This window comes from uncultured Acidovorax sp. (genome assembly GCF_964021665.1).
Taxonomy (GTDB): Bacteria; Pseudomonadota; Gammaproteobacteria; order Burkholderiales; family Burkholderiaceae_C; genus Acidovorax; species Acidovorax temperans.
The window spans coordinates 1-48,720 of sequence record NZ_CAXIAK010000021.1; the positions used below are offsets into that span (position 1 = coordinate 1).

A 48,720-nucleotide genomic window follows, 5' to 3' on the forward strand; every position below is an offset into this window, starting at 1 on the left:
CCTTTCTGGCACCGATCCAAGGTGTCGCCCACTGCTGGCAATGCGCCGGCGCATTTTTGGGAGATGGTCATGTTGCACTACGCAGTCGTTTTTCTGGTGATCGCTCTGGTCGCCGCAGTCTTCGGCTTTGGTGGCATTGCTGCCGGTGCCGTCGGCATCGCCAAGATCTTGTTCTTCGTCTTTGTGGTCATGGCCGTCGTCACCTTCGTGGTCGGCCTGCTCAAAAGGGGTTGACGCCTTAGCCACCCGAGTGGTCTGAGCCTCTCGCCCTTGGTACCCATCTCAATACAGGAGTGACCCATGAGTAAAGAAAACATCAAAGACATCGCCCCCACAAAGCTTCGCAACCTGTCTGATGACGTGCTGCAAAGTGCGGAAGAGGCTGTGAAAGCAACGCACGACAAGGCCGACCAATTGTTTGATGCCGCCGAAGGTGGCGTGCGCCAGCTGCGTGCAGAGGCCAGCCCCGTCATTCAAGACCTGGCCGCACGGGCCCAGGACATCGCCACGCGCAGCATTGACTGCTGCGCCCAGGCCAGCGACCGCGCACGCCGCCAGTTGCACGAGGTGTCTGAAGCCACTACTCGCTACGTGGCCCAGCAGCCTGCCAAGTCGATGGCCATTGCGGTGGCCTCGGGCGCAGCCATCGGTGCCCTGGCACTGTGGCTCTCGCGCCGCCCGTCAGCTCGCTGACACAGGTTTCCCCAGGATTCGGCGGTTTAGCGATCGTTCGGATTCGCCTCAGTCCCGTGGTTGCGGAGGGTGCCATGGAGCCCGGGATTGATTTTTTTGCCAGCACCCGCGTTCGACTCACTTTAAAGAAGGAAATACCATGAAATACGCACGTGCTCTTGCTTTTGCCGCGATGGCTGGCGCCACCATCCTGACAGCCACTGGCTGCTCGGTGGCCCGCGAACAGCAAACCGTCGGCGCCTATATGGACGACGCCGGTATCACCACCGCCGTGAAGGCGAAAATGGCTGAAGACAAGACAGTCTCTGCCACCGCCATCAGCGTGGAAACCTTGAACGGCACGGTTCAGTTGTCGGGCTTTGCCAAGTCGCAAGCTGAAAAGAACCAGGCTGAAAACATTGCACGCAACACCAAGCATGTGCGTGAAGTGCGCAACAGCATTGTGGTGCGCCCCTGATGTCTTGACGAGCGGGGTGTGACGGGTGGACAGCCCACCATCACGCCCCAGCTCTCGCAAACCCAAACCTCCGCCTGCCCAGCAGCCGGAGGTTTTGTTTTTGGGGTCCACCCCCGCCTGCGCTCCGCAAGGGGTAAGCTCTGTCTCATGCGCGTCTTCAATTGCGACCACTGCGGTCATCTGGTTTTTTTTGACAGCGTGCAATGCCTGCATTGCGGCAATACGCTGGCTTTTGCGCCTGACCAGCTCACCATGGCCACGCTGGCGCCTGCGCCGCAGGACGGGGCTGGGCTGTGGCGCCGCATGGGCGAGCGGGGTGGCAGTGCTCCCACAGGCAAGCTCTATCGCATGTGCTCCAACCGCGCGGCCTACGGGGCCTGCAACTTTGCAGTGCCTGCGAATGACTATTCGCCGCTGTGCGTGTCCTGCCGCCAGACCAGGGTGTTGCCGGATTTGTCCGAGCCCGCCAACCTGGGGCGCTGGCAACAGGTGGAGTCTGCCAAGCGGCAGTTGTTCTACACCCTGGCCCGGTTGGGGCTGGAGCCCGTGCCGGGCAGGGCCGGCCCGGTGTTTGAGTTCCTTGCTGACTGGCCGGGTGGCCCACAGGTGCTGACGGGCCACCAGGGCGGCACCATCACCCTGAATGTGGCCGAGGCCGACGACGACGAGCGCGCCCGCCGCCGCATCGCGCTGGGCGAGCCCTACCGCACTCTCATCGGCCATCTGCGGCATGAGTCAGGCCATTTCTATTGGGACCAGCTGGTGCAAGGCGGTGCCCGCCTGGAGGAGTTCCGCCGCGTGTTTGGCGACGAGCGCGCTGACTATGCCGCGGCGCTGCAGGCGCATTACGCCAAGGGGGGGGATGTGGGGCCGTGGGCTGAGCGGCATGTCAGCGCCTATGCCTCTGCCCACCCCTGGGAAGACTGGGCCGAGACCTGGGCCCATTACCTGCACATGGTGGATTTGCTGGAGACGGCCGCCAGCTACCAGCTGGGCGTGACGGTGCCCACGCCGCCATCCGGCCCCCAGCCCGCCATGCGCCACACCGTGTCAGACCCCTTTGGCAGCCCCGCCCCCAGTTTTGACGACATGGTGGGGCAGTGGGTGCCAGTCACCTTGCTGCTCAATAGCCTGAACCGCAGCCTGGGCCAGAGCGATGCCTACCCCTTTGCCCTGTCTGCCGGGGCCATGGTCAAACTGCGGTTTGTGCATGACTTGGTGCAAGCGGTGCGGCAGCCGCCTGCACAGGCTGCCTGAAGACTGTTTGCTATTAAAAACATAGCTTCTTGCGCTTTCTGAATAAGCGCTAGAGGCCTTTTTTATTCAAATCCCTGCGCCCACACCCAGTGGTTGTCCACGCGGGCCGCTTGCAGCTTGCCTTCATGCGCTACGCGCAGCGGGGTCGTAGTGGAGGCGTTCACCATCCATGCCCACCAGCCCCCTCAAATCGGTCAGTACTTGGCTGTTGAAAGTGTGATCCGGCTAGCGGTGATCTGCCGCTTGCCAACGCCAGTGTGGTGTGGGCTGGATATCAGTGCACCAACCAATCGCACGGACGAGAGGCTGCGGCCACGGCAGGCCATCGACCCAAGTAGCGCCATGTCCGGCGTGGCTTTGATGAAAGGTTTTGTGCTGATGGGGCTGCCCCAAGTGTGCTCGGGGCGAGGGGTAGCAAGAAGGTACGCGCGGCATACGAGCCAAAGCGGAAGGCGGTGCGGCTGTGGGTGCTGGGTATGGTGATGCCATGTACGCCAGTAAAAAAGCCAGCAGGGCTATGCAGACCGGCTGGCTTTTTGTTGCGCCTTTTGGCGTGCCCCTTGGGTCGGGGCAAGTCCTGAGCTTCAGACCATTTTCATCTGGCTGGGGGTGCCGGTGATGTAGCCTACGGCCGCACCCGACTTGTTCTTGTAGTTGGCGCGGATCATCGGGTCCAGCGTGTCTTTGACGACGTTATGGATGCTGCCCCAGTCACCCGCGTGCTGGAAGTTACTCATGATGTAGGTCCAGCCATTGATTTCGTCCACGGCGTGCAGGCCGGTGGACTCGCTGCCCGAGGGGATCGACATCACGCGCGACAGCTGCTTGGTGTCCACGTTGTAGGCCCACAGGAAGTTGTTGACGTGCTGGCTGCTGTCTTCGCCGATGAACAGGGTGCGCATCTTTTCGGAGAACTTGAGGTTGTCCGGGTTGGCGATGTTGTTGGGGTTGGCGGTGTTGCCCAGGGCGTCGGCGGTGATGTCCTCACCGGCCAGCAGCACCTTGGTGTCCACGGGCATCCATTCGCTGTTGATGGTGCCGCCGGCGGTGTCCTTCTGGCCACCCTTGAGGTTCAGCGCCATCACGGCGCCGGCCACCAGTTGCTTGGGCACCGAGATGCCGTTGCCCGGCACGTTGGCGGCATTGCCTGCCACCATGGACGACTGGACGTTCTGCAGCGCAGAGTAGGCAATCTTGTCCTTGGCGTTGACCGTGGTGCCTTCCATCTTGGTGAAGCCCAGGCTGGCGCCGAGGTAGGCGGCGTAGCGGTGGGTTTCCAGGAAGGCAGCGGCCTTTTCCATGCCAGGGTTCAGCTTGATCCACTCGGTCTTGCCGTTGGCCACGATCTTGGTGTAGCTGGCATCGGCCGGGTCGGTGGTCTTCACGGTCATGATGTCCGTGGGCTTGAGCGTGTTGGCCAGGTTCTCGATCTCGGCGCTGGTGGCCGAGCCCATCTTGATCCAGGTGAGGGGCGCGGCCGTGCCCACCTTGGGGTCGATGGAGAAGCCGCTGCCCACCTTGGCCACGTACAGAGTGCCGGACGACAGGTCTTTTTCCTTGTCGGCCACGAACACGAAGTAGCCGCTGTTGGTGGCGTCGTCGCCCATCAGCGCCGTGCGGTTGTCAGGCATTACCTGCACCAGTTCATGCGAGATGCGGCCCATGCAGAAGTGCTTCTTGATGCTGGCGGTGCCGTCAGGGTTCACCGTCACCTCGGGCATGTGTCCGTAGTGGTAGGGGTTGGCCTTGGTTTCGTCGCCAAGCAGGTTCTTGCTGTAAGCCTTGAACATGGCGTTGCTGGCGATGCTGAACGCATCGGGTTCGTATTCTTCGCTCGACAGGTGGGTGCCCCAGGGCGACAGGCTCGCGCCGCAGGTGATCCACAGGCCGTGCACCTTGGAGGTGTCCACGTTGTGGTACTTCACCAGGCTCAGCTTGCCGGTGGTCTGGTCCTGGTCCAGCGTCAGCACGGCAATGGGCGAGGGCAGCTTGCCGTACATGTCGGTCTTGCCGTCTTGTGCCCAGGTGGTGTATTCAAACTGCACCACGGCAAACACGGCCTTGCCCTTGAGGCCGGTCACGGTGGGGTTGGCCACGGTCAGCAGCGAGGTGCCGTCGGGCGAGTCCGAGAAGTACTGGCGTTCCTTGCCAGCCACCGTGGCGTCGATGATGGGCTTGTTGTTGATGTCGTAGTAGCCACCCGACAGGATGGTGCCGCCCTTGCCGTCGGACACCATGTCGCCCGTCACGAAGAACGGCTGGTAAGCCAGCTGGTACGAGCGTACCGAGTCGTCGCTGAGCTTGATGTTGAGCGTGGAGCCCACGGTGGTGGTGGCCATGGCAGCGGCGTTGGCCAGGGTGGGGGCTGCCATCGAAGTAAAGCTGGCGGAAACGAAGCTGGCAGTGGTGCCGTCGTCACCACCGCCGCAGGCTGTCAAAAAGGAGGTGGCAGCCGTTGCGCCCAGAGGGAGCATGGGAACCCCTGCCAGAAATTGCAGTGCTTTGCGGCGGGTGGTCAGCGAGGATTGGGACATGTCTTGATATTTCCAGTGGGGTATTGCGTTGCTGCAGACCACGCCACATCGGACCCAGTGGGCCAGGCACTGCGGTCGGTGGTCATGATCACCAGCCCGCGATGCTAGAAATTTGTTGTGACAGTTCGTTGATGCTTTTGTGACGTTTGCGTGAAAGGTATGGGCCGTTCATGGCAGCGCGTATGCACACGCGGTACCCTGGCAAGCCGCCTTGAGGGGGATAACAAATTTCGCCTGATACCAAGGTCGGTGCCTTTCGCCCCTCAAACTACCGCAGATGCACTGGCTGCTGGTGCTGGAGTGCTCCGTAAGAACTGTGGGCAACGTGAGCTGGCGAAACGGGGCACGCCGGTGATATTTCTGTGCAGCTAGGCCTGCGCAGCCAGCCTGCCGCCTGCACTTGCCGAAGGCTGCGATGTCGGTGCCAGCGCAGTTCGTTTTCAGTTCAGCCCAGCAGTTGGTGGCGTGGGCGGGGTGGTGTCAGGGTGCAGCAGGCTCTCGGGCGGCTCAAAGCAATCCCGGAAGATGAACACCGCGCAGCTCAGGATCATCGTGGCCATCATCATGGCAGCGCCCATCAGCAGACTGCCCACGCCTTCACCCCCCAGGCCCAGCAGCAGCGAGACGATGCTGATCACCAGCGCGCCCAGCACGCCAATGCCCAGCCAGCTGAACAAGAACACCAGGCACGCCCCCACGTTGCGCACGCAGGCCATCAGGCTGAAGAACAGGGCTTTCACGGGTGGCACACCGTGCCAGTGCACCAGGCCCGGCGCGTGCCAGAACAGCAGGGACAGGGGCAGCGACAGCACGGTGGCCGTCCACATGGCTTTCTGAAAGCTGGGGTCGGACGCCATTTGCGCCGTCACGGGCGTACCGTCCATGTAAACCTGGGCGAAGCGCCCGCCGTCCACCAGGGCCGAGAGTGCCATGATGCCCAGAAAGCCCGCGGCATACAGCGCACCCAGCAGCAACATGTGGCGCAGGTGCTGGCGGCCTTTGCGGAATGTGATCAGCAGCAGGGCCGGGGTGGGTGTGTGACCCTGAATCGACTCCCCCGTGGCCACCATCATCGCCAACGTGACGGAGGGCAGCAGCACCAGCGAGGCGATGTTGCCCAGCACAGGCACGCTGGCCAGCAGCGACATGGCCACAAAAGAGAGGAAGAACAGCGCTGCCAGGGCCAGGGGCTGGCGCCGGAAGGCCTGGATGCCCAGCTTGACCCAGGTGAATCCGGTCTGGGCAGGAACGATGTGGAGTTTCATGGAATGGGTGGTGGTGGGTTCTGGCGGGCCAGGGCGGCTCAGCGCGCGCCAGGGCGTGAATTTACCCCAGGGGCGTGCGCCAGGTCAGGGCGAAGGGCTATGGGCGGTGCGCCACGCACCCACCCCGGGGCAGCCCGGCAAGCTCCGGGCTGGCAAAGTGGCCTGCACCGGCAGGTGCAGCGCCTCAGGCGTGCACGGGGTTGGCAATGCGGCCCTGCAGCACCCGCTCGAAATGCGTGGGGTCGTGCGGCTTGAGCATCGACGCCTCGCGCGGCAGGTAAAAGTCCCACAGGCGCGATACCCACAAGCGCAGGGCGCCCGCGCGCAGCATGGCGGGCAGCAGCTCGCGCTCGGCCGCCGTGAGCGCGCGCACCGACTGGTAGGCCGTGAGCATCGCCGCAGCGCGCTCTGCATGGTGTGCGCCCGTGGGCAGGTCAATGCACCAGTCGTTCAGGCACACGGCCAGGTCGAACAGCCAGGTGTCCACGCCCGCAAAGTAAAAGTCGAAGAAGCCGGTGAGGGTGTCTTTGGCAAACATCACGTTGTCGCGGAACAGGTCCGCGTGCACCGGGCCGCGGGGCAGCGCGGCGTAGCTGGACGAGGCCGCCACATGGTTTTGGTAGGCCAGTTCCGACTGCAGCAGCGCTGCCTGGGCGGCGTCCAGGTGCGGCAGCACCACGGGCACGGTTTCGTTCCACCAGGGCAGACCGCGCAGGTTGGGCTGGTGGCGGTCGTAGTCGCGCCCCACCAGGTGCATGCGCGCCAGCATGGCGCCCACGGCCGCGCAGTGCACGGGCTCGGGGGCCAGCTGGCTCTTGCCGCGCAGCTTGCTCACCACCGCCGCGGGCTTGCCCGCCACGGTGTGCAGGATTTCGCCGTACTTGTCGGCCCGGGGCTCGGGCACGGGGATGCCGCCGTGCGCCAGATGCTTCATCAGGTGCAGGTAAAACGGCAGTTGCTCAGCCGTCAGGCGCTCGAACAGTGTGAGCACGAATTCACCCTGCGTGCTGGTGAGGAAGTAGTTGGTGTTTTCAATCCCGCCCTCAATGCCGCGCAGTTCGACCAGCTCGCCAATTTGCAGGCGGCGCAGCACTTCGCGTGCATCTTTTTTGGAGACTTCGGTAAAAACGGCCATCGTTCAGCTCAGCGGGGGAAAAGCAGGGGCGGGGGAAAAGGGGCAAGCCAAAGCCAGGGAGGTTGGCTCCGGCGCCAGCAATGCAGCACGGGCACAGGCGCCCGCGCGGGTTCAGAACTTCATCACGTTCCAGACGCGGGGCGCGGTGTTGGTTTCAGCACCGCTGTTGCTGCCGCTGCGGCTGCGTGCGCCGTCGGGCGACTTCACTTCGTAGGCGGGCATGTCGCTGCCCTTGGGCTGCACGTTGATGCTTTGCGTTTGGCCGCCCACGCGCAGCTCGTCCACACGGCTGCCGCCGTCTTCCACGCGAATGCGTTCAGCGCGCTGGTTGCCACGGCCGCCAAGTTGCTCTGGATTTGATAGCTGCTCGCGCTTTTCCAGATTGCCCTGGGTGGCATTTTGGTTGATATTTTGGGCCAGCAGGGGGCTGGACGCCAAGCCCAGCAAGAGAAAAAGTTGAAGTGCGCGCATGGCGCCGATTGTAGGCGGGGCAGGCTGCGCGCCTGGGGGCAGCGGGCAGAGCCAGTGTTTGCTTGCCGCTGCTGTGTGGCGCGCTGGGTGTAACCGTCAGGCCATCAGGGGTGCTTGGGGCACACGCCCGCTTCGCACGGCACCGTGCGCTGCGCAATGAAGGCGCCAAACTTCTTGCCCAGCTGCCCCATCTGCACGCACACATCGCCGCGTGCGTCAAAGGCATAGCCCTGCTGGCCCGAGGCGTTGAGCAGCTCCACCTTGGCCAGTGCCAGTTTGGCGAACTGGTCGGGGTGGTGCCACTGCTCGGCGCAAATGTTGTGGAAGACGAAGGTCGAGTACACCAGCTCGCTCACGGCGGGCTTGTCCATCTGCAGCCGCAGCACGCCGTTGTCCAGTTGCGCAGATTTGATTGCGTTGCCGCGCAGCGACTTGTTCAGTGGCGCGGGCAGGTGGTTCAGATCCGTCTCAGCCACCGCCAGGGTGCACGCAGCGCTGAGCAGCAATGCCAGCATTTTTTTCATGGTTGACCTTTGTCCGTTGAACTGCCTCAGCAGCGGGTGGCGAAGTGCCAGCGCCGTGGGGCGCGTTATTTTGCCGGCTTTCGGGCCCCGCGCCGCTGCCAAGCGCCTGCGGTGGCTGGCGGTTCGTGTGCACAATCCGTGCATGACTGACAAAAAGACCCTGGTGCTGGTGGATGGCTCCAGCTACCTCTACCGCGCCTTCCATGCCATGCCCGACCTGCGGGCCGTGCCGGGCGACCCCACAAGCCCAGCCACGGGTGCCATCCGCGGCATGATCAACATGATGCAGGCCCTGCGCAAAGAGGTGGTGGCCGACTACGCTGTGTGCGTGTTCGACGCCAGCGGCCCCACCTTCCGCGACGCGCTGTACACCGAATACAAGGCCACGCGCTCGCCCATGCCCGACGACCTGCGCAGCCAGATCGAGCCCATCCACCAGGTGGTGGACCTGCTGGGCTGGAAGGTGGTGGCCGTGCCCGGCGTGGAGGCCGACGACGTCATCGCCACCCTGGCCCACACGGCCGCCGCGCAGGGCATCGAGGTCATCGTCTCCAGCGGCGACAAAGACTTGAGCCAGCTGGTCAACGAGCACATCACCATCATCGACACCATGAGCGGCAAGCGCCGCGACGTGGCGGGCGTGACGGCCGAGTTTGGCGTGCCCCCCGCGCTGATGGTGGACTACCAGGCCCTGGTGGGCGACACCGTGGACAACGTGCCCGGCGTGACCAAGGTGGGCCCCAAAACCGCCGCCAAGTGGCTGGAAGAATATGGCTCGCTCGACAACCTGATTGCCAACGCCGACGCCATCAAGGGTGTGGCGGGCAACAACCTGCGCGAGGCCATTGCCAGCGGCCAACTGGCCCTGAGCCGCCAGCTGGTCACCATGAAAACCGACTGCGCGCTGGCCGACTACATCCCCGGCCTGCCCGCGTTTGATGACATCACGCTGGATGCGCCTGACAACGAGGGCTTGCTGCCGTTCTACGAAAAATACGGCTTCAAGGGCCTGGCCGCCGCCATCAAAGGTGCATCGGCTCCAGCGGCTACAGCCCCCACCGTCGCCATGCCCGGCCAAAGCGGCGACCTGTTTGCCGACCATTCCGCCAGCACCGTGGCCGAGGAAGCCCAGCATCGCACGGTGGTGTACGACACCATCCTCAACTGGGCGGACTTTGACCAGTGGCTGGAGCGCCTGCACAAAGCCCCGCTCACGGCCATCGACACCGAGACCGATTCGCTGGACGAGATGCGCGCCCAAATCGTCGGCATCAGCTTCAGTGTGCAGCCCGGCGAGGCCGCCTACATCCCCCTGCGCCACGAAGGCCCGGATGCGCCCGCGCAATTGCCGCTAGACGAAGTGCTCGCCCGCCTCAAGCCCTGGCTGGAGAACCCCAAGCACCCCAAGCTGGGCCAGCACATCAAGTACGACCGCCATGTGTTCGCCAATCATGGCATCGAGGTGCAGGGCTACGCGCACGACACCATGCTGCAAAGCTACGTGCTCGAAGTGCACAAGCCCCACAACCTGACCAGCCTGGCCGAGCGCCACACTGGCCGCAAAGGCATCAGCTACGAAGACCTGTGCGGCAAAGGCGCGCACCAGATCCCGTTTGCGCAAGTGCCGGTAGACAAAGCCGCTGCCTACTCGTGCGAAGACTCCGACCAGACCCTGGACGTGCACAACGCTCTGTGGCCACTGCTGCAGGCCGACGACAAACTGCGCTTCATCTACGAACTGGAGATTGCGAGCAGCGAGGCCCTGTACCGCATCGAACGCAACGGCGTGCTGATTGACGCGCCCACGCTGGCCGCGCAAAGCCACGAACTGGGCCAGCGCATCCTGCAGCTCGAAACCGAGGCGTATGAGATTGCCGGCCAGCCCTTCAACCTGAGCAGCCCCAAGCAGCTGGGCGAAATCTTCTTCGACAAGCTGGGCATGCCCGTGATCAAGAAGACCGCCACCGGTGCCCGCAGCACCGACGAAGAAGTGCTGGAAAAGCTGGCCGAGGACTACCCCCTGCCCGCCAAGCTGCTGGAGCACCGCAGCCTGGTCAAGCTCAAAGGCACCTACACCGACAAGCTCGCCCAACTGGCCCTGCCACGCACCGGCCGCGTGCACACGCACTACGCGCAGGCCGTGGCCGTCACAGGCCGCTTGTCCAGCAACGACCCCAACCTGCAGAACATCCCCATCCGCACCCCCGAAGGCCGCCGCGTGCGCGAGGCCTTTGTGGCCCCCGCAGGCCGCGTGATTGCCAGCGCCGACTACTCCCAAATCGAGCTGCGCATCATGGCCCACCTGAGCGGCGACCACTCGCTGCTGCACGCCTTCCACGCCGGGCTGGATGTGCACCGTGCCACCGCCGCCGAAGTGTTTGGGGTGGAGGTCGATCAGGTCACCAGCGAGCAACGCCGCTACGCCAAGGTCATCAACTTTGGCCTCATCTACGGCATGAGCAGCTTTGGCCTGGCCAAGAACCTTGGTATCGAGACCAAGGCCGCAGCCGCCTACATCGACAAATACTTCCAGCGCTACCCCGGCGTAAAGCAGTACATGGACGACACCAAGGCCGCCGCCAAATCCATGGGCTATGTCGAAACCGTGTTTGGCCGCCGCCTGTACCTGCCCGAAATCAACTCCCCCAACGGCCCCCGCCGCGCCGGGGCCGAACGCGCAGCCATCAACGCGCCCATGCAAGGCACGGCGGCCGACCTCATCAAGTTGGCCATGGTGGCCGTGCAAAAGGAGCTGGACGCGCACAAGCCGGACATCCAAATGATCATGCAGGTGCACGACGAACTGGTGTTCGAGCTGCCCGAGAGCGAGGTGGACTGGCTCAAGACCCACATCCCGCGCCTGATGGCGGAAGTGGCGGCGCTGAAGGTGCCGTTATTGGCTGAGGTGGGGGTGGGGGCTAATTGGGATAAGGCGCATTGAGTTGGGGCATATGCAGAAGGCTAAAGATCAATGTTTTTAACCTCCAGCCCCTGCGCGGTAAGCGCTGTTAGCCATCAATCTTGATGCGCTTACTCGCCTCTACTTTCTCACTGTTCTGCAGCATTCGGATTGTTGGCTGATGCGGGCCTTAAGCTCGCTGTTAACTAGGGGTGCGGAGTTGTTCCTCAATCAAATGAACAAGATTAGAGAGTCAGTTTTCGCCCGAATGAATCTAAACACCGGTTCATGAATACTTTGTGCAATAGGAGGACGTAAGCGATGCCAATGGACTACAAGCAGTATCAGGAAGAGGTGACGGCCGATGTTGCGAAGATCATCGCCGATGCTAGTTGCCAACCAATCCTTTTCATCGGTTCTGGTTTCACTAAGCGCTACGCTAAAGGCCCGAATTGGCCGGAACTTCTTGGGATGCTCGCCGAGATGTGTCCTCAGATAGACAAGGATTTTGCGTACTACAAGCAGGCCTACGGCAATGATCTGATGAAGATCGGCTCAGTGTTTTCGCAGCTGTACCACGAGTGGGGATGGAACGCTGGCAAGGAAAATTTTCCGCCCGAGTATTTTGCGGCGAATACTCCAAGCGATATTTTTATCAAACACGCTATTGGGGAAATCCTCACAGGTCTCGGTCCTGACGAAAATGGTTCATATGGTTCCGAGGAGCTTGACGCAGAGATTGCTGCTTTAAAGGCGATCAGCGCTCACGCAATCGTCACTACAAACTACGATGAAGTGATAGAGCCATTGTTTCCGGGCTACGAGCGCGTCATAAGCCAGCAGATTCTTCGTAAGCCATTTCTTGCGATCGGTGAAATTTTCAAAATTCACGGGTGTATTTCATGTCCCGAAAGCATCGTGATCAATGAGGCAGATTACGTGCGTTTTGAGGAGGATCATAAATATCTAAGCGCTAAGCTGCTTACGTATTTTATTGAGCATCCATTGGTTTTTATTGGTTATCGAGCCAATGATCCGAATATTAAGAAAATTCTTTCCGACGTAGACAGAATGGTTAGGGCGCAGGAGTACGAACTGGTTCCTAATATCTACATTCTGGAATGGGACCCAGATCAGAATGAAGCCTCATACCCGCCGCGCGATAAAGTTTTGGCTGTAACTGCTGATCGCAATATCCGAATTAAAAGTATTACTGCGGCTTCGTTTGAGTGGGTATTTAAGGCGTTTGGTCAAGCAGGCAACCTTGCCAAAGTTGATACCAAACTTCTGCGTGCACTGATGGCTCGTGCCGTTGACTTGGTGCGCTCAGATATTCCAAAAAAGCAGGTCGAGATCGACTTCAAGATGCTTGAGCACGCTGTTGAGACGGGTGAAAACTTCGCTAACTTGTTTGGCGTCACATCTATTGGTGATTCATCCAAGATCAACCTAACGCACAGATATGTCATCAGCGAGGTCTACAAAATGCTCAACCTTCCCAGCTGGAAGCGTGTCAACGATTTAATCAAACAGATCGAAGATGAGACAGGCGTGAATATTAAGAGCTATGACAACAAGTATCACGTGAATGTAAGGTTTGGTGTGGCTGAAACCAGTAAGTCTCACAAGTATTCGGACGCGTTCATCGACTTGCTCAAGAAGGTGATCGCTGGTCAGCCTTACAAGGTGGATGCCGACGAAATCATCGTCGCTGGAACCGGAGGGTAGCTCGACCTCACATGCGATGAATTCTTAGTTGGCGTACCTATCGCCCTATTTGATTACCCATGGAGCCCCATGTCTAACAACCCCACTCCCTACACCCCGCCCGCCATCTGGCAATGGAACAAAGAAAACGGCGGCCAGTTCGCCAGCATCAACCGGCCCATTGCCGGGGCTACGCACGACAAAGAGCTGCCCGTGGGCAAGCACCCGCTGCAGCTCTATTCGCTGGGCACGCCCAATGGCGTGAAGGTGACGGTGATGCTGGAAGAGCTGCTGGCGCTGGGCCACAGCGGGGCGGAGTACGACGCGTGGCTGATCCGCATTGGCGATGGCGACCAGTTTGGCAGCGGGTTTGTGGGCATCAACCCCAACTCCAAGATTCCGGCGCTGCAAGACCGCACTGACCCTGCCAACCCCGTGCGGGTGTTTGAGTCCGGGGCCATCCTGATGTACCTGGCCGAGAAGTTTGGTGCCTTTTTGCCCAAGGATGGCGCGGCGCGGTCCGAGTGCCTGTCTTGGCTGTTCTGGCAGATGGGCAGTGCGCCGTTTGTGGGGGGAGGGTTCGGGCATTTTTATGCCTACGCGCCGGTCAAGATCGAGTACGCGATTGACCGCTATGCGATGGAAACCAAGCGCCAGCTGGATGTGCTGAACCAGCGCCTGGCCGTGACGGAATACGTGGCGGGCAACGAGTACACCGTGGCCGACATGGCGATCTGGCCCTGGTATGGGCTGATGGTGAAGGGTGAGGCTTATGACGCGGGGGAGTTTTTGCAGGTACATGAATACCCCCATGTGCTGCGCTGGGCCGAGCAGGTGGGCCAGCGCCGCGCCGTGCAGCGTGGCCGCATGGTGAACCGCGTGCGCGGCGATCTGGCAAGCCAGTTGCATGAGCGGCACGACGCGAGCGACTTTGACACCAAGACGCAGGACAAGCTGACGGCCAAACAGGCGGCCTGAAGCGGGCGGCCCGCCTGGGCTGGGGGGCTGCCGAATTGGCTTTGTGCATGAAAACGGCTGCTGGCGCTTGATAATCAAGCGCCAGCAGCTATCTTTTTTTTTGATAGTGATGGAATGGGTGGCGATGGCACCGCTGCGATGTGTGGTGTGCCGCAACCGCCATCACGCAACTGCCTTGGGCCGCACTGCGCGGGCTTTGACAGGGAAAAGGGAGGCACACTGGCTGCTGAAAAAAAGTGTTGAAAAAGTTCTGCAGGGCCTATTGACACGATTGCTAAGATGAAATAAGCCCTCGCCAGCGGCTTTGCTGCAGCCAAGGTTTTCGAATTTGTGGTGCCCTCAAACGCCGCGCACTTTTCACGCCAACCACCGCTCCTGCCGCTGCAACGGCGCAGCGGAATGCGGCTTGCAGTGCGCGCAGGCCTGGTTCAAAACAGATGACGCAGTTCACGCTTCACCAGTGGTTTGCCAAGGGCTGCCCTGGCGTGGTCAGCGAAGTGGGCTGGGGGTGTGCAGATGTTTAATAAAAAATGCCTCTAGGGCAATACTGATAAGCGCTAATAGCTATGACATTGATGGCAATCTTGATCGCCACGCTGGCTGCGGGCATAGGCAGCGTGTGGGCTGCAGCACTGTTGATGCGTATGGGCCTGGGTGGGCGCCACGATGGCGTGGGCCCGCAGCACCTGCTCAGCCTGGCCGCAGGGGCCTTGCTGGCCACAGCCTTCATGCACTTGCTGCCCGAGGCGTTTGAGAGCCAGGCGGGCGCGCACGACCTGTTCGCCACCTTGCTGGTGGGGGTGGTGTTTTTCTTTCTGCTGGACAAGGCCGAGCTGTGGCACCACGGGCACGAGCACAGCCATGCAGAGCCAGCCGCGCACGACGCCCACCATGACCACCACGGCCATCACCATGGGCATGACCATGGCCACGCACACCACCACGGGCCGCGCGCGGGCGGCTGGGCGCTGCTCACGGGCGACAGCGTGCATTGCTTTGGCGACGGCATTCTGATCGCGTCGGCCTTCATGGCCGACATGCGCCTGGGGGTGATTGCCGCCGTATCGGTGATGGCGCACGAGGTGCCGCACCACATGGGCGACCTGGTGGTGCTGCGCCAGAGCAGCGCCAACCGGCGCATGGCGCTGCTGAAGGTGTCGCTGGCCGGAGCCGTGACCGCGCTGGGCGGGGCGGTGGGCTACTTCCTGGTGGGGCAGTTGCAAGACTTTTTGCCGTACTTCCTGGCAGTGGCGTCCAGCAGCTTTGTGTACGTGGCGCTGGCCGATTTGATTCCCCAGTTGCAAAAGCGGCTCACGGCGCGCGAAACCATCGCGCAGATTGCCTGGCTGATCGCCGGAATGGTCGTGGTCACGATGGTGAGCGGGGTAGCGCACAACCATTGAGCGGCGGCAGGCCCGGGCCGCGCAGCGCCGCGGCTTTGACGCAGGCCAATGTGCATTTGCAGCGCTGGGCCACGGCGGCCTTGGCAGCGCGACAAAGCCACGCTGTTGTGCCATGCTGGCGGCATGAACGCCGCAGCCGCTTCCACTTCTTCCCCTTCCTCACCCGCGCGCCTGGGCTTGCTGGCCCAGCCCACCCGCTTTCTGTTCTTCACCGGCAAGGGTGGTGTGGGTAAAACCTCCTTGTCGACCGCCACCGCCATTGCGTTGGCAGACGCCGGGCGGCGCGTGCTGCTGGTGAGCACTGATGCAGCCTCCAACCTGGATGAAATGCTGGGCGTGCCGCTGTCCAACCAGCCGGTGCCCGTGCCGGGTGTGCCGGGGCTGAGCATGCTCAACATCGACCCCGACAACGCCGCCGAGGCCTACCGCCAGCGCGTGCTGGCGCAACTGGAGGCCACGGCCACCGAAGACGAGCGCGCCACGGTGCGCGAGCAGCTCTCGGGCGCCTGCACCACCGAAATCGCCGCGTTCGATGAATTTGCCGCCCTGCTGGCCAGCGAGGGGGCGGATGCCGACCACACCTTCGACCATGTGGTGTTTGACACCGCGCCCACCGGCCACACGCTGCGCCTGCTGAGCTTGCCCAAGGCCTGGACGGGATTTTTGGCGGGCAACGACCGGGGCGCCTCCTGCCTGGGGCCGCACTCGGGGCTCAAGATGCAGGAGGCCCGCTTCAACGCAGCCCTGGCGGCGTTGAGCAACCCTGCGCTGACCACCGTGGTGCTCGTCACCCGCCCCGATCCCCGCCCCATGCAAGAGGCCGCCCGCACCGCCGTAGAACTGCGTGCCCTGGGGCTTGCCAACCAGCGCCTGGCCATCAACGGCGCGTTTCACGCCAGCCAGCCGGGGCAAGACCCGGTGGCCGACGCCATCGAGCGCCTGGGCCGCGAGGCCATGGGCCAGATGCCTGATGCCCTGGCGCAACTGCCGCGCGACGAAGTGCCCCTGCGTGCCTTCGATACCGTGGGCCTGCCAGCCCTGCGCGCCTTGCTGGGTGGGGATGTCGTACCCCCCGCTACGCCAGCGGCTGCGGCTGGCGCCGCTTTGCAGGCCGAACCGCTGGCCGCCCTGGCCGACGCACTGGCTGCCAAGGGCCACGGGCTCATCATGGTGATGGGCAAGGGCGGTGTGGGCAAAACCACCATTGCCGCTGCCCTGGCCGTGGGCCTGGTTCAGCGGGGCCACAGCGTGCACCTCACCACCACCGACCCGGCAGCCCATGTGCAAAGCCAGCTCGACGGCAGCCTGCCCGGGCTGAAAGTGGGGCGCATCGACCCCCGGGCCGAAACGCAGGCCTACATCGACAAGATCATGGCCACGCGCGGCAAGGCTCTGGATGACGCAGGCCGCGCGCTGCTGCTGGAAGATTTGCAGTCGCCCTGCACCGAAGAGGTGGCCGTGTTCCATGCCTTCAGCCGCGTGGTGAACGAAGCCCGCACGGCCTTTGTGGTGCTGGACACCGCCCCCACCGGCCACAGCCTGCTGCTGATGGACGCCACCGGGGCCTACCACCGGCAGATGACCCAGCAATACCAGGGCAGCGCCGGTGGCGCGATGGCCAAGCACATCATCACCCCGCTGATGCGCCTGCAAGACGCCGACATAACCCATGTGGTCATCGTGACGCTGCCCGAGGTCACGCCCGTCAGCCAGGCCGCAGCGCTGCAGGAAGACCTGCGCCGCGCCCACATCGAGCCTTGGGCATGGGTCATCAACAAAAGCGTGGCCGCCACGGGCACTTCTGATCCGCTGTTGCAAGCCCGCCTGGCGGGTGAGCAAAAGCAGTGCGAGCGCATAGAGCAGGGCCTGGCCCAACGCACCTTCGTACTGCCCTGGCTGACCGAGCCACCCGTGGGGGTGGAAGCTCTGGGTGGGCTGGTCACTGCGGATGGTTTGCTATCTCATTGATAGCTGCTGGCGCTTTCCACGTCTGGCTTGGAGGCCGAAAACGCTTGAAACAGTAGGCAGCCCTCTGAGCCTGCGAAGGGGTTCAGCCGCACATTGCTACGCAGTGCATGCGTCGGGGGCCGCCGCAGCAAAGCGGGCCAGAAACAAAAAACCCTGCGTGGCGTACCATGCAGGGTTTTTGATTTGGTGGTGGTACCGGGACTTGAACCTGGGACATCAGCATTATGAATGCTGCGCTCTAACCAACTGAGCTATACCACCGAAGCCTCAAATTATAGACCAAAAAAATCACTGGTGCACAAAATTGGCTTTGCGTTTGCCCAGGAAGGCGTCCATGCCTTCTTTTTGGTCTTGCGTGGCAAACAGTGCGTGGAACAGGCGGCGCTCAAACATCACGCCATCGGCCAGCGTGCCTTCAAAGGCGCGGTTCACCGATTCCTTGGCGGCCATCACGGCGATCTGCGAGAAGTCCGCAATGATGAGAGCGGCGCCCAGGGCCTCGTCCATCAGCTTGTCGAACGGCACCACGCGGCTCACCAGCCCAGCGCGCTCGGCTTCGGTGGCGTCCATCATGCGGCCCGTCAGGGCCATGTCCATGGCCTTGGACTTGCCCACGGCGCGTGGCAGGCGCTGTGTGCCGCCCGCGCCGGGGATCACGCCCAGCTTGATTTCGGGCTGGCCAAACTTGGCGTTGTCGGCGGCGATGATGAAGTCGCACATCATGGCCAGCTCGCAGCCGCCGCCCAGCGCAAAGCCGCTCACGGCCGCGATCACGGGCTTGCGGATGCTGCGAATGGCTTCCCAGTTGCGGGTGATGTAGTCGCCCTTGTAGGCATCGGCAAAGCTGTACTTGGCCATGGCGCCAATGTCGGCCCCTGCGGCAAAGGCCTTTTCGCTGCCGGTGATGATCATGCAGCCGATCTTTTCGTCGGCATCAAACGCCTTCAGGGCTTCGCCCAGCTCGTTCATGAGCTGGTCGTTCAATGCGTTGAGTTGCTTGGGGCGGTTGAGCGTGATGATGCCAACCTTCTCGCCTTCGGTGCGCACTTCAATGGTTTCGTAGGCCATGTTGTCTCCTGGTTTGGGGTTTTGAAATGGGGGCTGGTTCAGTCCAGCAGGGCAGCCGTTGACTATATCCAAGCAGCTTGCACCTTGCTGTCACGCAGCGCCGGCCAGCCAACGGCTGACGGCGGCAGTGTCTGTGGCGGTCAGGTTCACGGTGTCTGGCGCAGGCTGGCGGCGTGACTTGCCCTGGGCCACGCTACCCGGTGGCACCGCAGCAGGCAGGGTCAGGGGCAGTTCCAGCAAACGGCCGTCGCGCGCCACCACGGCCACCAGTTGGGTTTGGGGACCGGCGTAAAACGCCACATCGTCGAGCTTGTTGATGCGCCAAGCCTGGGTTTTCACCCGCAGGCCAAGCCATTCGTCACCCGCAGCAAAACCAGCCTGTTCGGCCGCGCTGCCGCGCAGCACGGTCTTGATCTGCACACTGTGGTTTTCTGCCACCCGAATGCCCAGGCGCTGCGCAAGCTGGGCAGTGTCGGGCTTGAGGGTCACGCCGTGTGCGGCCAGCAAGGCGGCCAGCGGCAGCTCGTCGGTGCTGTGCACCCACTGCGCAATTTCGGTGGCGTAGCTGCGCCCGGTCAGCTCCTCCAGCACGGTCAGCAAATCTGCTTCGCTCATGGGGCCTGCCTTGCAGCGGCTCCACAGGCCACGCATCACGTCGTCCAGCGTGGCCTTGCCGTGCTGGCGCAGGTGCAGGTCCAGGCACAGCGCCACCAGCGAGCCTTTGGTGTAGTAGCTCACCGTGGCGTTGGGGGTGTTTTCGTCCTGGCGGTAGTACTTCACCCAGGCATCAAAGCTGGCTTGTGCCACCGTTTGCACCTGGCGGCCAGGCGTTTGCAGCACCTGGTTGATAGTCTTGGTGATGAGCTTGAGGTAGGTGGCGTCGTCAATCAGGCCCGCACGGCGCAGCAGCAGGTCGTCGTAATAGCTGGTAAAGCCCTCGAAGAACCACAGCAGCTGCGTGTAGTTTTCCTGGTCGTAGTCGTAGCCGGCAAACTCGGCGGGGCGCAGCCGTTTGACGTTCCAGGTGTGGAAATATTCGTGGCTGATGAGGCCGAGCAGGGTGGTGTAGCCCTCACTCTGGCGTGCCTCGCCCTGGCGGGGAAGGTCGCGGCGCCCGCAGATCAAAGCAGTGGAGTTGCGGTGTTCCAGCCCGCCGTAGCCGTCGTTCACCGCGTTGAGCATGAACAGGTAGCTGGTAAACGGGGCCTTGCCCTGGCCGTGCCAGAAGCGAATGGCGGTTTCGCAAATTTTCTGCGTGTCGGCCAGCAGCCGCTGGCCGTCAAACGATGGCGCGGCCCCGGCCACCACGAAGCGGTGGGGCACACCGCATGCGGTGAACTTGCCCACCCAGAAGTCACCCATTTCCACGGGGCAGTCCACCAGTTCGTCGTAGCGGGCTGCGGCGTACAGGCCAAAGCCTTTTTTATCGACCTTCAGCGCAGCCAGCCCGGTGGCCAGGGACCAGGTGGGCGCTGCCGGGGCAGATACCTCCAGGGTGTGAGGTTGCTGCTCTTGCCCATGCACGCGCAGGCACAGGCTGGTGCCGTTGAAAAAGCCGCGCGATGCATCGAGCCAAGCCGTGCGCACCGAGTTGTCGTAGGCGCACACTTCGTAGGTCAACACCAGGGGCGTCTTGCCGTGGCAATCGGCCACCCAGGTGTGCTTGTCGGTCTGCTGCAGACTGACTTCGCGCTTGCCCTGGCGCGCGCGCAGGTTTTGCAGGTTTTTTGCAAATTCACGCACCAGGTAGCTGCCGGGAATCCACACGGGCAGCGACACCGTTTGCTGTGCCTGGGGCTGGGCAATGGTCAGAGTCACCTGAAACAAATGCGCCTGCAGGTGGGCTGCAACCACCTCGTAGTGGACGCCCGCGCGGGCGGCGGCTGGGGGCTTGGGCATGAAAGCTCCTTGGTCGGGGCAGGGGCTGAAATGGCGTGCTAGCGGCCATGCGCCAGCGCCCAGCCCTCAGGTTCAGTTGGCGCTGGGGGCTTCGCCTGCCACTTCGGCCAGGCGTTTTTCCACTTCTTGGGCGCTGATGGCGCCGGGCACGCGCGAGCCATTGGCAAAAATCAACGTCGGGGTGCCGGTGATCTTGTGCTTGCGGCCAAAGGCCAGGTTGCGCTGGATGGCGGCGGTGTCGCAGCTGGCGGCGGCGGGCACCTTCTCGCGCACCATCATGTCTTGCCAGGCGGCCACGCGGTCTTTGGCGCACCAGACGTTGCGGGACTTTTCGGCCGAGTCGGGGCTCAGGATCGGGTACAGGAACAGGTACACCGTGATGTTGTCCACGTTCTGCAGGTCGCGTTCGAAGCGCTTGCAATAGCCGCAGTTGGGGTCTTCAAACACGGCCACCTTGCGTTTGCCGTCGCCGCGCACGATGGTGAAGGCATCCTTCAGGGGCAGCTCCGAGAAGTCCACGGCCGTGAGCTTGTTGATGCGGTCTTCGGTCAGGTTGCGCCGGGCCTTGGTGTCAAAGAGTTCGCCCTGGATGACGTAGTTGCCCTTGGCGTCGGTGTAGAACACGTCAGTGCCAATGCGCACCTCGTACAGGCCCTGCATGGCGGTGGGCCGCACTTCGTCGATCTTGCCCATTTGCGGGATGCGTTCGGCCAGCGTTTTGCGGATGGTGGATTCTTGCGCCTGGGCCGACAGGCCGAAGGCCAAAGTGGCCGCAGCCAGCAGGGTAGGGATGAGTTTCATAACAGATGGAATCAAAAGTTGGCTGGCTGCCGCTTTGCGCGTTGCGCGCTAGCGCGGCGTCGGTTGCTGTCGGAGTGCGCGGGCGTCAATGGGTTCCCATGGCCTGGCGGACGATCCAGTTTTTGAGAAGGCCGTTGCGTTCAAAGCCGCGCATCCCCCAGTTGCGCAGGGTTTGCAGCGGGTTTTCGGTGCGCGAAAACAGCTGCTGCAGCCCGTCGGTGGCCAGGCTCATGGGCAGCATGGCGGCCTTGCGCTCGCGTTCGTAGCTGCGCAGCAGGCGCATGTCGGCCACGCTGCGCCAGTAGTCGCGGCCATGCAGCACACGGGCCAGGGTCTGGGCATCGGCCAGCCCCAGGTTCAGGCCCTGGCCTGCCAGGGGGTGGATGTTGTGGGCCGCGTCGCCCGCCAGCACCCAGCTGTGCGGGGTTTTGCCAGGGCTGGGCAGCGGGCCGCACCAGCGGGACGCCTGCGCCTGCTGCAGCGGCCACGAAGAGCGGGCGGAGGTGAGTTCGAGCCGCCCCAGTGCGCCCTGGCTGGCGGTTTCGAGCTGCTCGGCAAACGCTTCGGGCTCCAGCGCCAGCAGCGGGGCGACTTGCTCGCGGTCTACCGACCAGACCACGGCCACCGACCGACCCTCTGGGCCATCCAGCGGCAAGAAGGCGAGGATGCCATCGGGCAAAAACCACTGCCGGGCCACCTGGCCGTGCGGGTGTTCACATTCCAGCCGGGTGGCGATGGCGTTCTGTGTGTAGGGGGTGACTTCGAAATCCACGCCGAACTCGGCCCGGGTGCTGCTGGCGCGCCCTTCGCACACCACCGTCAGAGCGGCGTTCACGGGGGCTTGCACCACCTCTACCTGGGGCTGGTAGCGCACGGCTTCGGCCAGACGTTGCTCCAGGGCAGGCACGTCCACAATCCAGGCCAGCGCCTCGGCGCCCTGGGCGGCTGCGTCGAAGTGCACCGCGCCATCCTTGTCGCCAAACACGTCCATGCGGGCTACGGCCGTGGCGTGCTGTGGGTCGGGCCAGCTGCGCAACGATTCAAGCAGGGTGCGGGATGCGGTGTTCAGTGCGTACGCGCGCACATCGGGTGCGGCGGCAGCCTGCGGTGTGGGGTTGGCTACCAGTGCCACACGCAAGCGCTCGCGTGCCAGCAACAGGGCCAGGGTGCGGCCGACGATGCCGGCCCCACGGATACAAATGTCAAAGGTGTGCGCCATGCGGGCATTGTAGGAGCGCACTGACGACCACAGGCGCGGTGCAGAATCTCCGACTTTGCGGTGCGCCGCAGGCAACCAGCCAGACCAGGTGGCACGAACGAATCAATCAAAGGGAGTGTGGGGCCGTGTCTTTAGAAACCGAATTCGATGTGACAGGGATCATTGCGCGGCTGTTTATCTACCCCGTGAAATCGTGCGCCGGTATCGAGGTGCAGGAGGCTGTGCTGACCGAAACAGGCCTCGACCTGGACCGCGCCTGGATGGTGGTGGATGCGCAGGGGCATTTTCTGACCCAGCGCACCTTGCCGCGCATGGCCTTGATCCGCCCGCAACTCAAATCCTCTGAAATGGTGCTGCGGGCACCGGGCATGCTGGCATTGCATGTCGCTCTGGACCTGGTGGAAGGCCCGGCCACGGTCACTGTGTGGGATGACACCGTGCCCGCGTGGGACATGGGCGCCCTGGCGGCGCAGTGGTTCAGCGATTTTCTGGGGCAGCCGTGCCGCCTGGTGCGTTTTGACCCGGCACACCTGCGCCTGTCCAGCAAAAAGTGGACGGGTGACCTGGATGCGCACACCCAGTTTGCCGACGGGTTTGCGGTGCTGGTGACGAGCGAGGCCTCCATTGACGACCTGAACGAGCGACTTGTGGCCAAGGGGCACGAGGCGGTGGGCGTGGAACGTTTTCGGCCCAATGTGGTGCTGGGCGGTGTGGACGCCCATGACGAGGACCGCATCGACGGTGTGCACATTGCCGTGGGGCAGGGTGACGAAGCCGACACCGCAGAGCTGCGCCACGTCAAGCCCTGTGCCCGCTGCCCGATTCCCAACATCGACCCGGCCACCGCGCAAAGCAGCCCTGCCGTGAGCGATACGCTGAGCACCTACCGCAGCGACAAGCGCCTGGACGGGGCCATTACCTTCGGCATGAATGCCGTGGTGGCCCGTGGGGCAGGCCAGGTGCTGCGGGTGGGCCAGCGTTTTGGCGCCCATTACTGTTTTGACTGAGGGCATGCTGTGCCGCACCCGCTGAGCGAGGGGTGGGCAGGGCGCGGCGGTCCAAGGCCTCTGTGCCCCCTTTCTGCGCCCGGGAAGCCGCTGGCATAAAATCACGCCCCCGAGGCTCACGGGCGCGTGGCGCCCACCCCAGGTTTAGAGCGTGTTATGCATTTTTACGTACCCACGTTGGACCCTGAGGTTAGTGATCGCAAGGCACGGACTGCTGGCAAGGCTCAAGCCTTGGCAAGGTCTGCAACGCCGCGAGCGCTAACCTCAGGGCCCAACCCTCCGGGAAAGCCGGAGACAGGCCCGGCCACTTTGTTGCACGCCGCTGACGGTACACGTACCGCTGCGCGTCTTGCGCCTCGTTGCCGGGCCTTTCTCCGGTTTTCGTGGGCACGTAAAAGTACATAACACGCTCTAACCCATGAATGTTCCGATCGCGTTGGCTGCCTTGCAGACGCAGGCCGCCGAGCCTGCCCGTCTGCGTGAAATTCCGTACAACTACACCTCGTTCTCTGACCGGGAGATCGTGATCCGTTTGCTGGGTTCCTCCGCCTGGGACCTGTTGGACCAGCTGCGCAAAGAGCGTCGCACCGGCCGGTCGGCCCGCATGCTGTATGAAGTGCTGGGCGACATCTGGGTGGTGCAGCGCAACCCCTATTTGCAGGACGACCTGCTGGACAACCCCGACCGCCGCAAGCTGCTGGTCGATGCGCTGAACCACCGCCTGGGCGAAATCGAAAAACGCCGCACCCCCGCTGATGATGCCGAGCGCGACCGCCTGGTGGGCGAATTGGTGGTGGCTGCACGCCGCGCCGTGGTGGAGTTCAACGCCACGTTTGAGCAAGCTAGCAAGCTGCGCCGCCAGATTCAAAAGACGCTGGGCCGTCTGACCGCCAAGGACAACATCAAGTTCGATGGCCTCTCTCGCGTGAGCCACGTGACCGACGCGACCGACTGGCGCGTGGAATACCCCTTTGTCGTGCTGACGCCGGACACTGAGGCCGAGATGGCTGCGCTGGTCAAAGGCTGCATCGAGCTGGACCTGACCATCATCCCGCGTGGGGGTGGCACGGGCTACACGGGGGGCGCGATTCCGCTGACCTGGAAGAGCGTGGTTATCAACACCGAAAAGCTCGAAGCCATGACCGAGGTGGAGATGCGCCGCCTGCCGGGTCTGGACCGGGAGGTGGGCACCATCTGGACCGAAGCCGGTGTGGTCACCCAGCGCGTGGCCGATGCGGCCGAGCGCGCGGGCTTTGTGTTTGCGGTAGACCCCACCAGCGCCGAGGCCTCGTGCATTGGCGGCAACATCGCCATGAACGCAGGCGGCAAGAAGGCCGTGCTGTGGGGCACGGCGCTGGACAACCTGGCCAGCTGGCGCATGGTCACGCCCGACGCCCAGTGGCTGGAAGTGACCCGCCTGGACCACAACATGGGCAAGATCCATGACGTGGAGACGGCCACCTTCGAGCTGCAGTATTTCGAGGCCGATGGCAAGACGCCCGTGCGCACCGAGCGCCTGAGCATTCCGGGCCGCACCTTCCGCAAGGAAGGTCTGGGCAAGGACGTGACGGACAAGTTCCTGGCGGGCCTGCCCGGCATTCAGAAGGAAGGCTGCGACGGCCTGATCACCAGCGCTCGCTGGGTGGTGCACCGCATGCCCGAGCACACCCGCACCGTGTGCCTGGAGTTCTTTGGCAACGCCAAGGACGCTGTGCCCAGCATCGTGGACATCAAGGACTACATGTTTTCCCTGCAAAAGCGCAGTGGCGAAGGAGGGAATGAACAGGGCCCCTCCCCCGTTCTTCTGGCGGGCCTCGAGCACCTGGATGACCGCTATCTGAAGGCCGTGGGCTACGCCACCAAGAGCAAGAAAGGCAACGGCGGCCTGCCCAAGATGGTGCTGATTGGCGACATTGCGGGCGACGACGCCGACGAAGTGGCCCGCGTGACCAGCGAAGTGGTGCGCCTGGCCAACACCCGCAGCGGCGAGGGCTTTATTGCCATCAGCGCCGATGCGCGCAAGAAGTTCTGGGCCGACCGCAAGAAGACGGCGGCTATCAGCCGCCACACCAACGCCTTCAAGATCAATGAAGACGTGGTGATCCCGCTGCCGCGCATGGCCGAGTACACCGACGGCATCGAGCGCATCAACATCGAGCTGAGCCTGCGCAACAAGCTCAAGCTGTGCGACACCCTGACTGAGTTTTTTGAGCGTGGCAATCTTCCGCTGGGCAAACAGGATGCGGCCGATGACGTGCCCGCTGCCGAGCTGCTGGAAGAGCGCGTGGCCCAAGCCATTGCCCTGGTGGCGGAAGTGCGTGCCCTGTGGCAAGGCTGGCTCGACAACGTCGAAACCCTGTTCCCCCAGTTGCAAGACCACACCCTGCGCGCCAGCTGGAAGACCCAGCTGCGCACGCCGCTGCAAGGCATCTTCACGGGTGCGGCGTTCAAGCCCATCCTGGACGAGGCCGTGGCTATCCACAAGCGCGTGCTCAAGGGCCGCGTGTGGGTGGCGCTGCACATGCACGCGGGCGACGGGAATGTGCACACCAACATTCCCGTCAACAGCGACGACTACGAGATGCTGCAGACCGCGCACGAGGCGGTGGCCCGCATCATGGTGCTGGCCCGCAGCCTGGACGGCGTGATCTCGGGCGAACACGGCATCGGCATCACCAAGCTGGAGTTCTTGACCGACGCGGAGCTGCAGCCCTTTGCCGACTACAAGCGCAAGGTGGACCCGGAAGGCCGCTTCAACAAGGGCAAGCTGCTACGAAATCAGGAGCTGCCCGCGCTTGCTGGACAAGCGCCAGAGGCCAAAAACGCTTCAAACGCTGCACTCATGCATGCCGATTTGACCAATGCCTACACGCCCAGCTTCGGGCTGATGGGGCACGAGTCGCTCATCATGCAGCAAAGCGACATTGGCGCCATTGCCGATTCGGTGAAGGACTGCCTGCGTTGCGGCAAGTGCAAGCCCGTGTGTTCCACCCATGTGCCACGCGCCAGTCTGCTGTACAGCCCTCGCAACAAGATTCTGGCTACTTCGCTGCTGGTCGAAGCCTTCCTGTACGAAGAGCAGACGCGCCGCGGTGTGTCCATCAAGCACTGGCAAGAGTTTGAAGACGTGGCAGACCACTGCACGGTGTGCCACAAGTGCTACACGCCTTGCCCGGTCAAGATCGACTTTGGCGATGTGACCATGAACATGCGCAACCTGTTGCGCAAGATGGGCAAGAAGAGCTTCCGCCCCGGCAACAAGATGGCCATGGCCATGCTGAACGCCACCAACCCCGACACCATCAAGCTGCTGCGTTCGGGCATGGTCAACGTGGGCTTCAAGGCCCAGCGCATGGCGGTGGATTTGCTGCGCAAGGTGGGCCGCAAGCAGACGGCCAAGCCTCCAGCCACGGTGGGCACCGCTCCGATCAAGGAGCAGGTGATCCACTTCATCAACAAGAAGCTGCCCGGCGGCCTGCCCAAGAAGACGGCACGCGCGCTGCTGGATATCGAGGACAAGGATTACGTCCCGATCATCCGCGACCCGCAGACCACCACGGCCGAAACCGAGGCGGTGTTCTACTTCCCCGGCTGCGGCTCCGAGCGCCTGTTCAGCCAGGTGGGCCTGGCCACGCAGGCCATGCTGTGGCATGCGGGCGTACAAACCGTGCTGCCCCCAGGCTACCTGTGCTGTGGGTACCCACAGCGCGGCAGCGGCCAGTTCGACAAGGCCGAGAAGATGATCACGGACAACCGCGTGCTCTTCCACCGCGTGGCGAACACGCTGAACTACCTGGACATCAAGACCGTGGTGGTGAGCTGCGGCACCTGCTACGACCAGCTGCAGGGCTACCAGTTCGACAAGATCTTCCCCGGCTGCCGCATCATCGACATCCACGAGTACCTGTTGGAAAAGGGCATCACCCTGCAAGGCAAGGGCGCCTACCTGTACCACGAGCCCTGCCACAACCCGATGAAGCAGCAGGACTCGATGAAGACGGTGAAGGCGCTGGTGGGCGAGCAGGTGCTCAAGAGCGACCGCTGCTGCGGCGAATCCGGCACCCTGGGCGTGACCCGGCCCGATGTGTCCACCCAGGTGCGCTTCCGCAAGGAAGAAGAAATCCGCAAGGGCGAAGCCCTGCTGCGTGCCAGCGGTGCCGTGGGCGAGAAGGAAAACGTCAAGATCCTGACCAGCTGCCCCAGCTGCCTGCAGGGCCTGAACCGCTACCAGGACGACTTGCAAAACGGCCTGCTCGAAGCCGATTACATCGTGATCGAAATGGCCCGCGAGATCCTGGGCGAGAACTGGATGCCCGAATACGTGCACCGTGCCAACCAGGGCGGTATCGAGCGGGTGCTCGTCTGATGGCTGCGGACCGCGCCCCTGCCTGCCCTTTGTGCGCCGAAGACGGTGGTGCGCTGGTGTGGCGCGGCGCGCGGTTGCGCGTGATCCGTGCCAACGAGGCGGGCTTTCCGGCCTTCTACCGGGTGGTGTGGAATGCGCACGTTGCCGAATTTTCTGACCTCTCGGCCGAGGATCGGGTGCACTGCATGGACGCAGTGACCGTGGTGGAGCAGGCCTTGCGCCAGCACCTGGCCCCCACCAAGGTCAATATTGCAGCCCTGGGTAACATGGTGCCGCACCTGCACTGGCATGTGATTGCCCGGTTTGACTGGGACAGCCACTTCCCCGCGCCCGTGTGGGCAGCCGCCCAGCGGCTCAGCCCTGCGGCACAGGAAGGCGCTGTGCGCGACCGGCTGCCAGCGCTGGAGGCTGATCTGCGCACCCATTTACAGGCGGCATTGGTCGCAGGCTGACCGCGCCACGCACAGCCGGAGTAGGGCAGTCGTTTTAAATTTTTGAACAGGTGAACGCATGGCAGGTTTGAAATCGGGCGCACCCGCGCCCACCGCACTGACGGTGCACGAGGCTTCCCGCGTGCTGGAGGTGGCTTTTTCGGACGGCGCTTCTTTCCGCATTCCGTTCGAGCTGATGCGCGTGTACTCGCCGTCTGCCGAAGTGCAGGGCCACGGCCCGGGGCAGGAAGTGCTGCAAACCGGCAAGCGCGACGTCACGCTGGTCAACCTGGAGCCCGTGGGCAACTACGCGGTCAAGCCGACTTTTTCGGATGGGCACGACAGCGGCATCTTCAGCTGGGATTACCTCTACGAGCTGGGTCAGCAGCAGGATGCGTTGTGGAAGCAATACGCCGAGCGCCTGGCCGCAGCGGGGGTGGACCGTGACGCACCGATGGCCGCCAAGGGTGGGCATGCCTGCGGCAGCCATTGATGGCTGGGCCGCGTGCTGGATGACGATGTGCACAATCGGTTGCTATTGAAAAGATAGCTGCCTGCGCTTGTATATCAAGCGCTAGAACCCATTTTTATATCAATTTTGCGACGGATGCCCCAGATGAGCACGGGGTTGTCGCTGTACGGCAGGTGCGCAGGCGCCTAGCATGACCCTATGAGCACCACCCATTTTGGATTCCAGTCGGTAGACGAAAAAGAAAAAGCACAGCGCGTACGCGGCGTGTTTGACTCGGTTGCGTCCAAGTACGACGTGATGAACGACCTGATGTCCGGCGGCATGCACCGGGCCTGGAAGGCCTACACCGTGATGGTGGCCAACCTGCGCGAAGGCAGCCAGGTGCTGGACATTGCAGGCGGCACGGGCGACCTTTCTCTGGCATTTGCCAAAAAGGTGGGCACCACCGGGCGCGTGGTGCACACCGATATCAACGAAGCCATGCTGCGCACGGGGCGCAACCGGCTCATTGATGCTGGCGTGATCTTGCCCACCCTGGTGTGCGACGCCGAACAGTTGCCTTTTCCCGACGCGCATTTCGATGTGGTGAGCGTGGCGTTTGGTTTGCGCAACATGACGCACAAGGACCGCGCGCTGACCGAAATGTGCCGTGTGCTCAAACCCGGCGGCAAACTGCTGGTGCTCGAATTCTCCAAAGTGGCCAAGCCGCTGGAGAAGGTTTACGACTGGTATTCCTTCAAAATCCTGCCCCAGCTGGGCAAGATGGTGGCGGGCGATGACGCCAGCTACCGTTACCTGGCCGAGTCCATTCGGATGCACCCCGGCCAGGAGGAACTCAAATCCCTCATGCAACAAAGCGGCTTTGGGCATGTGGACTATCACAACATGACTGGCGGAGTAGTGGCTTTGCATGTTGGAATCAAGTGCTGAGAGCAATGATTGCGCTCAACGCTGACGAATGACACAACGGAGATGACATGATGAAACTATGGTCTGTGGTTTTGGTCGCGCTGATGGCGGTGGTCCATGTGGACGCTGAAGCCAAGCGCATGGGTGGCGGTAAATCCGTTGGGCAGCAATCGAGCAACGTTACCCAACGCGAATCTGCCGGTGGTGCTCCTTCGCAAGGTGGCGCCGCCACGAACAGCGCAGCCGCTGCCAAACCGGCAACGCCTGCTGCCGCTCCCGCCGCTGCTGCGCCCAAGCGCCCCTGGGGTGCCATGCTGGGTGGCTTGGCCGCTGGCCTGGGCCTGGCCTGGCTGGCCAGCTCGCTGGGCCTGGGCGCCGAGTTCGCTCAGTTCCTGTTGATTGCTCTGGTGGCCTTGGCCGTGGTGGCGGTCATCGGCATGGTGATGCGCGCTCGCCGCTCTGGCGCTGCCAACCAGTCGGGCGCTTCGCCTTTCGCCTTCCAGGGCGCTGGTGCTTCCAACCCTGCGGCAGCGCAGGCGCCTCACACCTATCGCCCTGAAAACGTCGGCAACGACGCATCGGCCCGTCCTTGGGAGCGCAGCAGTATGGCGTTTGACGCTTCGCGCCAAGCCCAGGGTTCGGGCGTGGTGATCGGTTCTGGCCTGGCAGGCTCGCAAAACTGGGGCATTCCAGCAGGCTTCGACGCCGAGGGCTTCGTGTCTGCCGCCAAGCGCAACTTCGTGACCTTGCAGGCCGCCTGGGATCGCTCGGACATCGCCACGCTGCGTTCCATGATGACCGACGGCATGCTGGAGGAAATCCGCGCGCAGCTGGCTGAACGTGAGTCCCAACGCGGCGCTGAGCCCAACCACACCGATGTGGTGATGATCGAGGCGCAGCTGCTGGGCATTGAAGAGATGGACGATCGCTACATGGCCAGCGTGGAGTTCTCCGGCATGATCCGCGAAGAACTGTCTGCAGGCCCCAGCCCCTTCCGCGAGGTGTGGAACATGACCAAGAGCAAGTCGGGTAACGGCGGCTGGCTGGTGGCAGGCGTGCAAGCCTTGCAGTAAATACCGAAGGGCTTTCCCAGTTCAGGGAATAATCGGGGACTATGGCAACACAGTCCCCTTTTTCATTTCTGGACAGCATTTTTGATCGCGTCACCTCTGGGCCGCAGCCGCCTCAATGGCTTGTCCATGAAGTGCACCAGCGCGCCGTGCTGTTCATCAACCATGTCTTGATGCAAGAGCCCGAGGCCATGGAGCGCATGCGCCGCCAAAAAGGCCGCGTTGCCCTGGTGCAATGGCGCGCCTATTCGATGGCGCTGCTGGTGACTCCTGCGGGCCTGTTCAACGTGGCGCCCGAAGGCGTTTCGCCCGACTTGCGCCTGGAGGTGACCGAGCTGTCGCCCTTGGCCCTGGCGCAGAGTGCCTTGCGTGGTGACAAGCCCGCCATTCGCATCGAGGGCGATGTGCAGTTGGCGGCAGAGATCAACTGGCTGGTAGACCATGTCCGCTGGGATGTGGAAGAAGATCTGGCCCGCTTGATTGGTGACGCACCTGCGCACCAGGTGGCCCAGGTGGCCCGCCGCGCAGCGCAGGCCCTGCGGCAGTTTGTGGGCGCGCGCATGCCCACCGGCAGCGTGGTTCCTGCGCCTGTGACCAGCACGGAGCGGACGGCGGCATGAAGCGCTTTTTGCGCGGCTGCACCATTCTGTGGGTGGTGTTCCGATATGGGCTGGATGCCCTGGTGCTGGACAGCTTTCAAAAGCCCTGGTTGCGCACGTTCTCTCGCATCCTGTCCGTCGGGCGCAATCTGGACGCCCCGCGGGGCCAACGCTTGCGCGAGGCGCTGGAGCAGTTGGGCCCGATCTTCGTGAAGTTTGGCCAGGTGCTGTCCACGCGCCGCGACCTGTTGCCGCCCGACATCGCCAACGAACTGGCGCTGCTGCAAGACCGCGTACCGCCTTTTGACCCCGGTGTGGCCATTGCCACCATCGAGCGTGCCTTTCAGAAACCGGTGGATTCGGTATTTCTGTCTTTTGAACGCACGCCGGTCGCCAGTGCATCCATTGCCCAGGTGCACTTCGCCACCCTGCTCGACAGGGACGGTGTGGAGCGTGAAGTCGCAGTGAAGGTCTTGCGGCCGGGCATGCTGCCCGTGATTGAAAAAGACCTGAGCCTCATGCGCATGATGGCCGGTTGGGTGGAGAGCCTGTCGGCCGACGGCAAGCGTCTCAAGCCCCGTGAGGTGGTGGCCGAGTTTGACAATTACCTGCACGATGAACTGGACCTGATCCGCGAAGCATCGAATGCTGCGCAGCTGCGCCGCAACATGGATGGCCTCGATCTGGTGCTCATTCCCGAGATTTTTTGGGACTTTTGCCGCCCCGAGGTGATGGTCATGCAGCGCATGACCGGCGTGCCGATCAGCCAGGTTGAGCGCCTGAAGGATGCTGGCGTAGACATCCCCAAGCTGGCCCGTGATGGCGTCACCATTTTTTTCACCCAGGTGTTCCGGGATGGCTTCTTCCATGCCGATATGCACCCTGGCAACATCCAGGTCAGCCTGGAGCCTGAAACCTTCGGGCGCTATATCTCGCTGGACTTCGGCATTGTGGGCACCCTCACCGAGTCTGACAAAGAGTATCTGGCGCAGAACTTCGTGGCGTTTTTCCGCCGCGATTACAAGCGAGTGGCTGAGCTGCACATCGAAAGCGGCTGGGTGCCGCCTGAAACCCGCGTCAACGACCTGGAGTCGGCAATCCGTGCGGTGTGCGAGCCGTACTTTGATCGTCCGCTCAAGGAGATCTCTCTGGGCATGGTGCTGATGCGCCTATTCCAGACCTCCAGGCGCTTCAATGTCGAGATCCAGCCCCAACTGGTGTTGCTGCAAAAAACCCTGCTCAACATCGAAGGCCTGGGCCGCGAGCTGGACCCGGACCTGGACCTGTGGAGCACAGCCAAGCCCTTCCTCGAAAAATGGATGCTGGAGCAGATGGGCCCGCAGCGCTTTTGGCGTGAGTTGCGCGCCGAGGCGCCACATTACGCCAAGCTGCTGCCAGAGCTGCCGCGCCTGCTCTATGACGCGCTGCGTCAGCGGCCTGCGGACCAGCAACATCTGATCAAGGACCTGCTGGAAACCCAGAAGCGTACCAATCGGTTGCTGCAGTCCATCCTTTACGGCGGTGCTGGGTTTGTGGTGGGCCTGCTGGCCATGCAGCTATTCATACGGATCCGGGTTTTCTGAGGCGCGAAACTTGCCCTCATAATCCGCACCGACTTTTGTCACACATTTGAAAAGGGGGTTGAACCCCTTGGTTTCCCTGGTGTAGTAGCGCGGCTCGCTGCGCGCCCTGTTTTTTCGCAACCCCCTTGGAGCTCCGGAGCGGCCCATGCTGTTGTCATTCATTGTTCTGTATCTGCTGGCCTCGATTGGTGTGGGGCTTTACGCGGCAACCCGCGTGCACAACACAGCGGACTATGCAGTGGCTGGGCGCAGTCTGCCCCTGGCTGTGGTGATTGCCACCACGTTTGCGACCTGGTTCGGTTCAGAGACGGTGCTTGGGGTCTCTGCCCGCTTCATTGATGGAAATCTCGGAGCCGTGGTTGAGGACCCCTTCGGGGCGTCGATGTGCCTGGTGCTGGTGGGCCTTTTCTTTGCCTACAAGCTCTACCAGAAGAACCTGATCACGCTGGGCGATTACTACCGCCAGCGCTATGGGCGGGTGATTGAGGTGTCCTGTTCGGCCATCATCATGTTCAGCTACCTGGGCTGGGTGGCTGCCCAGATCACGGCCCTGGGCCTGGTGTTCAATCTGCTCACCCAAGGGGCTGTATCGGTCACCATGGGCATGGTCATTGGCACGCTGGTGGTGCTGATTTACACCTTGTACGGCGGCATGTGGTCTGTGGCCATGACCGATTTCGTGCAGATGATCGTGATTGGCGTGGGCTTGCTGGCGATTGCCTGGTTTGCTGCCGACCTGGCAGGTGGCGCAGGCAAGGTGGTGGAATACGCCGCACGCGAGGGCAAGTTCCAGTTCTTCCCCAGCGGCGGAGTCAAAGAGTGGACGTTCTTCATCGCTGCTGCCATCACCATGATGCTGGGCTCTATTCCCCAGCAGGACGTGTTTCAGCGCGTAATGTCTTCCAACAGCCCTGCCACAGCGCGCAAGGGCCCCGTCATCGGCGGTGTGCTGTATCTGCTGTTTGCCTTCATTCCCATGTTTGTCGTGACGGCCGCCGTGCTGGTGATGCCTGAAACCGCTCAGACCTTGCTCAAGGAAGACCCGCAGAAAGTGCTCCCGACCTTGGTGATGGAGCACATGCCGATCATGTTGCAGGTGGCTTTTTTTGGTGCGCTGCTCTCGGCCATCATGTCCACAGCTTCTGCCACTTTGCTGGGGCCTTCAACGACGTTTGTAGGGAATATCCTGCACAACCTGCGCCCTGGCATGACAGATCAGCAGACCCTCAAGGCCATGCGGATCTCTGTGCTGGTGTTCACGGCCTGCGTGCTGACCTACGCCATCACCATGCAGGGCACCTCGATCTATGAACTGGTGTCTGGCGCCTACCAGGTGCCGTTGGTGGGGGCGTTCGTGCCTCTGGTGTTTGGCTTGTACTGGAAACGTGCAACCACCCAGGGCGCACTGCTTGCGGTGACCATGGGCTTGGGGGTCTGGTTGCTGTTTGTGGCCAGCCCCATGCTCTCGGAAGCCTTCCCGCAGCAACTCGCTGGGGTGCTGGCTGCACTGGTGGGTATGCTGGGCGGCTCGCTGGCGCCGCAGTGGATTGACGATCACAAGGGCCACGTTACCCACTACGAAGGCAGCGCCCGTTAACTACCTCGCCTCTGCGCCCATGGCGCAGGGGTTGATAGGTGGATGGGCCGCCTATAATTGAGGGTTTTGCACTTTCCCTCAACACACTGACATGCCTATTTACGCCTACAAATGCGGCACCTGCGGCCATGCCAAGGATGTGCTGCAAAAAATCTCCGACGCCCCGCTCACCACATGCCCCGCCTGCGGTGCAGAGGCTTTCTCCAAGCAGGTGACTGCAGCGGGCTTCCAGCTCAAGGGTTCCGGCTGGTACGTCACTGATTTCCGTGGCGGCAGCGGGGGTAGCTCCGCCCCAGCCACCGAAGCCAAGTCTGAATCTGCTGCGCCTGCCGCTGCACCGGCTGCGGCCCCCGCGCCAGCAGCCCCCAGCAGCACGCCATCGTCTTCTTCTACCTGACAGGCTGTAATGTCCGCATTGCGCAAATGGCTGTTCACGGGTTTGCTGGTCATCGTGCCCGGCGTCATCACCGCCTGGGTGTTGAACTGGATTGTCAGCACGCTGGATCAGACCTTGCAAATCCTGCCGGGCGCATGGCACCCCGACAAGTTGCTGGGTATCCATATCCCCGGTTTCGGGGTGCTGCTCACCCTGCTCATCTTGCTGGTGGTGGGCGCCGTGGCCAGCAATTTTGCGGGTCGTAAATTGGTACAGTGGGGCGACGCCCTGGTGCACCGCATCCCTGTGGTGCGTTCCATCTACTCCAGCGTCAAGCAGGTTTCCGATACCTTGTTTTCTGAAAGCGGTAACGCTTTCCGTACCGCGGTACTGGTGCAGTGGCCGCGTGAAGGGGTCTGGACGGTGGCGTTCGTCACCGGGGCCCCGAACGGAGAAATTGCTGCGTACCTGCGTGACGAGTTTGTGAGCGTGTACGTGCCGACGACGCCCAACCCCACGGGCGGGTATTTTGTGATGGTGCGCAAAAGCGATTGCGTTGAGCTCGACATGAGTGTGGACTCAGCGCTGAAGTACATCGTCTCGATGGGGGTGGTAGCTCCTGCCGCCCCGACCCAGTTACCTCTCAAGTAATTTTCTTTTCATTCATTGCGCCACAGCGGCGCCGGAAGTAATGCCATGGCCATGCGCTCTCACTATTGCGGTCTTGTGACCGAAGCCCTGATGGGCCAAACCGTGACCCTGTCGGGTTGGGTGAATCGCCGCCGTGACCACGGCGGTGTGATCTTCATCGACCTGCGTGACCGCGAAGGCTACGTGCAGGTGGTGTGCGACCCTGATCGCGCCGAGATGTTCAAGACCGCCGAAGGCGTGCGCAACGAGTTCTGCGTGCAGGTCAAGGGCCTGGTGCGTGCCCGCCCTGAGGGCACCACCAACGACAGCCTCAAGAGCGGCAAGATCGAAGTGCTGTGCCACGAGCTGAATGTGCTCAACCCCTCGGTTACGCCTCCCTTCCAGATGGATGACGACAACCTGTCGGAAACCACACGCCTGACCCATCGCGTGATGGACCTGCGCCGCCCGCACATGCAGCGCAACATGATGCTGCGCTACAAGACGGCCATCCAGGTGCGCAACTTCCTGGACAAGGAAGGCTTCATCGACATCGAAACCCCCATGCTGGGCAAGAGCACGCCCGAAGGCGCGCGTGACTACCTGGTGCCCAGCCGCGTGCATGACGGCCAGTTCTTCGCGCTGCCCCAGTCGCCCCAGCTCTACAAGCAGATGCTGATGGTGGCTGGCTACGACCGCTACTACCAGATCACCAAGTGCTTCCGCGACGAAGACCTGCGCGCTGACCGCCAGCCCGAGTTCACGCAGATCGACTGCGAAACCTCGTTCCTGGACGAAGAAGAAATCCGCGCCATCTTCCAGCGCATGATCACCGAGGTGTTCCAGACCCAACTGGGTGTGGACCTGGGTGAGTTCCCGATCATGACGTATCAGGAAGCCGCTCACCGTTTTGGCTCCGACAAGCCTGATCTGCGCGTGAAGCTCGAATTCACCGAGCTGACCGATGTGATGAAGGACGTGGACTTCAAGGTGTTCTCTGGCGCCGCGAACATGAAGGGTGGCCGCGTGGTGGCCCTGCGCGTGCCCGGTGGCTCTGCCGAAAACGGCGGCATCAGCCGTGGCGAGATCGATGCCTACACCGAGTTCGTCAAGATCTACGGTGCCAAGGGTCTGGCTTACATCCGTGTCAATGAACTGGCCAAGGGCCGTGACGGCTTGCAGTCGCCCATCGTGAAGAACATTCACGACGCTGCGCTGGCCGAAGTGCTCAAGCGCTCTGGCGCGCAGGATGGCGACTTGCTGTTCTTCGGTGCCGACAAGGAGAAGATCGTCAACGACGCCATCGGTGCACTGCGCATCAAGATCGGCCATAGCGAATTCGGCAAGAAGAATGGCCTGTTCGAAAACCGTTGGGCTCCCCTGTGGGTGGTGGACTTCCCCATGTTCGAGCACGATGAGGAAGAAGACCGCTGGACGGCTGTGCACCACCCTTTCACCAGCCCCAAGGATGGCCACGAGGACCTCATGGACACCGACCCAGGCAAGTGCCTTGCCAAGGCCTACGACATGGTGCTCAACGGCTGGGAGCTGGGCGGCGGCTCGGTGCGTATCCACCGTGCTGATGTGCAAAGCAAGGTGTTCACAGCACTCAAGATCACGCCTGAAGACGCGCAGGCCAAGTTTGGCTACCTGCTCGACGCCCTGCAGTACGGCGCGCCTCCACACGGTGGGCTGGCCTTTGGCTTGGACCGCCTCATCACGCTGATGACAGGTGCCGAATCGATCCGCGACGTGATCGCCTTCCCCAAGACCCAGCGTGCCCAGGACCTGTTGACCCAGGCCCCCTCGCCAGTGGACGAGAAGCAACTGCGCGAGCTGCACATTCGTTTGCGCAACCCAGACGCTGTCAAAGCCAGCTGATCGGGCGCAAAGCACCCCTGTTGCATGACGTAGCAGGAGACAAAGCGGCACAGACTTCAGGTCTGGGCCGCTTTTTTGTTGGAGCGTTCAAAAGAATACAGGGAGTAAAAAAATGAAGAATTCCGTGAATGGCACACCCCAAAGGCTGAGTGCAGTGGCTTTGCTGGTGGCGGCCTTGGTGGTAGCGGGTTGCGGTGAGAAAAAGACCGAGTTGGGTGAGGGCGGCTCGGTCGTCTCAGGTTCTGCCGGCCCCGCGGGCGCGCAAGGTGCCGACAAATCCCTTACCCGATGCGACGCTCCGGTGGCCACGCTGGCGCTGGCAGAGAACCCGAACGGCTACACCGTCTCCAGCGCCTACCACCTGCCGGCGTCTCCTGTGCCGCTGATTCGACTGATAGCCCAGCAAAGCGGTTGTTTTCGGGTGGTAGACCGATCTGCTGGGTTGCGTGCCACCGTCCGAGAGCAAGATCTCAAGGAGGCCGGGGTGCTGCGGCAGAAATCTACGGTGGCCAAGGGGCAGGGCTATGAGGCGCAGTACACCTTGGTGCCCAGCCTCACCTTCAGCGAACAAGATGCCGGGCGCAGCATTGCGGGGGTGATTGCGATGATTCCTGTACTGCGTGACATTGCGGGGCTGATTGGCTTGGCGGAGCAGGTCAAGCTCAAGGAGGCGCAAACCGCGCTGCTGTTGACCGACAACGAAACCACCGAGCAGGTGGCGGCCGCTACTGGCTCGGCACGCACCACCGACCTGGGTGCGGCGGGCGCACTGTTTGGGCGCCTGGGCGGTGGAGCGGGTGCGGGCTGGAGCAATACCAACGAGGGTAAAGTGATTGCCGCGGCCTTTCTTGATGCCCACAACAAGCTGGTAGCCCAGGTGCGCATGTTGCAGGCGAAGGGGCTTCCACCGCCCGTGGCCACTCAACGTCGGCCCTGAGGCGGGGCCTCCTTCTTTCTTCACGTGGGAGCGATGGCGCGGTTACACATGGTTCACAAGCCTTACAAGATTCCGGAGTCGGTGCTGGTGGTCATCCACACGCCCGCGCTGGAGGTGTTGTTGATCCAGCGTGCGGACACGGCGCAGGGGGTGGAGCATTGGCAATCGGTCACGGGTAGCAAAGACCACTGGGGTGAGCCGTGGGACGTCACGGCTGCCCGTGAGGTGCAGGAAGAAACCGGAATTGATGTGCAGGCGCCCGGTTGCAGGCTCACGGATTGCGGGCTGGAGAACCATTACGACATCTGGCCACAGTGGCGCCACCGCTATGCGCCTGACGTGTCGCGCAACCGCGAGCGGGTGTTTGGCTTGCGCGTCCCTGCTGCGGTGCCTGTGGTGCTCAATCCACGCGAACACGTGCGCTTTCAGTGGCTGCCTTGGCTCGATGCTGCCGACCTGTGTTTTTCTGCTTCCAATGCCGAAGCCTGCCTCTGGTTGCCGCGTTTGTCGGTGGTGGATGTAGGCTAACTTCTCTGGCTACAACCAGCGATTCCTTGTAGGAACCGCTGTGTCAGTTGGGGCGCAGACGAAGTTTGTCGAGGGGATCTGCCGGGTCGGGTGGCGGCTGTTTGCTGTCTGCGCCCGAGGTCTGCACTGTGCCAGCGCGCTCGGCGCGCAAACGTTGCTGGGCGGCGATGTCGCTGTCGGCAGAGCGGGCGCGGGTTCGAATAACAACTCCGCCGGGGTGCCGTTCACTGTCTTGCCCCAGGACGGCCTTGGTGGGCGCCGCGCCGCACCGCTCGCACAGCGCGTCAATTTCCTGCTGAAGGGCTTCTTGCTCTTCAATGCGGTCGCGGTGGCGCAGCAGCACTTGCTGCGACAAGTCCACCAGCTTCGTGTTCAGCGTTTGTGCGCCATAGCGTAGCAAGCTGCGCACGGCGCCGGTTGCGTCGCCCGAGAGGCTGCGCGCCATGGCTTTTTCGGCCGTTTTGTTGATTTCCAGCAGGCATTCCCGGATGGACTCTGAATACGGCGGGAACATGTTGCACGCGTTGGCCATCAGCTCACACAGCCCGCGCGTGTTGGCGTAGCGCATGCCCAGCGACCTGATCCATACCGCGCCTTCGCTCAAATCAATCGACGTTGTGGTCAGCACGGCCAGCAGGCTGCCAAGGTTGCAGGCCGCCTCAAAATCAAAGCTGCGGGCATTGATTTCGTTGGCCATGGTTTTGACCGCTTCCACCGCTTGTGAAAACTGGCGCTGCTGGATGAGCTGCAGCGTACGCGATACCTCCACAAAGCGCAGGATGCGGGGGCTGTCGGTGTTCTCGTGGCGCTCCAGCAGCCGCGCAAAGTCGGCCATGCAGCGCTCAATGCCCTTGCGATCGTTGTCGGCAAAGTACGCGAAAGTGAGCAGCACCAGCGACTGGCAGTCAAACAGCTTGGAGTCCAGCCCCAGCATCGCGGCGCGCGACAAGACACGGGTGGCGGTGGCCCGCTCGCCCATGTAATACGACATCATCCCCAGCTTTTGCAGGCGCACCACTGAGTCGGGCGTGAGTTCGCTGGCGGTGCGGTAGGTCTCGATGGCTTCCGCAAACTGCCCTAGCTCCACCTGCGCACGGCCCAGCACATCGTAGGCGTCGGCAAACGAGGTGTCTTCACCCAGCAGGCCCTGCAGGGTGGTGATGGCCCGCGCTGCCTGGCCTGACTCGATCTGCGCGCGTGCCACGCCCAGCTTGGCCCAGGGCAGGGCGCGTGCGGCAATCACGGCCTCAAACAACGTGCGTGCCTGCGCGTGGCGGCCCAGCCGCAGCAGCAGTTCGGTGCCGATGCGTGCGGCGTAAAGCCAGTAGGGCTGGCGTGCTTCAAAGCGCTCAGTGCACAGGGCGGCGGCCGTTTCAAAGTCCTCCTGCTCAATGGCATCGAAGATCGGCTTGAGGTGGACTTTGCGCAGCCTGGCCAGGCTCAGCCGCTCGAACAGCGTGCTGGGGGTGAAGGGCTTGAGCAAATAGCCGTCCAGCGCCGACTCGGCGGCTTCCGCCACTGCGGCATACGAGGCCTCGGCGGTGACCATGAAAAACACGGTGGAAAAGGGCAGCAACTGCGCGCGGCGAAGGTCGTCCAGCAGGGTTTGGCCAGAGTGGTTGGACTCGGTGAAATACTGCTCGCACAGCACGTAGTCGAACACCGTGTGCTCCAGCCGGCTTCGGGCGTCGCGCACCCTGCTGCACTGAACCACCTTGGTCACCCCGTATTCACGCAGTTGGGCCACCAAAATGCTGCGTGAAGTGGCGTTGCTGTCAATGACCAACGCCTGGACTTCTTGTGGTTCCGAATCTTTGCCTGTGGCCATTGACGGCTGCGGTGTCCTGTAGGCACACGAATGTGGGGTGAGTTCGCGCTAGTGTAGGCCCATTGGGGCCCTGCGGCGGATGCGGGAAAGCCCGTTGTCCCGGGTTGCGACACAATCGGTGGCATGGAGCACACCGATATTTTGCGCGTCGCCACGTACAACATCCACAAGGGTGTGCAGGGCCTGGGCCCTGCGCGCAGGCTGGAGATCCATAACCTGGGCCTGGCCGTGGAGCAGCTGGACGCTGACCTGGTCTGCCTGCAAGAGGTGCGCAAGCTGCACCGGCGCGAACAGCGCTACTTTCACCATTGGCCAGAGCTGCCCCAGGCCGACTTTCTGGCCCCGGAGGGCTACGAAGCCGTCTACCGCACCAATGCCATCACCAAGCATGGTGAACATGGCAATGCGCTGCTGACCCGCTGGCCGGTGGTGGGGCACCAGCACGAAGACATCTCGGACCACCGTTTCGAGCAGCGCGGCCTGCTGCATGTGCAGGTGCAGGTGCAAAACCGCCTGGTGCACGCCATCGTGGTGCATCTGGGCTTGATCCCGGGCAGCCGGGTGCGGCAGGTGCAGCGCCTGCACCAATTCATCGAGCGTGAGGTGCCCCCAGGCGAGCCCGTGGTGGTGGCCGGAGATTTCAACGACTGGGGCCCCCAGCTCAAGCGTATTCTGGGGGGCTACGGCTTGCTGGAATTTGAAGCGCCCAGGGCCTACACCTACCCGGCCCGGCTGCCGCTGGCGCAGCTGGACCATGTGTACGCGCGGGGCCTCACGCCTGTGAGCCTGCATGTGCCCCGCGGGCGCATCTGGTGGCGCATGTCCGACCATTTGCCGCTGATTGCCGAATTCCGGCTCTGATGTGTGCGCGTTGATCCCCTGGGGCAATTTGCACGGCCATGAGTCCCACACCTGAGTTTGCGCACGACCACGATGTGCGCCTGTACCAGGGCGCACAGGAGCTTTTCCCGGCGCTGGTCGAGGCCATGGATGCAGCCCTGTCTGACATTCAGTTTGAAACCTATATCTTCGACTTCACCGGCGCGGGCAGCAGCGTGGGCGAAGCGCTGGCCCGTGCGGCGCAGCGCGGCGTGCGCACGCATCTGGTGGTGGACGGCGTAGGCACCGGCCGCTTGCCTGCCCCCTGGGCTGCCCGCCTCACTGCGGCCGGTGTGCAGTGGCGGGTGTATTCCCCCTTGGGTCGTTTTGGCCTGCTGCTGCCCAGCCGCTGGCGGCGCCTGCACCGCAAGCTGTGCGTGGTGGACGGGCGGGTGCTGTTTTGCGGCGGCATCAACGTACTCGATGATTTTCACGACCCCAACCATGGTGCGCTGGACGCCCCGCGCTTTGACTTTGCGGTGCGTGCCACCGGCAGCCTGGTGCTGCAGGCCAGCGATGCCATGGAGCAACTGTGGTGGCGCATGCAGGCCGTGCGCGATGTGCGCCAGCGCCGCCTGCCCGAAGCCCTGCAGGCGCTGCGCGCCGCCAGCGCCCAGCGCCATGCCGAGCAGCAAATCGGTCAGCCGCGCGGCAGCGGTGGCCAAGTGCGCGCCGCCCTGGTGCTGCGCGACAACGTTCGCAACCGCGCCCGCATTGAAAAAACCTACCTGCGTGCCATTGGCTCCGCGCGGCACGAGGTCATCATTGCCAACGCCTACTTCGTGCCGGGCCGCAAGCTGCGCAAGGCCTTGCTGATGGCGGCCCGCCGGGGCGTGCGGGTGCGCCTGCTGCTGCAGGGGCGTTATGAGTACTTCATGCAGTACCACGCGGCGCGCCCGGTGTATGGGGCGCTGCTGGAGGCGGGGGTGGAGATCCACGAATACGCGCCGAGCTTTTTGCACGCCAAGGTGGCGGTGGTGGATGCGATGGGCGATCGGCCCTGGGCCACGGTGGGCTCGTCCAACCTGGACCCCTTGAGCCTGCTGCTGGCCCGCGAAGCCAACGTGGTGGTGGAAGACGCCGCCTTTGCCTGCGACCTGCGCCAGCGCCTGGTGCACGCCATGCAGCACGCAGGCCGCCGCATGGACCCCGCCCGCTACGCCGGTCGCCCGCTGCGCCAGCGCGTGCTCGATCGGCTGGCCTTTGGCCTGATGCGGTTGGCCCTGTGGCTCACCGGCCACCGATACTGATCGGTCCAAAAACCCTGTTGCTATTGATTTGATAGCTGCTGGCGCTTGTTGGTAAAGCGCTGGAGGCCTAAAACCCTTGCAACGCCTGCCCATCCGTTCGCTGTTACGATCTGCCCATGTCCAGTCAACCCGCCGCCGTTATGACGACCACCTTGCCGGATGAAGAAGGCACCCCCGTTTCCGTGAAGATCCGCGAGCGGATCAACGCCGCACGCAAACGCTTCAACGCCAACGACAACATCGCTGAATTCATCGAGCCCGGCGAGCTGGAAAAGCTGCTGGACGAGGTGGAAGAGAAGATGCAGGGCGTGCTCGACAGCATGGTGATCGACACCGCTGGCGACCACAACACCAACAACACCGCGCGCCGCGTGGCCAAGATGTACCTCAATGAGGTGTTCAAAGGCCGCTACGTTGCCGCGCCGCCGATCACCGAATTCCCCAACGCCGAGCACCTCAACGAGCTGATGATCGTCGGCCCGCTCACCGTGCGCAGCGCCTGCAGCCACCATTTCTGCCCCGTGATCGGCAAGATCTGGATCGGCGTGATGCCCAACGAACACACCAACGTGATTGGCCTGTCCAAATACGCGCGCCTGGTGGACTGGATCATGGGCCGCCCGCAGATTCAGGAAGAAGCCGTGGTGCAACTTGCCGACCTCATCATGGAAAAGACCCAGCCCGACGGCCTGGCCATCGTGATGGAAGCCAGCCACTTCTGCATGTCCTGGCGCGGCGTGCGCGACATGGACAGCAAGATGATCAACTCGGTCATGCGTGGCGTGTTCCTCAAGGACAGCGCCCTGCGGCGCGAATTCCTCTCCCTCATCCCTGGAAAGAACTGAACATGTTGGTACGCCTGCTTTACGCCAGCCGCGCGGTGGACACCTCGGCCCAGGCCATCGAAGCCATCCTCACGCAGTCTCGCCAGCACAACCCCGGCTCGGGCATCACCGGCGTGCTTTGCTACGGCGGCGGCGTGTTCCTGCAAGCCATTGAAGGCGGCCGTTCTGCGGTGAGCGAGCTGTACGGCCACATCCAGCGCGACCCACGCCACAAGAATGTGGAACTGCTGCACTACGAAGAAATTGCAGAGCGCCGTTTTGGTGGCTGGACCATGGGGCAGGTCAATCTCTCCAAGATCAACCACTCCATCTTGCTCAAATACTCTGAAAAGCCCGAGCTGGACCCTTACACCGTGTCGGGCAAGGTGTCGTTTGCGTTGCTCGAAGAGTTGATGGCCACGGCCTCCATCATCGGAAGGGCATAAGGATCACCCCCCTGAGGCGCTGCGCGCCTTCCCCCCGCTCTCGCACCGCTGCGCGGTGCGGGCAGGGGGACGCCACCAGTGCGGCGGGGCGGCCCTTGCACGGTGGCCTCCGGCTTGGGCCGCGCCAGTGGCGTATGCCTTGAGCGGCATGCAGCCCCTCAATCGTTAGGTCCTTTCACGCTACACCGAGCCGCAGCCCACAGGCGCTGCGGCTTTTTGCATTCAAGCCTGTCTTTTTTACCCGTGACCCTCAACGCCTTCGCCCTCATCATCCTCGCCGGGCTCATCCATGCCTGCTGGAACATTGCTGCCAAAAAGGCGGGGGGCGACTCGCGGTTTGCATTTTTTACCTCGGTGCTCATGATGTTCTTCTGGGCACCGCTGGGCTGGTGGCTGGGGCGCGATGCCGTGCCGCTGTGGGGCGCGGTGGAGTGGGGCTTTGTGGTGGCCAGCGGCGTGCTGCATGTGGTGTATTACGTCATCTTGCTGCGTGGCTACCGCAAGGCAGACCTCACGGTGGTGTACCCGCTGGCGCGGGGCTCGGGGCCGCTCTTGTCGTCGCTGGTGGCCATCACGCTGTTGGGTGAGCAGATTTCAGCGCTGGGGGCTTTGGGCATTGCTGGTGTGGTGGGCGGGGTGTTTCTGATTGCCGGTGGCCCCGGGCTGCTGCGCGCGGCGCACGACCCTGCCGCGCGCCAGCGGGTGCACAAGGGCATCGCCTACGGGCTGCTCACGGGGGCGTTCATCGCCAGCTACACGGTGGTGGATGGCTATGCCGTCAAGGTGCTGCTGATGTCGCCCATCCTCATCGACTACATGGGCAATTTCGTGCGCGTGGGCCTGCTGGCCCCCGTGGTGCTGCGCGACTTGCCCAAGGCCCGCACGCTGTGGCTGGCGCAGTGGCGCTTTGCTTTGCTGGTGGCTGTGGTCAGCCCGGTGGCCTATGTGCTGGTGCTGTATGCCATGCAGCAGGCACCCCTGTCGCACGTGGCCCCGGCGCGTGAGGTGTCCATGCTGTTTGCCGCGCTAATCGGCGGGCACTTGCTGGGCGAGGGCGACCGGCTGGCGCGCGTGTGCGGGGCGGTGTGCATTGCCGCGGGCGTCACGGCGCTGGCTTTAGGATGAGCGCTGCCATGTCTTCCGCCGTTGTTTTTGATTTGATCGGCTGCGACTTCTCCAGCAGCCCCAGCCGCAGCAAACCCATCGTGCTGGCACTGGGCCGCCGCGATGGTGCGCGCGTGCAATTGCTGGGGTTGGAGCGCATCGAGACCTTGCCTGCTTTGGCCCAGTGGCTGGCTCAGCCGCAGCCGTGGGTGGGCGGGTTTGACTTGCCCTTTGGCCTGCCGCGCGAACTGGTCACCACGCTGGGCTGGCCCACCGGTTGGCGTGCGTGCATCCAGCACTACCGCAGCCTCACGCGCGAGCAGATCCGCGAGGCCTTTGCAGGGTTTTGCGATGCCCGGCCCGTGGGCGGCAAGTTTGCCCACCGCGCTACAGACGGGCCTGCAGGCTCCAGCCCCTCGATGAAATGGGTGAACCCGCCCGTGACCTACATGCTGCACGCCGGCCTTCCGCTGTTGCTGGATGCCGGCGTTTACCTGCCGGGCCTGATGCCGCCCGGCACGGGCGATGCACAGCGCGTGGCGCTGGAGGCCTACCCCGGCCTGCTGGCGCGCGAGGTGCTGCAGCGGCGCAGCTACAAAAGCGATGACCGCGCCAAGCAGACCCCTGATCGCTTCATTGCCCGCAAGGACCTGGTGAACGCGCTGGAGCTGGGCCAGACCCGGCTTGGCCTGCGCCTCAAACTCAGCCATGCCCAGCGTGATGCGCTGGTTCAGGACGCCAGCGGCGACAGCCTGGACGCCGTGCTGTGCCTGCTGCAAGCCGCGTGGGCACAGCAACAGTACGATCAAGGCGACCCCTTGTACGGCCTGCCCCCGGGGCTGGATACGCTGGAAGGATGGATCGTGACCGCGCCCTGGGGCGCATCTGGCGCATGAAGCCCATCAAACCCCTGGGCTACCACCTGGCCCACCCTGCGAGCCATCGCAGACCCTCGTCTGTTGCCGGGCTGGTGCTGACCGCGTGGTTGCTGTGGCTGGCGCTACCCTTGCACGCAGCCCCGGCGCCTTGGTATTACTGGCGCAGCAAGGTCGATGGCGCACGGGTGTGCGCCCAGACCTCGCCCGGCCCCGGCTGGGAGCGCGACAGCCCTCCCTACGAGGGGCCTGGCTGCCAGTCGCGCACCAAGGTCATCGTGGTGCGCATGCGCTGAGAGCGCCTAACACCACCCCCCTGGCGTTGTCGTCCCGTCTTGTCGCACTACGCGTACTGCCTGCGACGGAACACTTGGCCAGGGCCAGCTTCGCTGGGGCGTGTTAGTCGCTCAACCCCTCCGCCGCCTCCCGCGTTGGCCCGTAGCCGCATGGCACCGCACACCCGGCACAATGGGTGTCTGTTTGTGTCACGTGCTTTTGCCAACTTTCGCCATGCCTTCTGCCGATACCCTGATTGCCTTCTTGGGCGTGTCCATCCTGCTGGGCCTCACTCCCGGGCCCGACAACATTTTTGTGCTGCTGCAGTCGGCCCAGCGTGGCTGGCGCGCCGGCATGGCCGTGGTGGTGGGTCTGTGCTGCGGGCTGGTGGTGCACACGGGTGCGGTGGCGCTGGGCCTGGCGGCGGTGTTTGCGGCGTCGGCGGTGGCGTTCACTGTGCTCAAGCTGCTGGGTGCGGCCTACCTGGCGTACCTGGCGTGGCAGGCTCTGCGGGCACCGTTGTCGTCTGCCGGGCCTGACGCTGGCGCGCAGGGCACTGTGCCCACAGCCGCACCCAGCCTGTGGCGCATGGTGGGGCGCGGCATGGCGATGAACCTGAGCAACCCCAAGGTGCTGGTGTTCTTCCTGGCCTTCCTGCCCCAGTTTGCTGACCCTGCGCGTGGCGCCATGGGCGGCCAGCTCATGGTGCTGGGCTTGGTGTTCATCGTGGCCACCCTGCTGGTGTTTGGAGCCATCGCCTGTTTTTCGGGGGTGTTCGGGTCTTTGCTGCTGCGCTCGCCGCGCGCGCAGCAGTGGCTCAACCGGGTGGCGGGGGTGGTGTTCCTGGGGCTGGCTGTGCGTCTGGCCACATCGCAACGCTGATGGTCTCTTTTGCTATGAAAAGCATAGCTTCTGGCGCTTTTTCCAATTGCGCTAGGGCCGTTTTTTTCTTGTAATAAGCGCACAGCACCATTCCACCATGACCGAACTCATCCTCATCCGCCACGGCGAAACCGACTGGAACCGCGAGCTGCGCTTTCAAGGCCAGGTGGATGTGCCGCTGAACGCCACGGGCCTGGAGCAAGCCCGCCGCGTGGCGCAGCGGTTGCTGGCGGAGCGGTTCGGTGTGGAGCACCTGGTGTGCAGCGACCTGCTGCGCACGCGGCAGACGGCCGAGCCTGCGGCGCAGGCGCTGTTGCCCCACCTGTCACTGGACGCCGTGGCAGACCCCGGGCTGCGCGAGCAAAACTTTGGCATTGTGGACGGGCTGCGTGTGCAAGACGTGAAAACCGAGCATGCCGAGGCCTGGGAGCGCTGGGTGCGCTTTGAGTCCGACTACGGCATGCCCGGGGGCGAAACCACCCGCCAGTTCCACACCCGCGTGATGGACGCAGTGCAGCGCATTGCGCAGCAGTACGCGGGCAAGACGGTGCTGGTGGTCACGCACGGCGGCGTGCTCGATATGGTGTGGCGCACCGCCCAGGGCCTGGGGCTGGACGGGCCCCGCCAAAGCGATATTCCCAACGCGGGCCTGAACCGCGTGCGCGTGCAGGGCGGTGCCATTGAAGTGCTGCACTGGGCCGACACGCGCCACCTGCAGGACTTGCCCGCGCAACCGGTGTACGACCAGACCAAGCTGGCGGTGCGTTAGCCCTGTCTACCCCCGCAGGCGGGCAGCCCAGTCTTCGGCTTGCCCCTGATCGCGCCGCCGGGTGAACAGCTTGTGCCAGGAAGGCGGCAGCGGCAGCGCCAGCACATCGTTGAGCACGGCAGGGTGGCATTCACGGTCGCGGATCAGGGCCAGCAGGCGCTGTACCGTCCAGCCGGGGCGGGGCCGCTCCAGCAGTTCCAGCGCATCACCCGCCTGCACCACGCCCGCTTGCAGGGTGCGGCAATACCAGCCGGCACGCAGCGTGTTTTGCACGCGGGCCGACATGTCGGGCACGCCAAAGCGCAGGTTCAGCTTCCAGCAGGGCTGGCGGCCCTGGGTAACTTCCAGCACCGCGCTGCCTGCGCGCCAGTGGTCGCCAATGCAAACGCCCGCTTCGTCCAGCCCCGCCACCGCCAGGTTCTCGCCAAACGCCCCCGGCGCTTGCAGCACCGGGGCATCGCCCAGCTCTGCGCGCCATGCAGCGTAATGTGCCCAGGCGTACAGGTGCACCGCCTTGTCGGGCCCGCCGTGCACGCGCAGGTCGGCCTGTGCATCGCCCTGCAGCCCCAGCGGGCCGATGGCCGCCGGGCCAGCCACCGGCTGCTTGGCAATGGCACTGGACTTGCCAGCGGCGCCCAGCGGGGCCACGGTGCCGGTGAGTACTTGCAGGATGTGAGGGGAGGCGGGGGTCATGCAGCGTCCAATGTCATCAAGGTTCTGGGGCAAGTATCGGCGGTGCCTGCGTCATGCTCGGACCCGGCACCACCATGGCTGGTGAGTCGGTGTTGGGCCAGTGAACGCCTGAGGTGATTTTGCTATTGAATCAATAGCGGGTGGCGCTTATCCCATAAGCGCAAAGAGCCAAAATCAGGCTCTTCTAGCGAATAGTAGTGATGGAAATCGCCGCACGTCTGTAAACGACG

The 48,720-nt window shown here is 63.3% G+C and carries 43 protein-coding genes and 1 tRNA gene; 32 read left to right on the forward strand and 12 right to left on the reverse strand.

From position 1 onward, the window contains the following. The first annotated feature begins 69 nt into the window (after window positions 1-69). From AADJ04_RS06690 to AADJ04_RS06705, 4 genes are all read left to right on the forward strand, one after another. On the forward strand, window positions 70-234 hold the full coding sequence (locus AADJ04_RS06690) for a DUF1328 domain-containing protein (RefSeq protein WP_044399472.1): 165 nt from the start codon (window positions 70-72) through the stop codon (window positions 232-234). Between the two features lie 66 nt (window positions 235-300). Then, entirely contained in the window at window positions 301-693 is a 393-nt protein-coding gene (locus tag AADJ04_RS06695) for a DUF883 family protein (protein ID WP_142083701.1), read from the forward strand. 139 nt (window positions 694-832) lie between these two features. Beyond that, window positions 833-1,150, forward strand: coding sequence for a BON domain-containing protein (locus AADJ04_RS06700; protein ID WP_044399434.1), 318 nt, complete (start codon window positions 833-835; stop codon window positions 1,148-1,150). 147 nt (window positions 1,151-1,297) lie between these two features. Then, window positions 1,298-2,407, forward strand: coding sequence for a putative zinc-binding peptidase (locus tag AADJ04_RS06705; protein ID WP_142083703.1), 1,110 nt, complete (start codon window positions 1,298-1,300; stop codon window positions 2,405-2,407). Window positions 2,408-2,991: 584 nt separating this feature from the next. Here the strand turns inward: AADJ04_RS06705 and AADJ04_RS06710 are convergent. From AADJ04_RS06710 to AADJ04_RS06730, 5 genes are all read right to left on the reverse strand, one after another. Continuing rightward, window positions 2,992-4,941, reverse strand: a complete 1,950-nt coding sequence (locus AADJ04_RS06710; protein ID WP_142083707.1) for an alkaline phosphatase PhoX — start codon at window positions 4,939-4,941, stop codon at window positions 2,992-2,994. Between the two features lie 440 nt (window positions 4,942-5,381). Next, entirely contained in the window at window positions 5,382-6,206 is an 825-nt protein-coding gene (locus tag AADJ04_RS06715) for a BPSS1780 family membrane protein (RefSeq protein WP_066782885.1), read from the reverse strand. Between the two features lie 184 nt (window positions 6,207-6,390). Further along, window positions 6,391-7,341: a homoserine kinase gene (locus AADJ04_RS06720; RefSeq protein WP_341239139.1), complete on the reverse strand. Its 951-nt coding sequence runs from the start codon at window positions 7,339-7,341 to the stop codon at window positions 6,391-6,393. 111 nt (window positions 7,342-7,452) lie between these two features. Then, entirely contained in the window at window positions 7,453-7,812 is a 360-nt protein-coding gene (locus AADJ04_RS06725; protein WP_341239140.1) for a hypothetical protein, read from the reverse strand. A gap of 104 nt (window positions 7,813-7,916) precedes the next feature. Continuing rightward, window positions 7,917-8,336 carry a hypothetical protein gene (locus AADJ04_RS06730; RefSeq protein ID WP_066695244.1) on the reverse strand — a complete coding sequence of 140 codons (420 nt, stop codon included), beginning with the start codon at window positions 8,334-8,336 and terminating at the stop codon, window positions 7,917-7,919. A 142-nt stretch (window positions 8,337-8,478) separates the two neighbouring features. Between AADJ04_RS06730 and polA the strand changes: the two genes are divergently transcribed. The 5 genes from polA (at window position 8,479) to arsA (ending at window position 17,291) form a co-directional block, all read left to right on the forward strand. Next, window positions 8,479-11,277 (forward strand): DNA polymerase I, encoded by a 2,799-nt coding sequence (gene polA / locus AADJ04_RS06735; RefSeq protein WP_341239141.1) that lies wholly within the window; start codon window positions 8,479-8,481, stop codon window positions 11,275-11,277. A 279-nt stretch (window positions 11,278-11,556) separates the two neighbouring features. Then, window positions 11,557-12,963, forward strand: a complete 1,407-nt coding sequence (locus AADJ04_RS06740) for an SIR2 family protein (RefSeq protein ID WP_341239142.1) — start codon at window positions 11,557-11,559, stop codon at window positions 12,961-12,963. Between the two features lie 69 nt (window positions 12,964-13,032). After that, window positions 13,033-13,920 (forward strand): glutathione-dependent disulfide-bond oxidoreductase, encoded by an 888-nt coding sequence (gene yghU / locus AADJ04_RS06745; RefSeq protein WP_341239143.1) that lies wholly within the window; start codon window positions 13,033-13,035, stop codon window positions 13,918-13,920. Window positions 13,921-14,486: 566 nt separating this feature from the next. After that, a complete protein-coding gene (locus AADJ04_RS06750) occupies window positions 14,487-15,323 on the forward strand; it encodes a ZIP family metal transporter (RefSeq protein WP_341239144.1) in 837 nt (278 codons plus the stop codon). Window positions 15,324-15,446: 123 nt separating this feature from the next. Then, complete coding sequence (arsA, locus tag AADJ04_RS06755; protein ID WP_341239145.1) at window positions 15,447-17,291, forward strand: arsenical pump-driving ATPase; 1,845 nt, start codon at window positions 15,447-15,449, stop codon at window positions 17,289-17,291. A gap of 184 nt (window positions 17,292-17,475) precedes the next feature. Here the strand turns inward: arsA and AADJ04_RS06760 are convergent. The 5 genes from AADJ04_RS06760 to AADJ04_RS06780 form a co-directional block, all read right to left on the reverse strand. Continuing rightward, a tRNA-Met gene (locus AADJ04_RS06760) sits at window positions 17,476-17,552 on the reverse strand. 27 nt (window positions 17,553-17,579) lie between these two features. Then, on the reverse strand, window positions 17,580-18,359 hold the full coding sequence (locus AADJ04_RS06765; RefSeq protein WP_338820574.1) for an enoyl-CoA hydratase: 780 nt from the start codon (window positions 18,357-18,359) through the stop codon (window positions 17,580-17,582). A 90-nt stretch (window positions 18,360-18,449) separates the two neighbouring features. Continuing rightward, window positions 18,450-20,258: a peptidase M61 gene (locus AADJ04_RS06770; protein ID WP_341239146.1), complete on the reverse strand. Its 1,809-nt coding sequence runs from the start codon at window positions 20,256-20,258 to the stop codon at window positions 18,450-18,452. A 72-nt stretch (window positions 20,259-20,330) separates the two neighbouring features. Next, window positions 20,331-21,059 (reverse strand): DsbC family protein, encoded by a 729-nt coding sequence (locus AADJ04_RS06775; RefSeq protein WP_198846939.1) that lies wholly within the window; start codon window positions 21,057-21,059, stop codon window positions 20,331-20,333. Window positions 21,060-21,144: 85 nt separating this feature from the next. After that, window positions 21,145-22,278, reverse strand: coding sequence for an FAD-dependent monooxygenase (locus tag AADJ04_RS06780; protein WP_341239147.1), 1,134 nt, complete (start codon window positions 22,276-22,278; stop codon window positions 21,145-21,147). Between the two features lie 125 nt (window positions 22,279-22,403). Between AADJ04_RS06780 and AADJ04_RS06785 the strand changes: the two genes are divergently transcribed. The 14 genes from AADJ04_RS06785 (at window position 22,404) to nudB (ending at window position 38,664) form a co-directional block, all read left to right on the forward strand. Further along, entirely contained in the window at window positions 22,404-23,285 is an 882-nt protein-coding gene (locus tag AADJ04_RS06785) for an MOSC N-terminal beta barrel domain-containing protein (RefSeq protein ID WP_341239148.1), read from the forward strand. 418 nt (window positions 23,286-23,703) lie between these two features. Beyond that, window positions 23,704-27,651: an FAD/FMN-binding oxidoreductase gene (locus AADJ04_RS06790; protein ID WP_066692667.1), complete on the forward strand. Its 3,948-nt coding sequence runs from the start codon at window positions 23,704-23,706 to the stop codon at window positions 27,649-27,651. Further along, on the forward strand, window positions 27,651-28,103 hold the full coding sequence (locus AADJ04_RS06795; protein ID WP_044399372.1) for an HIT family protein: 453 nt from the start codon (window positions 27,651-27,653) through the stop codon (window positions 28,101-28,103). Before AADJ04_RS06790 ends, AADJ04_RS06795 begins: the two co-directional genes overlap by 1 nt. Before the next feature lie 58 nt (window positions 28,104-28,161). Then, window positions 28,162-28,575: a DUF971 domain-containing protein gene (locus AADJ04_RS06800; RefSeq protein WP_066692671.1), complete on the forward strand. Its 414-nt coding sequence runs from the start codon at window positions 28,162-28,164 to the stop codon at window positions 28,573-28,575. 177 nt (window positions 28,576-28,752) lie between these two features. Continuing rightward, window positions 28,753-29,484, forward strand: coding sequence for a bifunctional demethylmenaquinone methyltransferase/2-methoxy-6-polyprenyl-1,4-benzoquinol methylase UbiE (gene ubiE, locus AADJ04_RS06805; protein ID WP_341239149.1), 732 nt, complete (start codon window positions 28,753-28,755; stop codon window positions 29,482-29,484). A 47-nt stretch (window positions 29,485-29,531) separates the two neighbouring features. Then, window positions 29,532-30,536: a Tim44-like domain-containing protein gene (locus tag AADJ04_RS06810; RefSeq protein ID WP_142083727.1), complete on the forward strand. Its 1,005-nt coding sequence runs from the start codon at window positions 29,532-29,534 to the stop codon at window positions 30,534-30,536. A gap of 41 nt (window positions 30,537-30,577) precedes the next feature. Then, window positions 30,578-31,153, forward strand: a complete 576-nt coding sequence (locus tag AADJ04_RS06815) for a hypothetical protein (protein WP_341239150.1) — start codon at window positions 30,578-30,580, stop codon at window positions 31,151-31,153. Further along, window positions 31,150-32,715: a ubiquinone biosynthesis regulatory protein kinase UbiB gene (ubiB, locus tag AADJ04_RS06820; RefSeq protein WP_341239151.1), complete on the forward strand. Its 1,566-nt coding sequence runs from the start codon at window positions 31,150-31,152 to the stop codon at window positions 32,713-32,715. Before AADJ04_RS06815 ends, ubiB begins: the two co-directional genes overlap by 4 nt. A 145-nt stretch (window positions 32,716-32,860) precedes the next feature. After that, window positions 32,861-34,312 carry a sodium:solute symporter family protein gene (locus AADJ04_RS06825; RefSeq protein ID WP_341239152.1) on the forward strand — a complete coding sequence of 484 codons (1,452 nt, stop codon included), beginning with the start codon at window positions 32,861-32,863 and terminating at the stop codon, window positions 34,310-34,312. A gap of 91 nt (window positions 34,313-34,403) precedes the next feature. Then, on the forward strand, window positions 34,404-34,709 hold the full coding sequence (locus tag AADJ04_RS06830; protein WP_044399352.1) for an FmdB family zinc ribbon protein: 306 nt from the start codon (window positions 34,404-34,406) through the stop codon (window positions 34,707-34,709). Between the two features lie 9 nt (window positions 34,710-34,718). After that, window positions 34,719-35,339 carry a DUF502 domain-containing protein gene (locus AADJ04_RS06835; protein ID WP_066692174.1) on the forward strand — a complete coding sequence of 207 codons (621 nt, stop codon included), beginning with the start codon at window positions 34,719-34,721 and terminating at the stop codon, window positions 35,337-35,339. A 45-nt stretch (window positions 35,340-35,384) separates the two neighbouring features. Then, entirely contained in the window at window positions 35,385-37,199 is a 1,815-nt protein-coding gene (gene aspS / locus AADJ04_RS06840; RefSeq protein WP_066692176.1) for an aspartate--tRNA ligase, read from the forward strand. 112 nt (window positions 37,200-37,311) lie between these two features. Next, window positions 37,312-38,136, forward strand: a complete 825-nt coding sequence (locus AADJ04_RS06845; RefSeq protein WP_341239153.1) for a CsgG/HfaB family protein — start codon at window positions 37,312-37,314, stop codon at window positions 38,134-38,136. A 48-nt stretch (window positions 38,137-38,184) separates the two neighbouring features. Next, entirely contained in the window at window positions 38,185-38,664 is a 480-nt protein-coding gene (gene nudB / locus AADJ04_RS06850) for a dihydroneopterin triphosphate diphosphatase (protein WP_341239154.1), read from the forward strand. A 43-nt stretch (window positions 38,665-38,707) separates the two neighbouring features. Here the strand turns inward: nudB and AADJ04_RS06855 are convergent, their stop codons facing one another. After that, window positions 38,708-40,492 (reverse strand): tetratricopeptide repeat protein, encoded by a 1,785-nt coding sequence (locus AADJ04_RS06855; protein ID WP_341239155.1) that lies wholly within the window; start codon window positions 40,490-40,492, stop codon window positions 38,708-38,710. Window positions 40,493-40,615: 123 nt separating this feature from the next. On the opposite strand from AADJ04_RS06855, the gene AADJ04_RS06860 reads away from it, so the two are divergent. The 9 genes from AADJ04_RS06860 (at window position 40,616) to AADJ04_RS06900 (ending at window position 47,797) form a co-directional block, all read left to right on the forward strand. Next, on the forward strand, window positions 40,616-41,353 hold the full coding sequence (locus AADJ04_RS06860) for an endonuclease/exonuclease/phosphatase family protein (protein WP_142083737.1): 738 nt from the start codon (window positions 40,616-40,618) through the stop codon (window positions 41,351-41,353). A 38-nt stretch (window positions 41,354-41,391) separates the two neighbouring features. Then, window positions 41,392-42,621, forward strand: coding sequence for a cardiolipin synthase ClsB (gene clsB, locus AADJ04_RS06865; RefSeq protein WP_341239156.1), 1,230 nt, complete (start codon window positions 41,392-41,394; stop codon window positions 42,619-42,621). Window positions 42,622-42,737: 116 nt separating this feature from the next. Beyond that, on the forward strand, window positions 42,738-43,466 hold the full coding sequence (folE, locus tag AADJ04_RS06870; protein WP_207373722.1) for a GTP cyclohydrolase I: 729 nt from the start codon (window positions 42,738-42,740) through the stop codon (window positions 43,464-43,466). A gap of 2 nt (window positions 43,467-43,468) precedes the next feature. Beyond that, entirely contained in the window at window positions 43,469-43,891 is a 423-nt protein-coding gene (locus tag AADJ04_RS06875) for a BLUF domain-containing protein (protein ID WP_066692185.1), read from the forward strand. A gap of 243 nt (window positions 43,892-44,134) precedes the next feature. Next, entirely contained in the window at window positions 44,135-45,016 is an 882-nt protein-coding gene (locus AADJ04_RS06880) for a DMT family transporter (RefSeq protein WP_341239157.1), read from the forward strand. Beyond that, window positions 45,013-45,891, forward strand: a complete 879-nt coding sequence (locus AADJ04_RS06885) for a DUF429 domain-containing protein (RefSeq protein WP_341239158.1) — start codon at window positions 45,013-45,015, stop codon at window positions 45,889-45,891. Before AADJ04_RS06880 ends, AADJ04_RS06885 begins: the two co-directional genes overlap by 4 nt. Then, window positions 45,888-46,166 (forward strand): hypothetical protein, encoded by a 279-nt coding sequence (locus AADJ04_RS06890; protein WP_341239159.1) that lies wholly within the window; start codon window positions 45,888-45,890, stop codon window positions 46,164-46,166. The genes AADJ04_RS06885 and AADJ04_RS06890 overlap by 4 nt, the downstream gene beginning before the upstream one ends. 214 nt (window positions 46,167-46,380) lie before the next feature. Next, window positions 46,381-47,028, forward strand: a complete 648-nt coding sequence (locus tag AADJ04_RS06895; RefSeq protein ID WP_341239160.1) for a LysE family translocator — start codon at window positions 46,381-46,383, stop codon at window positions 47,026-47,028. Window positions 47,029-47,125: 97 nt separating this feature from the next. Then, entirely contained in the window at window positions 47,126-47,797 is a 672-nt protein-coding gene (locus AADJ04_RS06900; protein ID WP_341239161.1) for a histidine phosphatase family protein, read from the forward strand. Window positions 47,798-47,803: 6 nt separating this feature from the next. On the opposite strand, the gene AADJ04_RS06905 is transcribed toward AADJ04_RS06900, so the two are convergent. Beyond that, window positions 47,804-48,490 carry an MOSC domain-containing protein gene (locus tag AADJ04_RS06905; RefSeq protein ID WP_341239162.1) on the reverse strand — a complete coding sequence of 229 codons (687 nt, stop codon included), beginning with the start codon at window positions 48,488-48,490 and terminating at the stop codon, window positions 47,804-47,806. Window positions 48,491-48,720: the final 230 nt, after the last annotated feature.

Excerpts from the sequence above, each read along its gene's own strand:
- AADJ04_RS06690 (WP_044399472.1), top strand. The coding sequence starts at position 70 with ATGTTGCACTACGCAGTCGTTTTTCTGGTGATCGCTCTGGTCGCCGCA.
- AADJ04_RS06695 (WP_142083701.1), top strand. The coding sequence starts at position 301 with ATGAGTAAAGAAAACATCAAAGACATCGCCCCCACAAAGCTTCGCAAC.
- AADJ04_RS06700 (WP_044399434.1), top strand. The coding sequence starts at position 833 with ATGAAATACGCACGTGCTCTTGCTTTTGCCGCGATGGCTGGCGCCACC.
- AADJ04_RS06705 (WP_142083703.1), top strand. The coding sequence starts at position 1,298 with ATGCGCGTCTTCAATTGCGACCACTGCGGTCATCTGGTTTTTTTTGAC.
- AADJ04_RS06710 (WP_142083707.1), bottom strand. The coding sequence starts at position 4,941 with ATGTCCCAATCCTCGCTGACCACCCGCCGCAAAGCACTGCAATTTCTG.
- AADJ04_RS06715 (WP_066782885.1), bottom strand. The coding sequence starts at position 6,206 with ATGAAACTCCACATCGTTCCTGCCCAGACCGGATTCACCTGGGTCAAG.
- AADJ04_RS06720 (WP_341239139.1), bottom strand. The coding sequence starts at position 7,341 with ATGGCCGTTTTTACCGAAGTCTCCAAAAAAGATGCACGCGAAGTGCTG.
- AADJ04_RS06725 (WP_341239140.1), bottom strand. The coding sequence starts at position 7,812 with ATGCGCGCACTTCAACTTTTTCTCTTGCTGGGCTTGGCGTCCAGCCCC.
- AADJ04_RS06730 (WP_066695244.1), bottom strand. The coding sequence starts at position 8,336 with ATGAAAAAAATGCTGGCATTGCTGCTCAGCGCTGCGTGCACCCTGGCG.
- polA (WP_341239141.1), top strand. The coding sequence starts at position 8,479 with ATGACTGACAAAAAGACCCTGGTGCTGGTGGATGGCTCCAGCTACCTC.
- AADJ04_RS06740 (WP_341239142.1), top strand. The coding sequence starts at position 11,557 with ATGCCAATGGACTACAAGCAGTATCAGGAAGAGGTGACGGCCGATGTT.
- yghU (WP_341239143.1), top strand. The coding sequence starts at position 13,033 with ATGTCTAACAACCCCACTCCCTACACCCCGCCCGCCATCTGGCAATGG.
- AADJ04_RS06750 (WP_341239144.1), top strand. The coding sequence starts at position 14,487 with ATGACATTGATGGCAATCTTGATCGCCACGCTGGCTGCGGGCATAGGC.
- arsA (WP_341239145.1), top strand. The coding sequence starts at position 15,447 with ATGAACGCCGCAGCCGCTTCCACTTCTTCCCCTTCCTCACCCGCGCGC.
- AADJ04_RS06765 (WP_338820574.1), bottom strand. The coding sequence starts at position 18,359 with ATGGCCTACGAAACCATTGAAGTGCGCACCGAAGGCGAGAAGGTTGGC.
- AADJ04_RS06770 (WP_341239146.1), bottom strand. The coding sequence starts at position 20,258 with ATGCCCAAGCCCCCAGCCGCCGCCCGCGCGGGCGTCCACTACGAGGTG.
- AADJ04_RS06775 (WP_198846939.1), bottom strand. The coding sequence starts at position 21,059 with ATGAAACTCATCCCTACCCTGCTGGCTGCGGCCACTTTGGCCTTCGGC.
- AADJ04_RS06780 (WP_341239147.1), bottom strand. The coding sequence starts at position 22,278 with ATGGCGCACACCTTTGACATTTGTATCCGTGGGGCCGGCATCGTCGGC.
- AADJ04_RS06790 (WP_066692667.1), top strand. The coding sequence starts at position 23,704 with ATGAATGTTCCGATCGCGTTGGCTGCCTTGCAGACGCAGGCCGCCGAG.
- AADJ04_RS06795 (WP_044399372.1), top strand. The coding sequence starts at position 27,651 with ATGGCTGCGGACCGCGCCCCTGCCTGCCCTTTGTGCGCCGAAGACGGT.
- AADJ04_RS06800 (WP_066692671.1), top strand. The coding sequence starts at position 28,162 with ATGGCAGGTTTGAAATCGGGCGCACCCGCGCCCACCGCACTGACGGTG.
- ubiE (WP_341239149.1), top strand. The coding sequence starts at position 28,753 with ATGAGCACCACCCATTTTGGATTCCAGTCGGTAGACGAAAAAGAAAAA.
- AADJ04_RS06810 (WP_142083727.1), top strand. The coding sequence starts at position 29,532 with ATGATGAAACTATGGTCTGTGGTTTTGGTCGCGCTGATGGCGGTGGTC.
- AADJ04_RS06815 (WP_341239150.1), top strand. The coding sequence starts at position 30,578 with ATGGCAACACAGTCCCCTTTTTCATTTCTGGACAGCATTTTTGATCGC.
- ubiB (WP_341239151.1), top strand. The coding sequence starts at position 31,150 with ATGAAGCGCTTTTTGCGCGGCTGCACCATTCTGTGGGTGGTGTTCCGA.
- AADJ04_RS06825 (WP_341239152.1), top strand. The coding sequence starts at position 32,861 with ATGCTGTTGTCATTCATTGTTCTGTATCTGCTGGCCTCGATTGGTGTG.
- AADJ04_RS06830 (WP_044399352.1), top strand. The coding sequence starts at position 34,404 with ATGCCTATTTACGCCTACAAATGCGGCACCTGCGGCCATGCCAAGGAT.
- AADJ04_RS06835 (WP_066692174.1), top strand. The coding sequence starts at position 34,719 with ATGTCCGCATTGCGCAAATGGCTGTTCACGGGTTTGCTGGTCATCGTG.
- aspS (WP_066692176.1), top strand. The coding sequence starts at position 35,385 with ATGGCCATGCGCTCTCACTATTGCGGTCTTGTGACCGAAGCCCTGATG.
- AADJ04_RS06845 (WP_341239153.1), top strand. The coding sequence starts at position 37,312 with ATGAAGAATTCCGTGAATGGCACACCCCAAAGGCTGAGTGCAGTGGCT.
- nudB (WP_341239154.1), top strand. The coding sequence starts at position 38,185 with ATGGTTCACAAGCCTTACAAGATTCCGGAGTCGGTGCTGGTGGTCATC.
- AADJ04_RS06855 (WP_341239155.1), bottom strand. The coding sequence starts at position 40,492 with ATGGCCACAGGCAAAGATTCGGAACCACAAGAAGTCCAGGCGTTGGTC.
- AADJ04_RS06860 (WP_142083737.1), top strand. The coding sequence starts at position 40,616 with ATGGAGCACACCGATATTTTGCGCGTCGCCACGTACAACATCCACAAG.
- clsB (WP_341239156.1), top strand. The coding sequence starts at position 41,392 with ATGAGTCCCACACCTGAGTTTGCGCACGACCACGATGTGCGCCTGTAC.
- folE (WP_207373722.1), top strand. The coding sequence starts at position 42,738 with ATGTCCAGTCAACCCGCCGCCGTTATGACGACCACCTTGCCGGATGAA.
- AADJ04_RS06875 (WP_066692185.1), top strand. The coding sequence starts at position 43,469 with ATGTTGGTACGCCTGCTTTACGCCAGCCGCGCGGTGGACACCTCGGCC.
- AADJ04_RS06885 (WP_341239158.1), top strand. The coding sequence starts at position 45,013 with ATGAGCGCTGCCATGTCTTCCGCCGTTGTTTTTGATTTGATCGGCTGC.
- AADJ04_RS06890 (WP_341239159.1), top strand. The coding sequence starts at position 45,888 with ATGAAGCCCATCAAACCCCTGGGCTACCACCTGGCCCACCCTGCGAGC.
- AADJ04_RS06895 (WP_341239160.1), top strand. The coding sequence starts at position 46,381 with ATGCCTTCTGCCGATACCCTGATTGCCTTCTTGGGCGTGTCCATCCTG.
- AADJ04_RS06900 (WP_341239161.1), top strand. The coding sequence starts at position 47,126 with ATGACCGAACTCATCCTCATCCGCCACGGCGAAACCGACTGGAACCGC.
- AADJ04_RS06905 (WP_341239162.1), bottom strand. The coding sequence starts at position 48,490 with ATGACCCCCGCCTCCCCTCACATCCTGCAAGTACTCACCGGCACCGTG.